The organism is Mesorhizobium sp. M1252 (genome assembly GCF_040318265.1).
In the GTDB taxonomy this organism is placed as follows: domain Bacteria; phylum Pseudomonadota; class Alphaproteobacteria; order Rhizobiales; family Rhizobiaceae; genus Mesorhizobium.
In genome coordinates, this window is the sequence record NZ_JAMYLX010000005.1 from 113105 (window position 1) to 170775 (window position 57671).

Consider the following 57671-nt stretch of genomic DNA (forward strand, 5'->3'; position numbering starts at 1 on the left):
GCTTCCCTTATCACTTACTACAATCAACTCGACTCCGACACGGTTGTGACCTTGAAGGGGCCGAAACCGTCGGGCCAGGATCACCGGTTCTTCGATAGCAAGCTCGACCGCAGGAGCCTCAGGGTATTCGATCAAGGCGGGGCTTCACGGCGCTACGGGCAACCGTTGGAGGAAGGAGAAACAAGCTACGAGACCCAGGCCTGGGCTGTCGGCGTGGAAGGGCGGCCTGGAGAGCCGCGAAAAGCAGGGGCCAAAGATCCGCTGACACTTGCCCGCGGTTCCACGTTGCGGGCAAGGTCTAACTACGGCTTCTCCCCCCTTCTGCTTGCGAGCGACCAGCCGCCTTTCTATCCCCTGGTTCAGTTTGCGGAAATCCGCCTCGACCGGCTCGGTCGATTGCTGGGCGAGCGGCAGGGCCGCGAATGCCTAGTGGCGTTTGAGGCAAACTATTTGAGGAAAGGGTTCGCGGCCCCGACGCGCCCGGCGAACGGTCCCGAGCCGTTTCTCGGTATTCTTAATCAGGTCATTCTCGATGTGGGCGCAAGGGGCGACCGTGTTGGCGCGATCGGGCGCCCGGCTGGCCGCTTGCTTCTGGTGGCGCGCAAGGAGGGGCCACTTACCACCAGCCGCGATAAGGAGCTGCCCGGAACCGATTCAGACATGTATCGCAACACACCGCCAGACTTTGGTGTCGATCAGTCCACGTCTTCCACTTCGCGCGCATCAGGCGTTGTCTCGCAGCAGCCTAACGCGTCTCAGGCCGTTGACGCCGATACTTCTCCCATGTCAGTCGGCAAGCTCCTGGACCAAGTGCTTGGTGACGCCGACATGACTGTGTTCGGGTCATACAAGCTAAGGGAGTTGATCAACGACTCCCTGACCGGTCTTGCCGATGCCGTGCCAAGCGTGCGTGAGGTGAAGGACTATGTCGGCGGCGCCGCGGAGACGTTGATCGCTGCGGTGAGGAACGAAGTTATCCCGGCGATCCGCAAGGCATTGGGGGAGGTCGAGCGGGCATTCAACGCTGCAGCGATCAAAGCTGGTAACGGGGCTTTGGAACTGCGGCGCGTCTATCCTGATATCGGCAGCGCGATCGGTTCACTGGACAATTCCCTGCGTGAATTTGAGCAAGCCCGCGATATTGCGACAGCGGCCTCCCGGCTTACTGCCATCGTTACCGCGGGCAAGTCGCTCGTCAAAGCGTTCGAGAAAGCCGGCCGCGATCCGGTTTCGCCGCTGAAGCTCGAACTGCAGCGCGTTATCCTGGCCGACCTGCAGGGCATCGACGACATAGAGAAATCCTTAAGCAGCCTTCTCAAGAACCCGCCTGATCTAGACAGGCCTCTTGCTGCCGCGCAGCAGGCTGCGCTGATGGAGCTTTCCAAAAAGCTTGAGGAACCCGACACGCGCTCACAGATTGTCGCCGCGATCGCCGCGGTCATGACGCTGCCTGATCCTGGTTCGGGTGCCGCGACACTGGACAAGGCTGTTTCGGAAGTCGTGGATGTGGTCTACACAGGCTTCCTCGATGCGATGTTCCGCCCGGCGCCGCCGACCGATCTCGCGGGCTTCTTGGAGCGGCTTAAGCGGCTGCAGGGCTTGCAGATACTTGGCAAGGCTCTGGAGGCATCGCCGACCCTGGCCGAGATTCGCGGTAGCCTGGAATCCTATCTCAATGCCATGGACGCCGAGGCGTGCGCCTATTGGGCTCAGGTGCTGATGCTCCGGGATCAGATCAAGGATCGTCTCGCTGAAGCCGAGACGGCCACGAAAGCGCTCAAACAACTCACCGACAATGCGAACTCCGACGAAGCGCGCCTTCTTGCAAAGGAAGAAGAAGGCAGGCTGACCCCCATCATCAAAAACGCGAAGGACGAAGTCGCGCGTCTGGCCGACAAGGCGGCAAGAGCGCTGTTCGGCTGCGATGCCAAGGCACTGTTGGCATCAAAGGACCAACTGCAACAAAGCCTGCAGCAGATAAACGCAGAGCATGATTTCAGCCGCAAAATTCCGCTTGCAATCGAGCTGCTACGCCAAATCGATCGGGTTTTTCTGCAAGGAAGGTTCGGTAGCGCGGCCGAGAAGGCGATGGCGGAGCTTGCCGCTGCTGCGGCGGATCAGTTGAAGCCGGTCCTGGATACGATACTTGACGGCTATAGCGCCGTGCTCGACTTGGCCGATATGTTCGTTGAGCAGTCCGTGGGCCTTGATCCGCCGGCCGCGCTTGCCGAGGCGGTAACCTCTGCGGGAGCCGCCTTGGATGATCTGACGGTCACGATTGGAGAAGGCGGAACGGCTGACAAGATGCGAAAGCTCGTTGCGGGCTTGGCCGCATCAACCAGCAATATTGACTCCGAAATCGATGCACTGACCGCCGATTTGCAAGGGCGGCTGGACCGGATCGTCAAGGCATTGAATGTTGCCAGCGCCGATCGGCTGAGCCAGCCATTCGGCCGGATCAGGCGACTGGTTGTCGAACTGACAACCGCGATGGCCGAGGCGGCAAGGAAATTCGGCCGCAAGCAGAACCAGGCTGCCCGCAGATGGGCCCCGGTGTTGTTCGATGTCTATGGCGAGGCAGTGGAGGAGGCGCACCGGTCTTTGGTGCGTGCCGCCACAGCAATTACCCAGGCCAGAATGACAATGACCGGCTGGCGCGAGCCGGCGACGCCCGCCCCTTTGCCGAAGCCAGGGCAAGCGGCCGCTACCGCACGACGTGCAATAGAACTTGCCCGCCGGCAGCCGAGCGTCGACAACTATCACCAGGTGGTTCAAACCTTTCCGCGGGGCGAACTGTCCGCCTTGCTGGAGGCATGGCCAAAGGCGATCGTGCAAAGCGTCGACGCTCTCCAGGACCTTGCCGCCAAATGGGCCGCCGACGCACAAGCGCTCCCCAAGCTGGCGCTCGGTCTGCAACAGGACTCAAGCGACGCCGAGCCGATTGCCGTGGATGCGGTGAAGGCAATGGAAACTGCCTTCGGCAAGTTTGTCCAGGAAGAATTCATCGAGGCCAAAACCCGTGTCTTTGCAACTGGCAAGGATGTCGCTGCTGCCGCAGCAGGACAAGTCGCGGCGGCTGCACCCCGGATGATCAGGAGGGTGATGGACGCCCGGCAGCAGATCGCTGAAACCGCAGCGCGATATCCCTTCCTCGCGCCGGTCGCCGACTCAGTTGCCCGCATGGCCGACGATCTGACCAATCTGCCGGACACTCTCCCTATCGACAAATTCCTGGCGTCAGTGTCCTCGGCCGCAAATCAGTTTGACGGCGCGAAATCCATCGGCCAGATGAGCAAGGTAGCGGCTGATTTTCGTACGGCTCTCGAGCTCGATGCGGGCGACGCCTACCTTGCCACCTTGCGCGCCACCCTTTTGTCGGTCGGCTCTCAAGCCGGAAACAGGCTGCGCGACGAGGCGGTAGCCCAAGCAGCCGGGGTGATTGCTGCGCTTGAAGCGGAAGTCGATCAAGCAGCAGACCAAGCAGAGTCCTGGCTCCTGGATCAAGTCTTCTCTGCACGGCCGGTGACCGATGCGATGATCGGCCTGCAGAAGGTCGCAAAGACGATGCGTGACCAGCGCAACAAATTGCTTGGGACCCTCAACGCCGACAACAGGCGCATCGCGAAAACGATCGGCGACATGCTCAAGTTCCTCAAGCTTGATCCGGGCGAGGTCAACGACACGACACTTCTACCTGCTCTGCTGCTGACAGCCGTAGGAGAGACGCAAGGGACCGCCAAGAACCGGCTCGACCACAAGATCGGGTTGCTTCGGGCAAGTTACACGATGCCCCATGACCAGCTCGAAAACGAGCTGGAACTGGCAACGGCGCTTGCTGGCAAGGATAAGGATGGCACAAGGCTTTCTTCCGCGCAGCGACTTGCGGCCCTGCAAAGGCTGGCAAGCGCCGGCCGCGGCGACAACCTGGCAGCGGTGCAGATCGTAGGCAACTTGCGCACCACAATCGACCAGGTCCTTCATGCCAACTTCGCGGCTCTGGTGGATTTCCAAAATGTCCACAAGATTATCGAGGACGAGCTACGCAAGCTTCTGCCAACACGTATCACCACGCAGTTGGACTATTCCGTACCATTGCAGAAGTTTCCGGCAAGCGCGGCCATCTTCAACCCGATTGGCGACGGACGGTTCACGATGCGATCCGTCAACTCGATCGATTTCTCCGATCCTGAAAATCCTCGCTTTGATGCCTCGGCCGAGGCGCTGCTCTCACCCTTTGAAATCAAGCTGCTCGGTAGCTTCGACGCCATCACCCTCATCTTTTCCGCAGCGCGCCTGACATGGAAGCTGGGAGGCGAAGCCCACTTCGCCATCGACTTTGTCGACTATCGCATAGGGCCGGCGTTGTCTTTCGTCGACAAACTCGCTGCCGCGTTGGGTCAGTCATCTGGCGGTGCCTACGTTCGATTGGCGGAAGGCTTTGCGGGCATCGAAGCTGGATACAGAATTAGCATACCGGCCTTCACGCTGGGCGGGGTCACGTTCCTCAATGTCGGCCTGTCGGCTGGCGCCGTGCTGCCGTTCGACAAACGTCCAGCCCAGTTCGTGGCGGCGTTGTCATCGCGCGATGATCCCTTCGTCATCATTGCGGGAGTGTGGGGCGGGGGCGGACATTTCCAGCTGACCTCCGACGGCCGCAGCATCACCGGCTTCGATGCGTCTTTCGTCTTCGGCGGCGGCGGCGGCGTAACCTACGGTCCTTTGACCATGGTCGGGCGAGTAACCGTAGGTGTCTTCATTCGCAAGGTCGGTCACTTCACAGAGATCGCTGGTGACTTCTTCGCTGGTGGCTCTGGCAGGGTGGCCATCTTCGGCATCTCGGCCAGTCTCACGGTGGTGACCGGCATGACGGGTGCGGGTGACATGTTTGGCTCGGCGGTCTTTCGCTACTCCTTCTCGATCGGCTTTGCCAAGGTCAGCTTTGCCGTCACGGTGTTCAAGAAGGAGTCCAAGGGCTTTGGCAAGCAGCAGGCCATGCTGACCGACCAACTCCCCTACGATGTCGCCGATGCAAGCGGCGCTCTACTGACCACATCCGCGACCGGACGCACGGCGCGCATTTCAGTTTCGACTGTCCGCCAGGATCTCAACTATCGCGTCTGGCAGCGCTATTTCAGCCCGCTGCGGCCGGAAGGATACTAAGATGGTCTCCAATACCGAACCAGACACTGGCAATTATCCTGTAGATATCCTCGCTCGTACGATTCCGTCTGGTTTGCTGGGCGAGGATCTGCGCGTCACCGTGGCGCTGCGGCCGATCAAAACCGACAAAGAGGGCTCCGCACGCCTCGACACCTGGCCCTCGGACATTGAACAGAGCCTTGTCAGGCGGCCCCCGCGGCTCGAGCTTCGATTTCCTCCACCGGTTCCTGACGCTCATCCCTCGGCGCCAGCGACCTGTGAGCCCGGCGAGCAGGTTGCGCTCGCCACATGGCCCGGGCGGTCGGATCCGGCATCCGCGCGAGAGCTATGGCAAGAACTCATGGTCTCACCCGGCATCGGCTGGGAAAAACTACACACAGATCTCAAGTCTTTGGAAGACACCGAGAAGCCGGGTGAGGTGCCTTCAGCCATCTGCGTTTCCGGCCGGCAGGGAGAAATGGTCCTGCTCACAAAGATGCTACGGGCGATTGAGACAGCTCAACTGGCGTTGGCCGGGGCACCTCACAAGCGCAGCCACGAACTGGCGCTTGTCGCGTGGGAGGCTGCAAAGAAATTTCTGCAAGCCTCCCATAAAGTTGATCTTGCGGCAATCTATCCCACAGATCAACCGCAGGATGACGGTAAGTCGGCCGATCCAAAGCTGAACATTACCCAGACCAAATTGAAGCGAGATTATGCGCTCAAGGTCCTCGAACGCATGAAGGCCGCGTGCGCCGAGTCACGCAAGGTCGGAACCCTGAAAGTGGAGGCCGCCGCCACGGCTGCCGCTGAAGCGCTGCTCAAATCCACGCTGAACAAACTTATCGATGGATTGACGTGCGTTCTCGTCGGCAAAGAGGTCGTGGCTGATGACAAGATAAAAGCGCTTTACCAAAGGCTATTTGAACTTCGGCAGTTCTTCCTGTTTGCCGCGGCGCTCGATTCCGGAACCCTCGATGCCCTCGAAAAAAATGAGAAAGACGCGCGTGACAACCCCAACGATCCGCCGCCGGACCTGGATCTGAGCAAAGCCAAGGGGCGAGCCGCAACCGACGAGGGCAATCTGGATTTGCAAACGGCGTCCGCGATGAAGCGGATCGCAGCGCTTGAGGAATCGCCTGATCTTGGCAGGCTTTTCCGTTTCTTCGTCGACTTCAAGCTGCCTGCAGGTGAGCTATTGAAGCGCCTGAAAGGACGGCAAGTCGGTGCTGACGGTGGCATCTTTGCCTTCGTGCGGATAGCTGGCTGCGATCTTTCGACCTGCCAGCGTGCAGATGAATTTTCACGCTGGACGCTGACGAAGATACGCCTCGACAAGGACCGTACCAAGGTTCTGTCGTTTCTACCGGCAAGCCGCGACGAACTCATCCTGGAGCAGTCAAAATACGGTATGGATCAGGCCCGCTCGGTGCTGCATCAGCAGGACGGCATTTATCTCCTGGGTGGTTCGCCGGTCGGAGGCGATCCGACCCCGGATGCCGGTATGGCGGCTCTTGTTTTTCCGGCCTATGAACTGGTTTCAGCTGACCTTCGCGCTGCGGCGCGAGAGGTGGATAGTCGCGCAGACCGACTGTTGTCGGCTGCGGCTCTCTCAGGCGATGCTCCGCCGTCTAGTATTGTCCAGCGGGCTAAGTCTGGCCTGAGGTCCGGCGGCTTGTCGGTCGTGGGATTCAGCGCTGCCCCACGTCTGTCCCAGTTGATCGGAACATCAGACGCAGCTTTACAACTGACCTGCGGCCTGACGTTCCTCGATGCCGAAGACCTGTCGATGGGTCGCCTACCAATGCTCGCTGTCCGCGCAAAATCGGGCGAGCAGGGGCCGATCCTCCATCAATGGCACATCCAGACGCGCAAACGCGTAACCTATCTGCCCCGCCGTGACCAGCGTGGGGGCAAGATCGATGTCGACCAACTGATAGCGAAACTTTACCCCGGGCATAGGGATGGGCCTGATAGCGCCGACTCCCCCCGACGACTGGCGCAGGCAAGCGTCGACCGCACTTCGCCACGCATTTTCGACCTGACCAGTGAAGGCGAGCGCGTGCTGGTCGCGGCCGTCGACGCCGCCGAACTGACCTTCCTCGGCGACCCGATGGGCGTCGAGACTGGATTGGCTGAAAATGTTCAGACGCTTGACGAAACGTCCAACGATTTTCTTCTCGACCGAGACATATCCCTTCTGGAACTGGGCAGCCCCGAACAGGCCAATGCCGGTGTCCTACCACTACGATTTGGCATGCCGATAACCGCCGGGTTTTCGGCGGTCTATCTGGGCGGCGGGACGCTGACGCCGGCGGAGGCCGCCGAGCGGTTCGCCGCGATAGCTGAGGCCACCGTGCCCCGCAGGGTCGGCGATACGCCCCCTGAAGGACGGCGCTACTTGCGCAGCGAGCCGGTGGCTTCTCCTCAGGTGCTGCTTCCAAAAGCGGAAGCCGATGCCGTGGTGGCATCTTATCGGAAGCCGGGCGGTCCCGATTTCGGACCGCAAACGACAGGGCAGGTCCTACTCCGCAGTCGGCTCGATGAGTCGGGTAAAGTTGCTGCAAGGCTCGGATCCGATGTCATCACCCGGATCGTTCTGCCTCCTCTGGTCAGTCTTGAAACCGCCGAGAAGCATGGCGCTTTTGACGATGTGCGCCCTCGGTGCTTTCCGGGCTCCGCAGGAACCTTTCCTGTAGCGCGCGTGACTAATGTGCCGTTGTTTCCCGGTGCCTATAATCGTCCGGGCCAAGCGCTTCGTCCGCGAGACGGTCTTCGAGACGTCCACTGCGACGCTGGCTTCGGCGGCTACCCGTTATTGCGCCAGGTGATCGGGTCCGCTTCCGACAGAACCGCAACGATCGATGCGGCCTTTGACGATGGGCAGGAGTGGCTTGCGAAGGCAAGGACCTGGGCTCGCGTTGCCGAGGCCGATCCGACACTGGAGAATCCAGTGCCGGCGTCACCCTCCGGGGACGCAGTTTTCGCCTCGATTGGAGACAAGACGGTCGATCAAGGTCGAATGATCCCATTCTATCCTGATCCGATGGCCGCAACCCTGGTCATCAGATTCCGCACCGGTGCCGAACCGATGAGCCGCGAAAGCGTCCAGTGCCTCTCGGTGCCGTTCGTCGATCCGAAAATCTGGCCCGACGTCGTCCCGGTGGCGCTGGAAATAACCCGCCGCGAGGATGCCAATCGGCCGGTCATAGAGTACAAAGACAATGTGCGTGTGAGCGTTTCGGGACGGCAATGCCGGCGCGTCGTGGTCAACATCCGGCCAGGCCTCAGCGGCACATTGGATTTGTGGTCGGTGCCATCGCCAATCCAACTGGAACAGTGGAGCGAACTCGTCGACACCACGGCTTCCATCGACTGCCTGCCCGGTCTTGCCAATGCGCCTCTTCTGGACAGACTTTGTGGTTGCGGCATCATGGGCATGGATGCGCCCCACCCCTCGCGGTTATTGGCCGTTGCGGAGCGATTGCACAAAGAGCTTTCAACCCATCCACTTCCGGAGTTGGCCGAAACCAGAAGCATCATCATCGCTCACGCCACCACGCGGCCAACGCGCCCCCTCGATGTGGCGAGGACCGCGGACGGACCGATGCTGGCCATGCGCCGCGCAGTCAGCGGTGCGGCGGCGGACCTTGGCCCGTCCATCTTGCTCGATCTCCCGGCGGCTTTGCCTCCGGCCTGGAGCGCCCAGGCTCAGGAAGAAAACGCCAACGAGGTTGATCTCGGCGGGTTCCTCGGTGTTGACCTTGCCTCGACCAGCGGTATCGAAATCACTGCCCAGGCGATCGCCCCTTTCGGCACCGATTTCGACGACGTTACGCGAAGCCGCTCCAGGGATGCCGTCAACAGGGGCATTGTGAACCCGATTTTTGATCGCACGACGGGGCTTCAGCGCAAAGCGAAGGATTTGGACGTTTATGGCTTTTCGATCTCGCCACACGGCCGCGTCGAGCTACCAACCAGTAAGCAGTTGTGGGCGCGGTTCTCCAACTTGCCGCCGAGCATTGAAGGACTCCAGCCCAACAAGGCCTCCTGGGTTTCGCTGCACGCTCTTTTTGGGGGGGAACCGCGCGACATTGTCACTGACATCCATCCGCTTTTCGGCGATACCCGCGCCCGCCAAGTCAGACTTAAGTTCACAGCTATCTCGCGCCACGCAAATGCATTTGTGAGGCGGTCTCGCATTCTGTCCGGAGAGCATGTCGCTGGCATCCCCCTGCCTTCGGCCGATACGATGCTGGCGCCCCAGCAAGGGCCAAACGAGTTCACGCAAAGTATTTGGCTGCCCGCTTCCGCGGCACCCGCCGTTCCAGTGGCCGCGGCGCAGGCTCATCCCGTCATTGACGAGGAAACAACCATTGCTGGTTCCCCGGACCTGCCAAAGATCATCCGCAAGCGTGTGACCAAGGTTCGGCTTTGGCTTGCGCGGCCCTGGTTCTCTTCCGGCGAAGGTGAAAAGCTCGGCATCGTTCTGTGGCCGCGGCTATCGCGGGTGCGCATTCGCAGTTTCAAGCGAGGGTTGCTGGGTACCCAAAGCCTGTACGAACGTCCTTCGCTGGATGCTTCACCACCGTCTGAGGGATTGGCCGACTACATGTCACTCTACCGCTTTGAGGACCGGTTCCTCACCGGCGCCGCGGACTACATCACGCGCTGGGGTTCTGACCCCACCGAGGCGTTTCCCAAGAGGGGCTGGCGCGACTGGGTCGTTCCTAACGACGTGTTTTGCGACTTCGAGTTTGATTCCAAGGCCGGGACCGCGACTCACCGGCGTTCCGACGCCGCCTTTGTTGCAAAGGTGGCGATGCCAATCCCCGAGGTAGACAAGCAAGAAGGTAAGCAGACGGAGACCAAGACGCAACGGCGCAAGCGATATCTGAATGTGGATCTACTAACCTATGAGCCCCGCTTCGACGTCGACCGTGAGCAGTGGTACATCGATCTTGCGCTCGACCCCGGCGAAATGGTCATGCCGTTCCTGCGCCTGGGCGTGGTCCGCTACCAGGAGCATGCACCTGCTGACCTGCAAGTGTCGTTTCCGGGCGATCCCTTCCAATTGCAGATCCAGACCCGTCGCCAGACGAGTCTGGAGCTTGTGCCTGATCCCGGAGACCAGGCACGGGTGCGATTGACCGTGACCGTGCAAGGGCCAGCATCACCCGACAGTGCGAGCGATGTACCCGACGGTGCCGACGCAAGGGTAGAAACCCGCATGCGATTTGATCTGCAAGGGCTTGTTCACGGGACCAACCTTCGCCGACTGGCGTCCGGGCTTGAGGTCCGGGCGTCCGGTTTAGGAGACACGTGGCGCGGGACATTCACTCTGCCACGCCAAGCCCTACTCGACCCGAATCTTCACCTGACGGTTCACGTTGCCGAACGTGCCTACCGGCCGCCGACAAGCTATCCTGAGGCCTATTTTCAACCTGGCTCAACAGAGTCCAAATTCATGAGTCACAAGGAACTCTACGCTTGCAGCATAGATGTTCCAAAACTGGGGCCAGGTACAAAGTGAAAGCCAACATGAAAACTGCATAAGAAAATCGTGTGGAGACCGTGAAGGCGTGTTGGATAGTAGAAAAGAACAAAGATAAGGGAGATAATCATGTCAAATAACAGAATTCTCGCAAAGATGGCAAAAATATACTTTTTTAAGATCGGTATAATGCTAATTATGGCGACTTGGACCGCAAGTGCCTTTGCGCAGGAGATGGTAATCGATTGGAGTGTATGTACACAGCCCGATCTGACGTCAGATGCGTATGCAAAGAAGCGCTCTGCCGAGATTAATTCGGCAGTCGCAAACGCGAAGAAAAGAAACAGTAAATCACACATCGCAGTTGCCTTAAATAAATATTATGGGGAAATGGTACAGATTAGAAGAGATCATGTAAGACTGAAATATCTGCCGATAAGTGAAAAAAGACCAGAATCGTCGTGTGCTCTGAGTGAAAAGAACTATGAGAAGCTTCTATTGTTAAGGGATGCATCTTACTATGTAATGTGTCGATCAGAGGTTGCGATCGGGGCGAGCAAGGCTGCGCGGCTCTTAAAAGACCTGAAATCGCTGGCCTTTGCTGCCATATACGATCTCAAAAAGTCGCTTGGGGCAGAGATGCGTGCAAAGAAGGACGAACCGACCACCCCTCCTGGAGGGTATGCGGCATGCGAGCTTGGCGTCGCGGCTGGGCTCAAAGATCCTTTTCCGCAAGACGGCGAGACGTCGGGCTTTGAAACGAGGTTAGTGGTTCCAGACTCGGAAAAGCCGAGTATTGGAGAACCTTCACAACAGTGATCTCGCGTCGCTCCTCGGATCCCACCGGGCCCCGTCTGCCTTGCCAGTTTCATGAAGGCGATTTTGGGTGGGGAGAGCTTGCGCCGTGTCTGGCTGTGCTAAGTCTCAAGCGTAGGGCGTTCCTAGTGAAATTGAGGAGTTCCTGGAGCAGGGGCCGATATCGGCTTGCCGCACGCGTATAGCGGATTGCGGTTCCCGGACAAGCGGTCAGCGACCGGTGCGAGCAGTCTAGGTTAGAGATTAAAGACGAACTGTTGATATGCTGATTGCCGGGATGCCAAACGCGTCGAGTTTTTGGCGGGGAGTAGAGATTGGATCCGCTAGATTTGGTATCTGCAGCGCCATGGCGGAGCGTTACGTTCACGACCTATGCGTTGAGCCTGTCTTTTTTTGAAGCTGTCGTTCTAGATCGTCTTATCCGAGGCGGCGGTCAATCGGCTCTCATTCTCGCCGATCCTGAAGGTGTACGATCAGGTCTGAGCGAGGAAGGTGCCCGCCGTGCCGGCCGCGATTATGATATTGAGCCAATCGCCTGTACTACCGGTGTGTTCCATCCGAAGATAAGCGTCTTCGCGACCGCAGAGGACGCTCATCTGCTGGTTGGCTCGGGAAATCTGACATTCGGCGGTTGGGGTGGCAATCTCGAACTGGTCGAACACCTCCATCCGAGTTTCGCAGCTGATGCGGTCGACGACGCGGCGGATCTGTTCGAGCTACTCAGCATCTCCGACTACATTCGCACCGAGGCCGGCCCGGCTTGCATCCGGGTTGCAGAGTCCCTTCGCGCCGCAAACCGTGCCGCGACAAAGACAGGGGATGTTCGGCTGGTTCACAGCGTGGGTGGCTCTATCGCCGCGGAGATTCAGCGCTTCGCCGACGAACTCGGCGGCGCTCTGCAGATCACGGTCGTATCGCCCTATCACGACCTCGACGGGCGCGGGGTCGACGCTTTGTCTGACGCTTTGTCGTGCGACAATGTGCGGTTGCATGCTCATCCAGATGGGACCGTGCGCGGGTTAGGCGCAGCCTGTTGGCCGTTCAACGGAACGCGCAAGCGCAAGGCTGTGAATGTCGCGACGCCGTTCGCGGCCGACGACCGCCCGCTTCACGCAAAGGCGATCGAGGTTCTCTGCCGACGGGGTAGGTTGCTGATCTCTGGCAGTGCCAACAGCACGCACGCTGGGCTTTTTGGGGCCAATGTCGAGGCGTCGGTGCTTCGAATCCAGCGCAATGCACAACTAGGCTGGAAGCCGTCACGTGCATCGCCGCCCCAGCGGTCCGAGGTGGAAACCACTGACGAAGAGGAGGAGACACACGACAGCGTGGGTGTCCTTCGGGCTTCGCTTGAGGGCGGCATGGTGGAGGCGACCGTCATCACTCCAGCGATTCGGGGTAGCGTGACAGTCTACGTACGGAGTGTCCGAAAGACCCGTGAGTTGGGGCAAGGAGACATAAATGGTGAGGGTCGCCTCATCATAGGTGCGCCCGGGCTTGAACAGGAGGCTTGGGAGAGCGGACGCCTCGTTCTTCGGATTGAGCAAGGCGAGAAAGTGCTCGAAGGTTTTGTCGCCATTCCAGCCGCTTCGGAGCTTGTCCGGCGTGTGGGTCCAATGGCGACCCGCATTTTCGCCATCCTTGCCGGCAATGAGACCCCGGCCGACGTTTCAGCCATGCTCGCCTGGTTTCGCGAAGATCCGGACAGGCTGCCCCGTGCCACCAAGATTTCAGGAACATCTGCGGGCGAGGACCTTGATGAAACTGCTACATTTGTGCACCTTGGCGCCCTTCAAGGTGCGGCACCAAGCAATACCCACCAAGGGTTTGTAGAGGGCGGTTCGGTCGCGTGGCGGCATGCGATGGCGCTCCTGCGCGCAGCATTTTCGACCCCTCGCGGACCCTGGAATGCCGGCGGCGAAACCGACGACGATGACGATGACGACCACGACGCACGCGAAAAACGCGCGCGTAAGCAAGATCAGCAGAATACAAAATCGCTTGAGAACTTTGAAGCGCTCTTACCGAAAATGCTCGACCCTACAAGCGCGAGCGCCGATCCCTTGCTGGCTCTCGCTCTGACGCATTTTATCGTCGATCGCATCCGGCCGTCACCCGCCAACGTGCGGCAGTGGCTCGGAAAGATAATGCCCGCGATCTCCTCCTACAGCGGGCCGACGGAAAACCAAGCGTTGGCGTCGCTCCTCGTCTACTATGGCACCGATGGTGCACCGAACGGCGCCTCGCGAGTAAGGCGCACCCTCTTGAAGCACGGAGTTGATCCGATCACGCTTGATCCCCTCAGTTTTGAGACGATCCCGGCCTTCATAGATCTGCTCGGGAAAGGGTTCGGCGTCACGGGGTTCATAGCGGCAATCTGCAGCGCCAAGACCGCAGGGGAAGAAGTGCGCGCCTATCTTACGGCCGCCAACGCGGGAGCAGCCTTGATCGATTCCCTCTTCTTAGCGAAGTCGGAGTATTGGCCGCAGCTCCACAAGGCCCTCACCGACCGAGCGCTACTCGAAAAATTTTATATTGTCGAAACGCCGCCGCCGGCCTGTCCGCGCTGCCACATGACTTTCCCGCGAGGTAGATCCGGTGACCTCCGCCAACTCGGTGTTACGACATGTTGCGGCCGCCTGATATTGAGCAAGGCCCTCTAATGCCGGCGACGCTCAGCGAACTCCTCGAGAGTGCCTCGTCCACTCGAGAGCCACAGATACTGGACGAGATCGGCATCCGCCAGGGCGGCGTTGATCCGCTTGGGCTCCGTCAGATCAATTTCGGATTAATGGATCGAGTGCTGCCCAACCTCAACAACGTCGCGCGGCACATTCGGCCTTATGTCCTAATGGCGTGGGCATGGCGCCGGGTCCGTCGCCTGCTCGAACGTGGCAAGAAGGATGGCGCGCTCGATTCCGAAATACGCGATTTTGTCGACCGCATCGAAGCGCTCTACGCATGGTCACAGTTTCTCATTGATCCTGGTGCTGACCTGCCAGGCGCGGTAGCGATGCGGAAGCTATTCGAAGTCAAAAGCTATGTTTTTGGAGGGGAGGAATGGGAGCGTCGGCGCGACATGCGCCGGTATTCGACCGGCCTGGTCTCGCCGCTGAACTACGGTCCGAGCCTGCAGACCATGGGATGGCTCGTGCGAGCAGATGAAGGCACTGGCATTTTCCGGACGCCGCCGGAATTGGATTCTGTCCTCGATGCATTCGAGCAGAAGATCAAAGGGGAACTCGATCACCCCGCGTTCAACCGTCTCGGATCGGTGAGGGTCAAGCGCGAGGACGCCGAGCGATGGGGTAAGCTATGGTCGATGGGGAAACCTCTCGCGATCGAACGTAAAGCGTTGTTTGAGCGACTGGGCGGGCCACTAGCGGCTCTCATCCGCCAGCAGGGCATAGCGCTCGCTCGCGCTGGTTTCAACGACCTCGCCAGCCAAGAATGGGAGTTGGACGAAGTTCGAGCGCGCATGTCAGATCCGCCACATGCCTGGGACGATCCTGGCAACTGTCCGTCGATCACTGAAGATTGGCGTGCGGTCCAGGTACGACAGGTTTTCCGTCTTGCACTCGAAGGGCTCTTCTTCTGGTTCGTGGAGAGGCTGGGCGATGGGCCGATGCATAGCTCTGCCGTCGCCAACGAGTTTATCGGAGAGTTGGGAAAGAAACGCCTACCAAGAACGGCAGGCGCATGGCTGCTTGACAATGCCACCAAAGAAAATCCAGTCAACGTTCTCGCCACGATCAAACGCGCCTTGCACTCGCGCACTAAATTAGCGGCAGCAATTGTCGACGGGCTGCGCCACAGCCTTCACGAAGCCCCCGGCGAAGCGCTCGACTTCGAGACCTTCGACCGTCTACCGCTAGCGCGCGCCCGCAAGGAAGCCGAAAGCTGGCGTGGTCTTTCTCCACGGGACTTCTTCGTACGCGTTCTTGAGACATGGATCATGGCGCAGCATACCTATTGGTGCGTCAATCGCGGGCTGTCGGATGCACGCGGCCGCGGTAAGACGATACTTCGGCTGCGCATCGTCATGGACGAAGGAGGGTGGACTCAAACGCCCGGCACGACTCTCGGTAATCCACCCGAGGCGACGCCGGACCGGCTCGACACCGCGATCAACCTGTTGGAAGAGTGCCAGATGCTGTCAGCGCAAGCCTAGCCACTCTGACAGCGTCACACAGCCGTTGGCGGATCCATCACTTTTTTCATGGCCAACACAACGGCACTCCTGATCGATGAATATGAACCGGTCCTGGAAACAGCAAGGATATTTCGACCGACGAAAATCGTGGGCTGGCAAGACTCGCGCCAACATATGCGAAGCGACCGCAAGCCGGTGGCGGTGGCCCCAGAGCAACGGAGGAGAAATGCGTGACGACGAGCTCATAGAGCGACCTGGTTGCGGCTGCACGCCTTGGGCTCAGCACCCATCAACGCGTGGGGGTGTCACGACATCGCGGTGATCGTCGACGGCGTCACACCGCTATGTGGGCCGAATGCGTACGGTCTGGGGTCACTGCCAACGAGAAACTTGCGGCAAGCCGGCAAGGACGAAGAACTTTCGGGGAACCGTGCCGCCCAACGCGGGGCGGCGATGCGGGAAGATCCTCGATTTTTGACTCACGAAGAATCCAATGAAATCAACGTTCTCGCTACTTCCGACGGGCCTTCCATGGCGATTGATTCTGAACAAAAAAATACGCTACTTGGCGAGCAGTGACGGTACTTTTCAAGGCGGCGGAGGCAAGACGTCGAACGCCGCAAAGTGTGAGAAATCGCCCGATTGGCCCCGATAGTTTGTGAAACCTCAGAATATTTTTTGCGACGATTTTCCCTTCAAAATCAAAAGCGTAACTTTTTGACGGCCCATGTGTCGGATTTTCGAGCGGAAAACAAGAAAAAACCTCTTTAGATCAATGACCTAGCCTGGTTGGAAACAATCGAGTGGGAGTGATTCAGGCCCACTCAAACGCCGCCGAAAACACGCCATTGTACGCCATAACTATTTGACAACACATATAAACCTATTCGGCGACAATCGGTGCGCAGAGATTGGATTGACGGACCGGCTGAGGGACCTTCCGCATATTGGTAGCTCAGATTTTTCGAAGTACCGTCAGATCCAATGAGGCTCTGACGGTATTTTTTTATGCCTTAAGGAATTGAAGATAAAACAAAATTTCTGCCGAAGAGCCTCGAAATTGTACTGACGGTACTTTTCAGGAGGTAGCGGGGAATGCTGACGGACGTCGCCCTTAAAGCCCTGAACCAAAAGAGAACATCTACAAGATTGCGACGGCATGTATGTTCGCGTCATGCCCAGTGGCGCGATCTCCTTTCGGCTGGATTACAGGCTCAACGGAGGCCGCGAGACGGTCTATCTTGGCAGGTATGGACGGGACGGAATCTCGCTTGCCTCAGCCGGGAGAAGTGTCTCGACGCGAAGCGCGCTATTGGCGAGTGACGGTCGCCGGCGATAGAAAAGCAGCGCGACAAGCGCCGAGTTGTCACCCCGGTCTCCGGCCGACTTCAGCGCCGAAATGGCTACCAAACCAAAGCGATGCCCGGGCCTCCAAGGCCTCTTCTTATTCCGGCCAAGCCGGCCCGGAGCGCCGCATTCACTCACATCCCTTGAACCTGAGTGCAGAGCTGCTGCATCGAAGCCATTTGAGCAGCCGAGTTTGCGCCCGAACCCGTGCTGGTTCTGGCGGTCGTATCGCCAGCTGTATTCGAGGATCCCGACGTGCCGGTGGTTGTACCCGAACCAGTGCTGTTGCTGGCCGTGGTGTTACTGCCGGTCGAACCAGAGCTGCCTGAAGTGCCGGTGGCTGTGCCAGAGCCGGTGCCGATACTCGCCGTTGTATCACTGCCGGTCGAAGCCGAGCTACCTGACGTGCCGGTCATTGTGCCAGAGCCAGTGCCGTTACTGGCCGTCATCCTCGAGCAGTCGGAGCGAACCTGTGCCTGCTGTTCAGAGCTCAGGGACGACCAGTTCTTGCGGATCTCATCCTGCGACAGAAGTCTTCCCGAATTGGCGTCGCTGAAGAATGAGCCGGAGAGCTTGCTGTCCCAGCCGCTCGGGATACCGCTTTGGCCGGAGCCGGACGTAGAACTCATACCCGACCCGGCCGATGAGCCGGACGTTCCGTTCGTGCCGCTGGATGTTCCCGACGACTGCGCCAAGGCCGCGGTGGCGAGACAGAGAGAGATCGCTGTAGCTGTCAAAATCTTACGTTTCATGTGAGTCTCCTTTGGGGTTCGACGCCGTTGCGGCGTCGAATCCTAATCCCGAGGAAAGGCACTTGTTCCTGTAAAGAGTGGAATTCGATGTCATGATCCTTGTGCACCAGCCTTGGCCTCGAATGCGATGCCGGAGCGCTTCAACGACGACTGACGCCTCAGGCGAGAGCTGTCCGCTACTGGGTGTTAGAGGCGATATGCGGAACGCTTCCCGAATAGTTGGGTGCCACCATCGGGTAATTGCGAGGCAGGTTCCATTTGGTTCGGTAATCGTCCGGATTCATGCCCAGTCGGCCAAGGTGCGAACTGCGTCGGGTCTCGGTTAGAGACAGGAGGGTGGCCTTTGCCGCGGCGTATAGCTCGACATGCGGAGCTCGTCTCGACCGCGCACACTCAATATGTTTTACGATGACGCCCCCCAGATGTCATATGAGCGAATGCCTTTCCGGCGAAATAAATTGCTCCCAGCAGGTCGACGCTCAGCACCTTCAGCCAGCCCGCTCTAGTGAATGCCTCAATGGTTAAAGATTATCAGGCCGGCGCGTTGTTGACGATTATTACCAACCTGCCGAACGCGTGAGCGCAAGTCGACAGCACCGTGATAGCGGCCTCCCCGGCGCGCCCCTTGTCGAACCGATGCGCGCCTTCTCGACCTTGCCTCCACCCACGTCGGCTCACCCGTGCACCTTCGGTGCCCAACCGCATGGCGATGGCCAGTCCAATGCCGCTTGCAGCACCGGTTACAATGCAGTCTTGTTATCCAGGCGCATCGGGTTCGACCTCTTTCTGGGGAGCAGCAAGTGGTTCAGTCCAGCCTTCAGCGACCCGATCCACGCTCAGCAGGCTGCGCGCATAATCCTGTTGCGCGCGAACAATGGCATCGTCTTGCTGTGAGGGAAGAAAGACCGGCAAAGCAAGGCAGACACTTTGTGTGGCCAACAGCTTGTTCCAGTTCGCGATCAGCGCCTTGAAAGCGCGCCCCACCGCCCTCGGATTTCGGTCGAGGTCATAGAGGCCGAGCGGATTGATCCGTCCGTTGTTCTCCCGAAGCGCACTGTCCCAGTCCACCTGATCCGTCAGCGAGTACCAGGTGAAGCCTACGATGGGGATGCCATCGTTGCGGATCCGCAGCACGTTGGCCCACTCTTTCCACAGCCAATAGACGGCCTCGTCTCCATTGGGGCCTTCGCTGATGTTGGTCTCCGTATGCATTACGGGAAGCCGGTAGCGGTTGAAGTACTGCCGCGTGATCTCGTCATAGCCAAACACCTCGCCGGACCCGGACGTCGTTCCGTCTGCCCAAACCCGATGTTCGTTGGTCTGGTAATAGTCGGTGCCCATCACGCAATGCCTGCGCAGATGGCTTTCCAGGAAGAAACTGTATTCTTCGGCCGTCATCCCGTTTTCGAGAAGATAGCGATAGGTGTGCGCGTCGACGTCATGACCGTAGTTGAGGTCAAGCGACAGGAAACGCTCGCTGTTGAACCGTTCCGCTCTGCCGACCGCCTCGGGAGAATCGGCGTGGAAGTATTCCGAGGATTCGCTCTGAATGAAGATGGCGTCCGGCCGCACCTCGAGAATCGCCCGCATGGCAAGCACGTTCGCCTTCACGATGTGCTTGAGGGCGGTGACGAAAGCAGTGTCGCTGCTCAGTTGTTCGTTCCACCATCCCCAGCGGGCCGAAAAGGTGGCGCAGATGAACATCTCATTTATTGGGGTGAAGAGCTGGATCCACGGATAGCGCATCGCGAAATCCCTGGCGTAGTGCTCGAATAGTGTCGGAAAGTCCGGGTTCTGGAAGTTGCCAATCCAGTCCGGCACGCCAAAATGGCAAAGGTCGACGATCGGAAGAATGTCTTTCGCCTTCAGGTCCGCGAAGGTCTCATCGGCGAATGCCCAATCATAACGTCCGTCACCCAGCCATGTTTTGTGGATGGGAGGTCCGTAGCGGAGGAAATGCACCCCGAGATCCTGGACCAGTTCGAAGTCGGTGCGCCATCGTTCGTAGAAGCGGCATTTTTCCATTTCGTCGACGCGCTCCCGGCCTTGTCGAATGGTGGGGGTGCTGTTCTCGATGCCGGTGGCAAACATGAACGTGAACATTGATGGTCCTTAGCCAAGGCGGAGATGCCCGCGCTTGGTCAAACGTTCAGTGCTCGACGCAGTTCCTGCAAGACTGCTTGTCAAGTTCGGTGGGCGCCTGACAACCACGTGCCTGCAAGTGCTATTCACAGTCGGTTGACCGTTCGTTGCGAAAGGCAACGGCACATGGCGGAAAAGCCTTCGAACCGGCTTTTTGCCAAAGCCGAAGAATGGCTGGTCGAGAAGGTTCAGCGGCGATTTCTCCAGCCTCACCCGGCCATTCGGAAAGATGGCGCTACGCTCGTGATTGTGAGCAGGGGCCACCCAGGCATAGGCGGGTCGAGATTGGCGGAATTCTATCCCACGGTTCAAGCGAGCAGCTTGCGCCGAATATGATCGGACTATGCTGGACGGAGAGGTCGGCTTCGGGCCAGCCCAGTTGGCGTCAAACGGGTCTTTGCGAGTTAAGGCGGTATGGTAGTTATCCACGTTTGCAAACTGCAAACGGACGTTCCGCTGCCGGCCCCATTTGAGCCATTCACTGGGACGCAGACCCGCGGTACATCACCGATATTCTCGAAGCCAATAGTTGGTCTCGTTCATCGTCCCATGGTTCGACAGACCCATACGAGAGAATACGAGAGATATGGACCGGCGAACCATCCGCTGTATTGATCTCCTGTAGAAAACAGTGCCCCTCAGAGACTAGCATGATCGTTATTTGTCAATGCGCTGCGAAGCTGTTCGCCCAATTGATTCAAGAAGCTGATCCAGCCACTCCCTGACCGCATTTATCTTCTGCCGAACGGCAGCACCGCGCCTGAATCCTGCCTCCGGATCAATGTTCGCGTGCGCAAAAACGGCCGCTCGCGAACATACATTGACAGGTCCAGTTCCGAATAATAAGTTCGCTCATAGAACGAATTAACGGGAGTTCAATGTGACTGACCTGCCGCGCATATCCCGTCAGTTCTCACAGCGCTCCGTGATGGAAGCGATCGTCCAGGGCGGGCCGATCTCCCGCGCCTCGATCGCCAAGCTGACGGGCCTGTCGAAGCAGACCATCTCCGAAATCATGCGCGGGCTCGAGCAGGAGGGCTGGGTCCAGGAAACCGGCCGCACCAGCGGCCATGTCGGGCGCACCGCCGTCACCTACGAACTGGTCCACGACGCAGCCTATATCATCGCCGTCGACCTTGGCGGCACCAAGGTGCGGGTCGCGCTGACGGACCTTGCCTGCCAGATCTTTGCCGAAGCCGCCACACCGACCGACCCGCGCGGCGGCCAGTTCGTCGTCGATCAGATTGCAGCGCTGGCCTTCGATGCCGCGGCCAGACAGCACGTCGCGCGCAAGAAGATACGCCTGGCCGTCATCGGCGCGCCTGGCGCTCCTGACCCGGCCACCGGCCGCATTTTAATGGCGCCGAACATTGCCGGCTTCGACACAATGAATGTGCTGGATGCCTTCGAAGAAGCGCTCGGCGTCGCGGTGATGATCGAGAACGACGTCAATCTCGCGGTGCTTGGCGAGAACTGGCTCGGCCAAGGCCAGGGCATCGACAATCTCGCCTACATCGCGCTCGGCACCGGCATCGGCAGCGGGCTGATGCTGGGCGGCCATCTGGTGCGGGGTGCTGGGCACGCCGCCGGCGAGATCGGTTTCATGCCGATCGGGGCCGATCCCTTCACCGAGGAATCACTGCGCACCGGCGCATTCGAACGCGCGGTGGCCACCCACGCCATGACCGATCGCTACCACGCCCTCACCGGCAGGCAAATCTCCGTGCCGGAAATATTCGAGAATGCCGCGCGTGGCGACAAGGACGCGCTCACCGTGCTCGACGAAACTGCCCGCCATCTGGCGCAAGGCGTTGCGGCAATCGCGGCAATCGCCAATCCAGAAAAGTTTATCCTCGGCGGCTCGATTGGGTTGCGGCCCGAAATCCTGTCCAGGGTGCAGGCGCTTCTGCCGCTATGCTTCCCCTATCCGGTCAGGGTCGAGGCGAGCGAACTCGGCGCACGCGCAGCCCTCATCGGCGCGGCGGCAATCGGCCTTGGCCAGTTGCACAACACGCTGTTCGGCGTCGACGCGCCTGATGGCCGGATTTCGCTGCCGCCTGCCCAGGCCGCCGCCCTGAAGGAGGCCGCGATATGACTCGCAATATTACCGCCCGCCTGCAGGCAGCGCTCGACCGCGACGACGCACTAACGCTGTTTCGCCGCGCCATCGGCCGAGAGAGCATCACCGGCAACGAAGCCAACTTCGTCGACTTCCTAGAAGCCAGGATGCGCGACCTTGACCTCAGCGGCCTGACCAGGACGGAATTCCTTCCCGGGCGGCCCAACATCTGGGGCGAGCGCAAGGGGGCCGACCAGGGAAAGCGCCTGCTGTTCATCGGCCATACCGACACCGTCCATGTCGACGGCTGGCGCGAGCATTGGGCAGGCACCGAGCGTGAGGATCCGTTCGCCGCCCCGATCATTGATGGTGCTGTCTGGGGCCGAGGCTCCGGCGACCTCAAGGCCGGCATCACTGCTTCGCTTGCGGCACTCGCGCTACTCGACAAGGCCGGCGTTCGCCTCAAGGGCGACGTCGCCTTTGCTTTCATCGGCGACGAGGAGAGCGGCCAGCCCGGCACCGGCATTTCCGCCGGGATCAAGCACTTCGTCGGACGCATCAAGGCCGGCGAGGTCACAGCACCCGATTTCAGCGTCTATGTCGAGCCGACCCGCCTGGCCGTCTATGCGGCGCAGATCGGCTTCTTCATCACCGATATCTCGATTACCGGCAAATCCGCCTATTTCGGTGTGCCAGAACTCGGCAAGGATGCGCTCCGTGCAAGCCATGCCGCGATGACGGCGCTTTGGAAGCATTCGGATGAGGTCGCCGCGCGCGCCGAGCACAAACTGGTCGGGCGCGGCTTCCTGCTTATCACCGGGCTTGCCGGCGGCGGCTACATTGCCGTTCCCGAGCGCTGCACGCTCTCGCTGATCCGCAAGCTGTTGCCTGGCGAAGACCTCGACACCGCCGCCGCCGAGATCGAGGCTGCCGTGCGCGGCGCGATCGCCGATCCGGATATTTCGGTAGAGTTCGCCTACCCCGCCGGCCGCGACCACAGGCTGGGCGGCACCGCTGCCGAGATCGGCGAAACGCGGGCGGAAGTCGCCATGCTGTCCGACGCGATGGCTGGCGCAATGAGCGGACGCGGCGTCATCGAGGGCGCACCGTTCTGGTCGGAGTCCCCCTTCATCATCAATCAGCTCGGTATTCCTGCCGTCTATTGCGCGCCCGGCGACATCAGGAATTGCCACACATTCGAGGAGCACGTGGATGTCGAGGAATATTTCGCCGGCATAGTCGGCTTCGCCGCCTTCATGGCCCGCTACTGCGGCGTGGCCGACTGAACCACCAACGAAGCAAAATGGGAGAACTGACATGTCGATGAAGACACTGATCGCCGCCGCCTTTGCCGGCGGATTGATGCTTGCCGCCGACCCAGCTTTCGCACAGACGGTCGGCCCGCAGGGCGAGAGCGCCACGCCAAGTGCCGACGTGATCCTAAGCGATGCCGACATCGCCGCGCTCAAGGACAAGGGCTACAAGGCTGCCTTGCTCTGGCACACCTCGTCCGATTTCACCAATGCGGTAACCGCCGGCGCCACCGACGAATTCGCCCGCGCCGGCATCACCATTGCGGTCAAAACGGATGCCCAGTTCGACTCCGCCCGCCAGCGCAGCGACATCGAGACGGCGTTGGCCGCCAAGCCCAACGTCATCTTGGCCCTGCCGCTCGACCCGGTCACCTCGGCAGAAGCCTTCCGCCAGGCGGTCAAGGACGGCACCAAGCTGGTGTTCCTGTCCAACTTGCCCAAGGGCTACAAGCAGGGCACCGATTACGCTTCGATCGTGACTGACGATCTATTCCAGATGGGTAAGCAGGCTGCGGACGCGATGGCCAAGGCGATCGGCGGCAAGGGCAAGGTCGGCTACATTTTCCACGACGCTGCCTACTATGTCACCAACCAGCGCGACCAAGCCTTCAAGACCACCATCGAGAAGGTCTATCCCGAGATCAAGATCGTCGCCGAACAGGGCATATCCGATCCGGCCCGCGCCGAGGAACTGGCCAACGCGATGCTTTTGCAGCATCCCGATCTCGACGGCATCTACGTGACCTGGGCCGAGCCGGCCGACGGGGTGCTGTCGGCGCTACGCGGCGCCGGCAACGCCAGGACCAAGATCGTCACGCTCGACCTCGCCGAGCCGGTCGCGCTCGACATGGTCAAGGGCGGCAATGTCGCAGCCCTCGTCGCCGACAAGGCCTATGAACTCGGCCGCGCCATGGCTGCCTCCGGCATGAAGTCGCTGCTTGGCCAGCCGACACCAGCCTTCGTCGTCGCCCCGGCCCTGACCGTCACCAAGGAGAATGTCGCGCAGGGCTGGAAGGAATCGCTCAACCGCGACGCGCCGCAGCCGGTGCTCGACGCGGCCAAGTAAGGCTCACGCTCCGGCGCGGCCCGCCGCACCGGAGCTTTTCTTCGACACAACAAAAAGGGAACCGGGACATGCGCAAAGCATCTGTAATCATAACGACAGTGGCGAGCCTGCTAGCCATGCACGCCTTCGCCGCTGAAGGCGTCACCACAGGACCGAATGGTGAAAAGCCGGTGCCGGCGAGCAGTCTTACGCTGACGCCAGCCGAAGAGCAGCAGATCAAGGACGGCAAGTTCACCGCCGCCCTCGTCTGGCACGAGATGAGCGAATACACCAACGCCGTCAACGCCGGCGCCCATGACGAATTCAAGCGCCTCGGCATCGAGGTGGTGGCGCAGACCGATGCCGGTTTCGACGCCGCGCGACAGAAGGCCGATGTCGAGACGGTGATGGCCAAAAAGCCGTCGATCATCCTGTCGCTCCCCGTCGATCCGGCGACCGCAGCTTCGGTCTACGATCCGGCACGCCAGGCCGGCGTCAAGCTCGGCTTCGTCGACAATTCCCCGGCCGGCTACAAGCAGGGCAGGGACTATGTCACCATCGTCTCCGACGATCTCTTTCAGATGGGCAACAAGGCCGGCATCGCCATGGCCGAGGCGCTCGGCAAGAAGGGCAAGGTCGGCTACATCTTCCACGATGCCGACTTCTACGTCACCAACCAGCGCGACCAGGCCTTCAAGAAGACCATCGAGCAGGACTATCCCGATATGAAGATCGAGGCCGAGGCCGGCATGGCCGACCCGGCGCGCAGCGAAGACATCGCCCAGGCGATGATCACCCAGCATCCGGACCTGGACGGCATCTATGTCACCTGGGCCGAACCGGCGCTGAGCGTGCTTTCGGCCTTGCGCGGTGCCGGCAACATGCACACCAAGATTGTCACGCTCGACCTCAACGAGCCTGCCGCGCTCGACATGGTCAAGGGCGGCAACATCGCGGCCCTCGTCGCCGACGAGGCCTACAGCATTGGCGTGACGCTGGCGCGCGCCTCGGCAGGTTCGCTGGTCGGCAAGAAGGCCGAACCATTCTATGCCGTAGATTCCATCGCCGTCACCAAGGACACGGTGAAGGACGGTTGGAAGAAGTCCCTCAACAAGGACGTACCGGCGGCCATCGCGGACGCGGTGAAATAGGCTCGAGGCGAAGCGCTCACCACCGGAGGGATAAAATGTCCAGTGCCAACACCAGTGCCGGTGGCAGCTTCGCCAGCCGCTTCAATCTGCAGCAATATGTCGTCTACCTCGGTTTCCTGGCGATCTTTCTGTTCTTCGCCATTGTGCTGCGGGACAGCGGCTTCCTCACCGTCCGGAATTTATCGAACATCGTGTTGCAGACGACGCCGGTGACGATCATGGCCATCGGCCTGGTCTTCGTCATGTCGGCCGGCGAAATAGATTTGTCGATCGGCTCGATCGTGGCGGTGGCGGCCCTTGCAGCCGCCGTCACCATCAACGCGTACGGCATGCCGGCAGGGATAGTCGCCGGCCTCGGCGCCGGCCTGCTGATCGGCGCCATCAACGGCGTGCTGGTGGCGTATGTCAGGCTGCCCTCTTTCCTGGTGACGCTGGCGACGCTCGGCCTGTTCGCCGGCGTTTCGCGTTCGATGACAGACCTTCGCTCGATCTCGCTGACCAACGAAGCGTTCACCGGCTTCTTCGGTTCCGGCTCGCTGCTCGGTGTCCCCTCACTCGTCTGGTGGTCGGTGATTGCCGTGGCCATCGGCCACCTGGTGTTCCGCGAGACCCGTTTCGGCGCGCATGTGCTGGCGACCGGCGACAATGCCCGCGCCGCAAGCGTATCGGGCATCAGCGTGCCCAGGATCAGGCTCGCCGTGCTGACCATCAGCGGCGGGCTCGCCGGTCTTGCCGGCTTGCTCTATGCCGGTCGCCTGCAGGCGGCAAAATATACTCTCGGCGAAACCGACTTGATGACGGTCATCGCCGCCGTCATCGTCGGCGGCACGCTGCTCAATGGCGGCAAGGGCTCCGTGGTCGGCGCGCTGGTCGGCTCGTTGATGATGGGCATGCTCAACAACGGCCTGATCCTGATGGGCCTGTCGGTCTCCGACCAGATGATCGTGCGTGGCCTCATCATCCTGACCGCAGTCGCCGTGTCGCTGCGCGAAAAGAACCGCTGAAGGAAGCCATCCATGTTTCTCGACATTTTGCGCCGCCGCAACCCCGCCTTCATCGAATCAGCTATCCGGTTGCACCAGCAAGGTAAGCTGCCGGCCAATGCTTATGTGCTCGATCTCGACACGGTTGAGGCCAATGCGCGGGTTCTCAAGAGCGAGGCCAACCGCAACGGCCTGAAGATCTTCGCCATGACCAAGCAGGTCGGCCGCTCCTCGTCGTTCTGCCGGGCTGTGATGCGCGGCGGCATTGACCGCGCGGTCGCCGTCGACATGGCTTGCGCCCGCGCCACCCACAAGGCAGGCATGAAGCTTGGCCATCTCGGCCATCTCCAGCAGGTCGCAAAATTCGAAGCGGCGGCTGCGGCGAAAACCTTCAAGCCGGACTACTGGACCGTGTTCAACGCTACCAAGGCTGGGGAAGCGGCAACAGGCGCCAAGGCGGCCGGCTATGTGCAGGACCTGCTGGCCCGCATCGCCGCCGAAGGCGATATCTTCTATCGCGGCCATGAAGGCGGTTTCAATGCCGCCGACATTATCGATGTCGCCGACCGGCTGGATGCCGTCGAAGGCGGCCGTTTCGCCGGCATCACCACTTTCCCTGCTCTGCTGTTCGATCATGCTTCGCGAAAAGTGCTGCCGACCCCCAATCTGGCGACGCTCGCGAAAGCTGCGGTAGCGTTGGCCAAGGCAGGCCGCAAGGACATTGAGATCAACGCGCCGGGCACCACGTCGAGCGTCATGCTGGCGGCACTCGCCGAGGCCGGCGCGACGCAGTGCGAGCCCGGCAATGGACTACATGGCACCACCGCGCTGCATGTCATGGAAGATTTGCCGGAGCTGCCGGCGGTGCTCTATCTCACCGAGGTCTCGCATCTCTCCGGCGGCAAGGCCTATTGCCTTGGCGGCGGCTTCTACATCGATCCGATCTTCCCCGACTACGACGTCAAGGCGATCGTCTCGGCTGAACCGACGACGGCAGGCTCGGCACTGCGCAGCGTCGAGGTGCCGCCGCCCTCTGCGATCGACTATTACGCCATGATCGATGCCGCCGGCGCGAACGCGCCGAAGCCTGGCGACAGCGCCGTGTTCGGCTTCCGTGGCCAGGCCTTCGTCACCCGCGCCCATATTGTCGGCGTGTCGGGCATTTCGACGGACAATCCGAAAGTGGAAACCATCGAGAACGGCTTCGGTGAACCCTATGCCTGGCCAGTCTAGGAGAAACACATGACGGTGAGCGCGCCCATCCTTCAGCTGCACGACATTCGCAAGAATTTCGGCGGCATCACCGCGATCGAGAGTTTTTCGCTCGAGGTTTTCCCGGGCGAGATCGTTGCACTCGTCGGCGACAACGGCGCCGGAAAGTCGACGCTGGTCAAGATCGTCTCGGGCGTCCACCCGCCCTCGTCCGGCACCATCGTCATCGAAGGAAAACCGGTGACGATGTCGAATGCCACCATGGGGCGCGCGCACGGCATCGAGGTCGTCTACCAGGACCTGGCGCTGGCCGACCAGCAGACGGTCTACATGAACATGTTCCTCGGCCGCGAGCCGCTGAACCGCCTCGGTTTGCTCGACCGCCGCCGCATGATCGACGAGACCGAGAAACTGGTGAAGGAACTGGACGTGCGCATCCCCTCCGCCCACGCCACTATCCGCGATCTCTCCGGCGGCCAGCGCCAGGGCGTTGCGATCGCGCGCGCCACGCATTGGGCAAGCAAGCTGATCCTGCTGGATGAGCCGACGGCGGCGCTGGGCGTTGCCGAAACCGCCCGGGTGGAGGCTATCGTCCAGTCGCTGAAGCAGCGCAATGTCGGCATTCTGATCATCAGCCACAGCCTCGACCAGGTCTTCAAGCTCTCCGACCGCATCTGTGTTCTCAGGCGTGGCAAGCAGATTGGAATTCGCGAGACCGCGAAGACCGATAAGAACGAGATCATTGCCATGATCACCGGCCTGCAGCAGCAATAGCAGGAACCTCTCTGAGAGCCCCCGCCCGAGATCCGGATGTTGTCGGCGATCACGCGATCGATCAGCTTGTGCCGCGTGGTGATCGCCATCGGCCCGTCCTGGTCGTAGCTGCCTTGCCACTCCGGATGCGGCGCCAGCAGCGCTGGCACATACATCGTGTCGGCCGAAATCATGCGCTGTTCCTTGCCGTAGTTTGCGAGGTAGACCGAGTGGCCGGGCGTGTGGCCGGCGCAGCGATGATCTGGAAGCCGGGCGCGACTTCGGCGCCGTCATGGATGCTGCTGGAACTGCTGCGTCTGGTGAAGCTGCCTGCATCGCCTGAATTTCTCCAGGCGTATCCGCACCAGCTTTCTGGCGGCCAACAGCAGCGCGTTGGCATCGCTATCCCAGTCTCGATTTGATAGGACCTATGCAATGTATGGCGGCGCCGACATCACCGTGCCGCCCGGCGGCGTCAAGCTGTCCGGTTTCGGTCGCGACAAAGTCGCTGCATGCGCTGGACAGATACACCGTCTCAAAACAGCCTGGATTTCTCTGGGCTGCCCGTTTCTCGCTAAGCGCTGCCGAGGATGAAATCGGCGCACCGATCGGCGATCATGATCACCGGCGCGTTGGTGTTGCCGCTGATGAGACGCGGCATGATCGAGGCGTCGCAGATGCGTAGGCGCGGCACGCCGCGCACGCGCAATTGCGGGTCGACCACCGCCTGGTCATCGGTGCCCATCCGGCAGGTGCCGCAGGGGTGATAAACCGTCTTGGCGTGTTCGAGGATGTGGTCTGTTATGGACTGATCGGAAAGGTCGGCGGCCCCGCCCGGCGACAGCTCCTCGGCGATCACCGCCTGCAGGGCCGGCTGACGCAGGATGGTGCGGGCGATCTTCATGCCGGCGAGCAGCAGGGCAACACGCAAGATGCGACGGCAGGCTTTCCCTCGAAACCCGCTTCGAGGATCTGGAATATCTCACCACCGGTCGTACCGATCTGGTTTCGGTTCTTACCAACAATGCCTACCTCCATTCCCATTCCTCATTCTTTTGTCTTCCTGCTTGTCCTGGCGGCGGTGATGTTGGTCGTTCTGCACCGTACCGCCTTCGGACTATACCTCTACGCCGTCCGCAAAAATGAAGAGGCCGCGCGGTTTTCGGGAATCCGTACCGGCCGGGTTATCATCTGCGCCTATGTGATCTGCGCCGGGCTGACGGCGCTGTCATCCATCTTTCTCGCAATGTACACACGCTCGATCCTGCCAAGCTCGCACGGCAATTTCTACGAGCTCTACGCGATCGCCGCCGCCGTCATTGGAGGGTTCTCGTTGCGGGGCGGGGAAGGCTCAATCATTGGTGTGGTGCTTGGAACGATCTTGCTGCAGGTGCTTCAGAACCTTGTCAATCTTCTAGGCATTCCCTCCTCACTCAACTTTGCCGTGAGTGGATCGGTGATCCAGATCGGGGTACTGGCCGACCAGGAATACACAGAGTTTCGAAAGCGCCGCGAATTGATGCGGGGCCGGCTCGCAACCGCCGAAGGTAGGCTGTGATGCCCAAGCCGGTGAAATAGGTTGTTCACGGCAGTTGCGATCGCCGACCGGTTGGCTGCTTGCGCCCGGGGGGCAGCCGAAGGCCGGGATCTAAAACGCCGCAATATTGCCTCTCGAGCGGCTCCTGCTTCGAAGGCAGTCGCCACAATGTCGATGCAGTCGGCTCATGATGTGCCGAGTTTCGATCTCGCATGGCGATGTAACTTTATGCGATCAGCCCGTACTGCCGTGCCTTGTTGCGCAAGAACGGCAGACCGTTGCCCATTACAACCGCTTCACTCTCGGCCACCGGACGCCACACGCTGAGGCCAAACGCCAGACGCGGATCCATGTTGATGAAGCTCTCCATCGCGAGCCCGCCCTTGAAGCGGATTGCGGCCAGCGTTGCGAACGTCTCATCCCAATTGCAATTGCCCTCGCCTGGGGTGCCGCGATCAGACTCGGAGAGATGGATATATTTGAGGTAATCGCGGGCGGTGATAATGCCGTTGCCCATGCCCTTTTCCTCGATATTCATGTGGTAGGTATCAAGGTGCACGAACATATTGTCGGCGCCCACTCGTTCGATCAAAGCCACCGCCTGAGCCGCGGTGTTGATGATGTGGTTCTCGTAGCGGTTCACGGCTTCGACACCGAGTTCGATGCCGCGAGACTTGGCTTGCGCGGCGGCGGACGTCATCACTTTCGCAATGTTATCAAGTTCGTCCTGCGTAGGTGGCACGCCAGTACGCTCGCCGATGCCGCCATAGATTACGCCGCATAGCGCCTGGGCTCCGATGTCGGCCGTCTTGTCGATAGCCACCTTGAGAAAGTCAATCGCCTCCTGTGGGTGGCGCGATGCCCACGCATGTTCGGGCAACCCTAGCGAGCACACCGCCTGCATGCCATTTGCCGCCAGCAGCTTGCGGGTGTGATCGGCATCGCAAGAAAATGGATCGGCCAGCGAAATTTCAATGAAATCGAGATCGTATTTTTTCACCGCCGCTACAGTGTGCTCGGCGCCCTCTACGGACCAACCACTCGTCCACATGCTCGTATGAACGCCAAAACCCTTCATCGTGTTATCCTCATGAAATTGAGCTGCCCGGCAGCCCACCGCAAGATCATGACGCCGATCAGCATGATGCCCCAAATGGCTGTGGCCAGGTGCTGGCTGGCGCCCAAGAGATTCAGTCCCGAAGAAAGCAACTGCAAAACGATGAGGGCTAGGAAGACCGAAACGACCTTGCCGAAGCCGCCAAACGGATTCACCCCGCCCAAGAAGCAGGCAAGCACCGTAATCAGCACATAGGACTCGCCATGGCCGACACGGACGGAATTGAATCGTGCCATCATGATAATGCCGGCCAACGCACACATGGCGCCAGACAGCGCGTAGATCAGAATGATCACGCGTCGCGTCGAGATGCCGGAATAGCGCGTCGCCTCGATGTTGGAGCCGACCATATAGTTTGAAAAGCCAAGCCTGGTTCGGGTCATCAAGACATGCCAGACGATGACTGCGCCGAGCAGTATCAGCAGCGGGACAGGAATGCCGACGATGCTGCCGTGGCCCAAGGGCTGGATGAATTCGGGAAAGCCCGAAATGTCGGCGCCGCGGGTCAGAAACTCGCCAAGGCCGCGCAGGAAAATCATCACCGAGAGCGAAACGAGGATGGGGTGCGCGCCGGTATAGGCTATCACCGGGCCCATGACCAAGCCGCTTGCCGTGCCAACGCCGACCGCAAGAACGGAACCGAGTAGAAAGGCATAGATGCTTGCGTCCGGTCCTCCGTTGGCCTGAAGAACCCAGGCGAGCGTGAGGCCACAGAGATTGGCCGTGAACGTCACGGCGAGATTGATGCCGCCCGAGATGATCGGCATCAACATCGCGAGCGTAAGCAGTCCAAGTTCAGGCAACTGGAAGGCCACCGATTCAAAGGTAGCTTTGGACAGGAATCGCGGCGAGAGAGATCCGAAGAATGCAATCACCAAAATCAATGCCAGCAAAAGTCCGATATTCTCGGCGCCCAACGTGCCGGCAAGACGGCGCAAGAATCCGTGCCGTAGCGCTCCAGTTTCGAGCACGCGCTGCGTCATGTACCCATCCTCTGCCGCAAGCCCGCGAGGATATGCCCGAGCGGCGCGTTGGACAGCGTGATGGCAATCAGAATGATCGCCCCGACGATCATCTTGAAAGCATAGGGAGAGATGCCGAGGAGGTTCAGCCCGTTTTGCGTCACCGACACAAGAAACACGCCAAGGATGCAACCGAGCACGGTGCCGCGCCCGCCACCCAGCCTGGCACCGCCAAGGACAACAGCTGCCAGCACGTCCAGCTCGCGCCCCACCAATGCGTTGGGCACGACTTCCTGGGAATAGTGCACCTGCACAAGTCCCGCGATCCCGGCCATCAAACCAAGCCAGCCGAAGGCAATGAAGTGCATCGCCGCGATGTTGATACCGAGGCGACGGGCGCCCTCCGGGTTATCGCCAAAAGCGTATAGCTGCCGTCCCGTGGTGGTATACCGGATAAGCCCCCAGGTGGCGGCGACGCAGACCGCCATGATCGCAACCGGCAGTGTTAGCTCGGCCCAATTGCCATTCGCCTGTTGGAACTCGAAAAGCACAGTGCGATGCGTCCACCATGCAGGCAGATTGTAGATCGATACACCGTGCGTGAAGAACATCAGCAGGCCGAAAAAAATATTGAAGGTGGCGATGGTGACAACGATTGAAATGATCTGGAAATAGTAGATGAGGCCGGCGTTCACCGCACCCAGGGCGATCCCGACAATTGCCGCCAAGGTGAGGCCGATGAACCAATCACCACCTCCCATTTGGGCTAGAGCCAGCGCCACGACGTATTGAACCACTGACGCGGCCACAGCGAAGGAGATGTCGATGCCCCCGGCGATCAACACCACCAGCAGCCCAACCGCGAAGATCAGATTTGTCGAGCTTGTGTTGAGCAGATTGAAGAGATTGGCAATGGTGAAGAATTTGTCGCTCGCAACGGAGAGACCTGCGCTCATGATGAGAAGAACCACAACGAGCCATGTCTCGGTGGGATGAGCCCGGAAGAGCTTGCCGCGGTTACGCATAGACGGCAGCTTCCAGGTCACCGAGCGAGATGGCGTGCGGGTCGTATTCGGCGACTATCTTGCCCGCGGCCATATGGAGGATGCGATCGGCGTTGAAATAGACCTCCGGCACTTCATCGGATATCAGCAGAATCGCCAGGCCTTCGGCAGCGAGCTTGGCGACAATCTCGAAGATGCCGGCCCGTGCGCCAACGTCCACCCCCACGGTCGGCGAATCAAGAATGATCAGTTTCAGTCCGACCGCCAGCCATTTGGCGATGGCCACCCTTTGCTGGTTGCCGCCTGAGAGCGTGGAAATCGCATCGGTCTGCCGCCCGACTTTTATCGCCAATTCCTCGATCCAATGATTGACGAGCGCATCCTTCTTCTCCGAGGAGATCAGCCCTCGATCAAGGATCTTGTCGAGCACCGGGATAACGGCGTTGTCGGCGATGGACTGAGCTTGTATGAGACCAAGGGACAAGCGGTCTTCGGAGAGATATCCAATACCCGCGCGGATTGCGTCGCGGTTGGAGTTCAGATGAAGAACCGTCCCGTTGAGTGCGATGCTGCCGCGGTCTGGGCGCAGCATGCCGAAAATCGAAAGCGCGAGTTCTGTGCGACCGGCGCCGAGTAGCCCGGTCAGGCCAAGCGTTTCACCGCGCCGTATTGTCAGCGAAACGTCGTCATAGTCGCCTGCGCGGGTCAATCGGTCGATCTTCAACACGACGGGTGATCCACTAAGGTTTCTCGTGCTCACGGTTTGGTCGAAAGTCTTGCCGGTCATTAGTTCGGTGAGGCGTGATTGGGTCATTCCGGCGGTCGGGAACACCCCAACGACCTTACCGTCGCGCAGAACGGTGACGCGACTTGAGATCTCCAGAACTTCTGCAAGGCGATGGCTGACGAAGACGATGGCCATGCCTTCATTCGAGAGTGTTCGAACGATCGCGAGCAACCGGTCTGTTTCCGATTGAGTAAGCGACGATGTGGGCTCGTCCATGAAAATAACCTTCGCATCGCCGGCGAGCGCCCGGGCGATGGCGACGATCTGACGTTGGGCGATTGCAAAGCTACGCAGAGGCGCGTCGACATCGAGGTCGGCGCCAAGCCGCGCCAACAGCCCTCGCGCCACCTCGCGAATGCGCGAATGATCGACGAGCCGAGGCATGTTGCCGAGGACAGTTCTGATCCCGATATTTTCCGCGACTGTCATTTCAGGAAACAGTGCGAGGTCCTGCCAGATGACTTCCACCCCGGCGCTGCGCGCCGCAGCCGGCGACATGATGTCGACAGACTTTCCGGCGATCGACATGTTTGCGCCGCCTAGCGGCTGACAAACGCCGGTGATTACCTTGATCAGGGTGCTCTTGCCGCTGCCGTTCTCACCGGCGATGCATTGCACTTCGCCCGGGAGAACCTCGAAGGCGACATCCTGGAGGGCTCTAACGCCACCAAATGTGACGCTTATGTTGCTAAACGACAGAACCGGTGGGAGGTCCTGCGTCGTAGACGCGACGAGGTTCACGGCGGGCCCTTCTGAAATGACAAGGATGGGGCGTGCCGGGATTGATCTGCCACCCCGGCACGCCAGCCATGGTCCGCCATCTAAAGCCCTAGGGCTGCAAGACCATCGACCGTTTCGACCGTGATAGGCTGCACAGCGTCCACGATGATGGTGCCGGTTTTGAAGTCAGGGTGAACGACACCCAGACCTTCGATCGTCATGCCGTCGGTGATTTCACCGCCGCCCGCCAGAAAATCAGCCATTGTTACGAATACTTTGCCCGCTTCCAGAGGATTCCACATGTAGCCGCCGTCAATAATGCCGGACTTGAGCATTGCGCTGCCTTGGCTAGGCGAGAATGAACCGACAAGAACCACCTTGTCACCAAGCTTCTGCTCCTCGATCGCGCGTCCGGCGCCGATCGGTCCCTGACTGCCGAACGTCAGGAAGCCGCCGAGGTCAGGATTGGCGGCAAGCACATCCAGAGCCGTCTTTCGGCTGTCATCGGCGCTCTCGGCGACGCCATATCTGTCGCCAACCATCTGCATGTCGGGAAAGTTCTTCTTCAGGTAGGCGATTGCAGCATCGGCCCAGGCATTGTGTGCGGGCACGGTAAGAGAACCCACATACACGACGTACTTGCCTTTGCCGCCCATTTTCTCGGCAAATAGTTTGGCATGGGCCTCACCGAAACCAAGGGCCGAGACCATTTCGAAGTCCCAATCAGCGTTCACCTGGTCCGGCGATTCATGGGTTATGACCTTGATGCCCGTGTCGCGCGCCTTTTTTAGAACCGGCTCGAGAACGTTTGCATCATTCGGCACGACGCCAATTACGCTGACGCCCTGAGCTATCAGGTCTTCGATCGCGCGGACCTGAAGTGCCGGGTCGGCGCTGGTCGGCCCGACCATGAAGCCGTCGTCGCCAAGCTCTTTCGACTTTTCCTTTATTCCCGTTTCCATGGCATTGAACCAGGGAATGCCGCCGATCTTCACGACGACTCCAACCTTGATGTCCTTCGCCAGTGCAGCATCCATTGTGGCGACCGAAAGGGCTGCGCCGAACGCTGCCGCGAGTATAGTTTTTGCTAACATTTAGTTCCTCCCTGATTGACGAGTTTTTGGGTTGCCTATTGCCCATGTCGGCTTTGTTTGGCCCACCCCTTTGGGCCCTACGGCATTGACGCACTCGGCGCCGCATTCCTCCCAGAACGCGCCATAAAAGACTTTGAATGCCGGCCGGTCAAGGTGCTAAATAGATTTAGCAAGGCGGTCACGCCACCAGCGTCTAAAAACATTTCTCGATTGATGTAAACGATCCGCCCTTTCGCACTCAGGCTGCACCCGTAGAAACGACATGCGATCCCCCGCGAGCCTTGGGTGGAGGCGGTGCTACCCAGATCCGAGGTGCTGATGAACGGAGTTGAACTTCTGCAACGATGTCTCGTGACAAAGAATTGCTAGTGGTCGATGCTCGATTTGGATGCCGAATCCCAATCTTCTTGGGCGCCGTCATGCTCTCCGGTTCGCCCAAAGCTGGTCGGTACGGTCACCAGCGGAAAGTGGTCTATCGAATAATTCTCCAGAAGCGAAAATCCTTCAGCAATCATCACCTCGACATTCTGTCGGACCATGGTCACATCGAAGGGCAAATGCGCCGCGAATGGATCCCAGTCGAAGCTTCCGACAACAACCCGTCCAAGCTCACTTGAGGCTAGCGTCGAAGTGAACCGCAACGTTCCTTCAAGAGCGGTCACGCCGTTGACGAACATACCTGAGGGCAGATGCCCAAGCTGAGCGTATCGTGCAGCGAGAGACCGAGCAGCGTTGGTCGGTGCGTATCCGCAGCAGTCAATCGTGCCCGGGCCCGTAACAATCCCATGCGCTGCCAGCGCATCGTGAAAACCCAGCAAACGGCTACGTGTTGCGTCATCATCGCTGACCCCGCCAAAGAAGAAGAGATCTTCGGTGGAGCCCCCTCGTTCTTTCAATTTCTGAACAATGATCTCTGTGAGCGCCTTGGCGCCCCCGTAGTTGTCAGAAACAACTGAGGGAGCCCGGCGGCCTGGCAGATCGATGTTGATGCACCGGACGCCCGCTGCCCGGCACAGATCATTCAGCGGATCGGGGTCACGAACGCCCGCAAGGAAGAGAAATTCCACCTGCTGGGCCAGCAGGGTTTCCGTCACACTCAACTCGTTATCAGGATTGCGATGGGTGCTGACGACGATCGGGCACAAGCGGTGGACGCGGGATTCCGCTTCAAAGGCTTCGGCCAATCCGGCGAAGAAGCGATTGCGGTAATGTGGCAAGATCATTCCAGCGAGCCCGGATCGGGAAAGCCGCAATCCTCGTGCCTTGAGGTTGACAGCATAGCCAAGCCGCTCAGCCCAATCGAGGATGGTCGCTGCGGTTTCCGCCTTGATCCGGTGCTGTTGCCACGAGCCATTGAGGACGAGACTAACCGCTGTCGGGGACAACTTTGCCGCCACCGCGATGTCATAAATCGTTGACTTGCGTCGGACAGACTTTCTCGCCATTCGTGACGCTCCTACTAGCAGATGCAGTAGACGCTAGTGCGGGGTCAAGGCAACATCTCTAAATTGCGTCAAACGGTTTGGAGGAGCGACCCCACGGAAGGACGCGGCCTCTCGTGCCTCCGGTCCGGTCTCCCTGATTGTCTCGATCGTTGCAATGACAGCGCCAGGGAAATCGGCAGATTTGGGATTTTCCGTGAAGCTTCGTTCAGCGTCACTGGAGACACCAACCCCAGTGTTTCGGCTTTGGTCTCCCCGATGATCAATCACCTTGCAAAGGTCGACGAGAAGTTTCGATCAGTTTGGAGCCCACCGTTGGCGATGGTCGGGCGCACGCGTCACGATCGAGTCCTCCGTTTTAATAGCGGGAAGATGAAAGCTTTGGGTTTCTGAGTCTCTATCTGGCCCCAAAAGGGTGCTGCCGGATGCGCCTCGTCTCCGGGCGTTGTTTGCGTACTTGGCCGAGGTGCCCTTGCTTGGCAAGTTCCTTCCGCGACAAGGGTCTGCTCGACAGCATTTTCGTCGCTATTGCCAATGCGGAGCCCCGGAGGATCAAAACCGGTTAGCAGCATGATGCCGACGGTTCAGAGCAAGCGACTCAGATTCCCGATTTGCTCAGAGTCTCCCAGCCTATGGCTCTCCGTGCAGCGGGCCTTGAGCGTCTGGCTCGACCTTTTTGAAAGCTCGCCTCCAATCGCTGGACGAGTTTGGCGGCAAGGCTAGTCGTCTCCATCGGTGTTATGATCGATGCCAGGGAGGCCGCCTGGACCATGGCGTGAACTCATTGCCGTATGCTGGCAGTGCAAGGCAATGAACTGACTGCACAACATGTAGGTGCATTCGTGGATCAAATTTCCAGATAGCCAAACAGCGCGCGTATCTCGATTAGGTGGCAAGGAGTTGCGAAAGCTATGTTCGCAGTTTGAGAATCGTCCGATATGCCGCACAACGATGCCGGCAAGACGAGCCGAGGATGATCTGACGCAATGTTCAGATCCAAGAAGGACGGTTACCTGTGGCCCAGAAAGGAATCACACTAAAGGACGTTGCCGCAGCGGCTAAGGTGTCGCGCGCCACGGCCGCCCGGGCGCTCAACAGCTATGGTTACGTTGGCGACGAGACGGCGCTCCGCGTGGTTGAGGCAGCCGAAAGGCTGGGCTATCGGGCCAACCTCGTCGCGCAGGCGCTGCGCAGCGGACAATTGCCGATCATAGGCTTCGTGCCCGGCGATATCCAGAATCCGTTCTTCGCCCGAATCGCGCACGACATAGAGGTGGAACTGCGCAAGCACCGCCACAATCTTCTGATTGCCAGCAGCGAGGAGAATGTAGAACAGGAGAAAGAACTGCTTGAGAGCCTTCGCTCGCTCAGCATTCGCGGCTTCATCCTTGCCCCAACGTCTGCAACCGACAGCCACCATATCGTGCAACTGGCCCGCGAAGGCGCACCGATCGTGCTCATCGACCGCGTGGTAAAGGACCTGCAATGCGACAGCGTCGTCGTCGACAACGAGGGCGGGGCACGCGAGGCAGTGGACTATCTGGTTGGCAACGGTCACCACCGGATCGGTCTTTTGCGCGACGAGTCACGCATCTTTACGGCACAGGAACGCTTGGCTGGCTACCAAAACTCGCTCCACTCGCATGGGATCGCAATCGATGAAGCGCTCATCGGCGTATCGCGCTCGACCGTCGAGCACGCCATCGAAGCCACGATCCGCCTGTTCAGCCGGCGCAATCGCCCGACCGCACTGTTCACGGTGGACAGCCTCATGACGCAAGGCGCGCTTCTTGGCCTGCGTTCAATGGGGCTCTCGATTCCGCATGATGTGTCGGTGGTTGGCTTCGATGACTTCAACCTCGCCACGTTCACCGATCCGCAGATAACGGTCGTGGCGCAACCCATCTCCGAGATCGGACCGCTCGCCGCCAGATATCTGCTGGAGCGGCTTGCCGGCAAAAAGGTTGCACCGCGCCGTACCCGATTTCAGACCCGCTTGATCGTACGCGGATCGGTTGCCCGGCGCGCTGTGCGCTAAAGAGCAAACCCCTCGATTTCGGAGAATTTCGTCTAAAGGACTTGCCATTGGCGAAATTGCGTGCCCATTATTGCTTGTGAGATCGATCTCACATCGGAAAAACGAGCTAGACGGCCCACCGACGCCTAAGGCGGGCTAGAGGCCTGTCACATGCGAAATACAAGGAAAACGTCATGCTGAACTTCGATAGGGACCGCTTCGTGAAGATCCAAAGCGGGGCCGTCGCCGTCGCAGGTGAGGTTCGCTCACTCATGCGCACACTGCTGGCAGATGGCGTCGAGCGGCTGTTTTTCATGGGCACCGGCGGCGTGCAGCTTCTAACCTTGCCCGCGATCGAGTTGGCGCAGCGCTGTTCTACCTTCCCGGTGAGCGGTGCCTATCCGGCGCAGGTCGTGATCGATCCGCCCGCCGGTCTCGACAGCAAGGACGTGGTGGTCATCCCGTCCTTGTCGGGCACGACCAAGGAAGGCGTCGAGCTCATGGCCTTTCTGAAAAAACGTGGTGTGCGCACGATTTCGCTCACCGGCCATTCGGATACGCCAATCGCACGGGAGGCTGACCACAATTTCACGAACTTCGCCGAAGACGACACCTCGTCGGAATCCTTCTACCTGCAGACGCTGCTGATCGTCCTGGCCCTGCTGGAAGAGCGCGGCGAATATGATGATTTTGATGGCACTGTCGCCGAACTCAAACTGCTGCCGGATCTGCTTGCCGACGCCAAGGCTGCCTTTGAGGATAGGGCGGCCGAACTGGCCCATACAATCAAGGACGATACCTATCACATCTTCACCGGCGCCGGCTCGGTGTGGCCGGAGGCACACTATTACGGCATGTGCATCCTCGAAGAGATGCAGTGGATTCGCACCCGCCCGGTGCACGCCGCCGACTTCTTCCACGGTACGCTCGAGTTGGTCGAGCCGGGCGTCAGCGTTTTCGTGTTCAAGGGCGAAGATGCCCTTCGGCCCCTGGCCGACCGGGTCGAGAACTTCGCCAGGCGCTACACGGACCGCGTTCGCACGCTGGACGCGGCCTCGGTCAAGTTGCCGGGCATCTCCGCAAAGGTCCGCGGCATGATCTCGCCGGTTCTGCTCGCCACCTTGCTCGAGCGGCTGAGCGCCCATCTCGAGGTGCTGCGCAACCACCCGCTGACCACCCGTCGCTACTACAAACGCGTGGAATATTGATCCCCTCTTACCTCTGAAGGAGCTATCCATGAAACGTTCGCTGCAAGTCGTGGCGGTCACGGTGGCCGCGGTATCATCATTGGGGTTGTCGATAAGCGGCAGTTCCGCCGCTTCGCCGGCTGTCACGGCCGACCCAAACGCCAAGGTGGAATACACCGGCACGCTTTCGGTCCTGACCAAGTTCGGGCTGCAACAGCTGTCGCCCTATTTCGTCAACCTGGCACAGGCCTATGAGAAGCTCCATCCGGATGTGAAGGTCGAACTTATCCAGGAGAGCGACGACAGCGTGAAGGGCAAGACCAAGACGCTGGTCGCTTCCAACTCGCTGCCCGATATCTATTTCTCCTGGACAGGCAGCTGGGGTGGCAATTTCGTGCGCGGCAATCGCGCCGTTGATCTCACGCCCGTCATTGCTGCCGATACCGAGTGGGGCAAGTCGCTGTCTCCAGCCGCCGTCAAGGCGTTCCAGTACAACGGCAAGTTCTATGGCATTCCGCTTTACCAGGATGCCAAGTTCATGGGCTACAACAAGCAGATCTTCGCCAAGCTCAGCCTCAAGGCACCCGCCACTTTCGAGGACTTGCTGACCAGCTGCGACGCCATCCGCAAATCCGGCGTGACACCGATCTCCTTCGGCAACAAGGAGGCTTGGCCGGCGATCCACTTTGCAGGCCAGCTGCTCGCCTACAACGTGCCGCAGGGAACGCTGGAACGCGACTTCGATCCGGCCACCGCCCAATACAGCGATCCAGGCTATGTCGCAGCACTCAAGCAGTTCAGCCAGCTTGTCGAGCGCTGCACCGATGGCGCCGGCGTCAACGGCACATCCTATGCCTCGGCTCTCCAGGCCTTCACCAACGCCCAGTCGGCCATGTACTACCAGGAAATCATCGAGTTCGATCAGGCCGCCACGCCGGAGTCGGCGTTAAAGCCCGCCGATTTCGGATTCTTCCGGCTGCCGGTGCCCGCCGGCGCCAAGGGTGACGCCAGGTCGATCGAGGGCGCGCCGGAGGGCTACATGATCAATGCGGCATCGAAGAACATCCCGCTGGCGATCGATTTCATGAAGTTCGTGACCTCGAAGGAAAATGCGCAGGTCTTGTCTGCGCCACCCTATGGCCAGCCGAGCGCCACCATCGGCGGCGCCTCGGAATCGAACATGAGCGCGGCTGTGGTCGATGGCCTCAAGGATATCAACGCCGCCTCATACCTCATGCCCTGGCTGGATACGGCCAACCCACCGCGCGTCGCCGCCGTCTGGCTGTCCAGCCTGCAGGCGCTGGCGGGCGGCTCGATGACGCCCGAGCAAGTGATGGACGAGGTGCGCAAAGCCGCATCCGCGGCCAAATAAAGCAGGCGAGCATGGCAAGGGCCTCGGACACAGTGGACAGCGGCGCCGACATCGGCGTCGCCAGGCCGCAACGGCCAAAGAGCCGGCGGGCCTGCTTCGCCAACCTGTTGTCGTTGCGATGGGCGGCGATCGCGCTCATCCTCATCGGCTGGTTCGTCTATTATCCGATCGTCGACAATTTCATCGTCAGCACCACCGACCAGGACATCTACACCGGCGAGGTCACCAATGTCGGCCTCGCCAACTACGACCGGCTGCTGCATGACCCGGTCGTGCTGCTGGCGCTGTGGAACAACTGCCTCTACGCTCTCATCTCCGTCATCTTCCAGGTCTTCGGCGCGTTCCTGCTGGCGGCCATTATCGAGGACCTGAAAAGCGAAAGCTGGCGCCGGCTGTGGCGCGCCGTCTATTTCGTGCCGTCGGCAATCTCGATCACGGTGACCGGCCTGCTGTTTTATTTCATCTACCAGCCGCAGATCGGCTTGCTGGATGCCGCGCTCAGCCGTGTTGGACTGAGCCAGCTCGTCATGCCTTGGCTCGGCAATGAGCACACCGCCATCTATGCCATCATCGCCATGAGCCAATGGCAGGGTTTTGGCTATTCGACGCTGCTGTTCGCCATCGCCATCCAGAAGATCCCGCGCGACCTCTACGATGCCGCAACGATCGACGGCGCGGGTCCTCTTCGCCGCCTGTGGAGCATCACCTTTCCGCTGACCCGGGAAATGACGGGGTTGATGATCATCGTCACCATCACGGGCGCGTTCCAGGTGTTCAACGAGGTCATGGTGATGACCGCAGGCGGGCCCAACAACAGCAGCCAGGTGCTGGGCACGTGGCTCTACCAGAAGGCCTTCATCGAGGACAATTTCGGCTATGGCGCGGCGATCGCCGCCGTCATCTTCATGTTGACCATGCTCACAGGTGCGGCACAGCTCTGGTACACCAAGCGCCGCCGGGTGCAGCTATGAGTGCGATGGTCGCAGCCGGTCGCAGCCGGCACGTCAATGTGTGGTCGGTCATCGCCAGGACGTTGCTCTATTCATTCCTGGTCTGCCTTGGTGTCGTCGTCATCTATCCGCTGATCTGGATGGCGCTGAGCGGCTTCAAGGACAATGCGCAGATCTTCGGCGATCCCTTCGCCCTGCCCACCCATTGGTCGTGGAACAATTACGTGCAAGCGTGGAACCAGGGCGTGCGTGGCTACGTGACAGTCTCGGTGCTGGTGACCGTCGCTTCGGCCATATGCACCGTGCTGATCAGCGCCTGGACGGCTTTCGGCCTGACCCGCACCAAGATGCCGGCAAAGCCGCTGGTTATCGCCATCGTTCTGGGCGGCTTGATGCTGAGCCCCACGGTGGCGATCATTCCACTGGTGAAGATGTTGCAGGCGCTCGGTCTCTACAACACCTACTGGGCGCTGATCATTCTCTACACGGCGTTGCGTGTGCCGTTCACCACCTTCCTCATCCGCGCCTACATGCTGGATCTGCCTGAAGACATCGACGAGGCGGCGACGATGGATGGCGCCAGCGAGGGTCAGATCTTCTGGCGCATCACCTTGCCGCTGTGCCGGCCGATCATCATTTCCTGCGTCATCCTGCACGTCCTGTTCGCCTGGAACGAATATCTCTTCGCCATGATCTTCACGAGCGGCTCGGATGTGCAGACGCTGCCGGTCGGACTGACGTCGATCATGGCAACCCACGGGACCAACTATGCCGTGGTGTTCGCGGCCATGACGATCTCGGCGCTGCCTATCGTGATCGTGTTCTTTGGCGCGCAACGCTACTTCATCCGTGGCTTGGCCGAAGGCATCGGCAAATAACAATTCCCGAAAGGAGCCTTCATGCCGCAGCTCGCTGCTCATCAGCTGATCGGAGCCAATTTCAGCTTCCAGCACTTCCCCTTCGATGAGGTCGCCAGGACGATCCGAGGCTTTGGCCTGCGCGAGATCGAGCTGTGGGGGATTGCCCAGCATCTGGACCTGTTCCACGCCACGGACGCACGTGTCGAATCCGTTCGCCGGGTACTCGCCGACAACGAGCTGTCGGCCTGGTGCTTTACGCCTGAGCAGGTGTTGTATCCAATCAACATTGCCTCCGGCGACGCCGCACTGCGCCAGGACAGCATCGAGCGGTTTTGGCGTGCAGCCGACATCTGCGCGGCGCTTGGCGCCCGCTATCTCTTCCTGACGCCCGGCCGGGGCTACGAGAGCGAACCCCGGCAACCGGCATGGGACCGCGCGGTCGGTTCGATCGGCGAGATCGCCCGGCGCGCCGCCGCAAACGGGGTGCGCTGCCTGCTCGAGCCGTTGCAGCGGTTCGAGAGCAACCTCGTCAATAATGCGGCAGGCCTGCGCCAAATGCTGGATGAGGTGGGCGCCGGCAATATCGATATCGTGCTCGACACTGTCGCCATGGCCACGGCCGGCGACACCGTGGCCGGCTATGTCGACCTGTTCGGCTCGCGGCTGGCGCATGTTCATCTGGTCGACGGCACGCCAGGCGGGCATCTGGTGTGGGGGGAGGGCACGCTGCCGCTCGACCACTATGTCAGCGAACTCGCGCGCCTCGGCTATGCCGGTAAGTTCACCTTCGAGCCGTTCGGCAACGGCTCCTACGCGCTCGATCCGGTAAAAGCCTGGACACGCTGCCTTGGCGCCATCGCGCCGTATATCGATCGCGCAACGGTGCCGGCATGAGGTCGAAAAAGCTTATCGCGGTCGGGGACAATTGCCTTGATGCCTATTTGACCAACAACTTGATGACGGTGGGCGGCAATGCCTTGAATGTCGCGGCGCAATGGCGGCGCAACGGCTGGTCCGCGCGCTATTTCGGCGCCGTCGGGAACGATCCCGAAGGCGACGTGGTGCTTGCCGAACTGCAAGGTGCCGGCCTATCTCCGGACGACGTCGAACGGCGTCCCGGCGATACGGCCGTCACCTTGCTGCGCGATGAATCCGGCGACCGGAAGTTCCTGCACGAATCCTTCGGTGTGGGCGAAAACTACATGCCGGCGCCCGCGCATTATGCGGTCATCGCCGCGGCCGACTGGGTGCATCTCGGCACCAACGCCAACAAGCACCTTGTTCAACGATTGGTGGCGGACCATGTGCCGTTCAGCATCGATCTATCGACCGCCCATATGGCGCTGCCGCTCGACGGTGTCCCGCTTTTGTTTGCGTCCGGACCGGACGATGTCGATGTTCCCATCGAGCCATCGCTGGGCGCGCTCAGGGCGGCCGGCGCAAGGCAGGTAGTTTTGACCTGTGGTCGACGCGGCTCCTACTTCGACGATGGCACGAATGTCGTGCATGCGCCGGCGACGCTTGTCGATGTCGTGGATACGTGTGGCGCCGGCGACAGTTTCATTGCCACTTTCCTCGCCGGCTTCCATTTCGGCGGCCTCGGCGCCCTGGAGGCATTGCACAGGGCGTCGATCGCGGCGGCGCAGACCTGCACCCATCTTGGCGGGTTTCCCCAGAGACCGCGTCCGATACCCGATTGGCTGCCAGCCAAATATGCCAGCTTCATTGTCGATGCGCAGGGAGCCCAAGCGTGAGTACAATTCGTTTGCGGCAGCCTGCGGTCGCGCTTGCATCTGACCGGTCGTTTTGGCTGCAGGACATTGCCGCCGCCCCTGCGACCGAGCCATTGCGAGGCGACGAGCGCGCCGACGTGGTGATCGTCGGTGGCGGCTATACCGGTCTGTGGACGGCGCTGCGGATCCTTGAACTTGCGCCGCAAACGCGGGTGGTGATCCTTGAAGCCGATCTGTGCGGATCGGGGGCCTCGGGGCGCAACGGCGGTCAGGTCCATTCATGGTTCGCCGAAATCGACCAGATCAGTGCGGTCGTCGGTCTCGAGGAAGCGCGCCTGCTGTGCGCCGACACGGTGGCATCGATCGCGGAGCTGAAGACGCTGCAGCAAAACGGCACCATAGACATGGACCTGAGGCTGGACGGATGGTTGTGGACAGCAAGCTCCATTGCGCAGGAAGGCGCCTGGGAGACCGCCGTGGCCTTGACGGCAGCTGTTGGAGAAAACCGTTTCAGCCCGCTGACAGCCGAGGACATTCAACGCCGCACCGGTTCATCGGCCTCCTATGTCGGCGTCGTCGAGACCACTGCCGGCACGGTCCATCCCGCCAAACTTGCCATCGGATTGCGCAAGCTGGCACTGGCACGCGGCGTCATCATCCATGAGCGCAGCCCGGTCCTCGCCATCGAACCCGGCATGACATGCACGGTGCGCACGGCGCATGGCGCGGTACGGGCTGACAAAATCGTGCTTGCCGCCAACGCCTGGCTTTCCGCGCTGCCGGAACTGCGGCGACATCTTTATGTCGTCGGCAGCGAGGTGATTGCCACTGCCGCCGTTCCCGAACTGCTCGACAGCATCGGTTGGCGCGACGGTGCCTCGATCTGCGATTCCCAGGCCCAGGTGCTCTACTACCAGCGCACCATCGGGGGCAGGGTGGTCTTCGGTCGTGGCAGCGGCAACGTCGCCTTCAGTGGAAATTTCGGCGCCAGCTTCAACCGCAGCCCGGAGCACGGTCGCGACAATATGCGAGAGCTGCATCGGGTCTACCCCTCGCTGCGCGGTGTGGCGATCGAATATGACTGGTCGGGGCCGATCGACTGCGTGCCTGAACACGTTCCTGTCTTCGACCACCTGCGCGATCATCCCAATATCTTCTACGGCATGGGATTTAACGGCACCGGCATCGCGCAGACGCCGATAGCCGGACGCATTCTGGCGAGCCTGGTGCTCGAGCGAAAGGATCGCTGGAGCGAAAGTGGTCTGGTCGGCATCGAGCGGCGCATGTCGCTGCCGCCCGAGCCTTTGCGTTATCTCGGCGCCAAGCTTGTCCGCGCCGCGGTGCGCCGCAAGAACGAGGCCGAGATCCGCAACCGCAAGGCCGGCAGGATCAGCAGTCTTTTGGCGGCCCTGAAGCCAGGCAGGCGCAAGAAGTAGCCGGGCATCTGGCTCATCGTCACGCTCTTCAAACCATGAGCCGGCACGTGCCGTCCCGATGACGGTGGACGCGGCATTGCGATCAGGGTGTTTGCTGGGTTGATCGACGTACATTCTTAAAGCGGAGTGCGTCGACCTTGTTCTAACGTATTCATGTGGGCCGTACCGCCGCCAGGCCTATGCTTGGCGCACTTGCGGCTTTCCATCCGAGGGCGGGCCAACGGATCCGCGTGCAATGATGGCGGTCGGCAAAACGAGCCTTTCCGCCGGGCGGGAATCTCCCTTCAATCGCCGGATGAGCAATTCCGCGACGCTCTTGCCAAGCGCGTAGACGGGCTGGTCGATAACAGTGATGGGCGGCGTGGTGACGCTCGTCCAGTCCGCATCATGGAAAGTGATGAGCGAAATGTCGTCGGGAACCCGCAGGCCGCGCTCGCGGGTCACCTTGAAGATCTCCAGCGCAATGACGCTGTCGGAGGCGAGGATCGCCGTCGGCCGATCCGGCGCCGACAGCATCTCGCCGGCAACCCTGCGCGTTTCGGTGGGGCTTGTCGCGCCAAGGCGAACAAAGCGTTCTGGCCGATCAAGTCCGGCCTCTCGGCACACGGTGAGGAAACCGTCGATGCGCTCACGGACCGACGAGGTGTAGATCTGCCCGAGATCGCGGTACTCGTGCCCTTCGGCGTCGACCGCGGTCACATAGGCGATGTTGCGGTGGCCGGCATCGGCTAGAAAGCGGGTCGCCAGCATGGCGATGCCGCGATCGTCGGTCGTGACCGTATCGACATCCAGATCTGCCAGCGCCCTATCCAGCAGGGCAAGCGGTCGGCCCGAGCGGTGGATATCGCGCAGGTGCGCGATGTCGCGCGATTCCGACGGCGTGACGATCAGCCCGTCGACGCGCTTGCCGATGAGCAGTTTCACGGCCGCCTTTTCCGCCTCGATCTTCTCGCCGGAATTGGCCAGGATGACGTTGAACCCGGCTGCCTTTGCCGCGTCGCTGATGCCGCGTACCGCGAGGCTGAAGAACGGGTTCTCGATGTCGCCGACAACCACGCCGATGATGCCGGAGCGGCCGGTCGTCATGCTGCGGGCGAGCTCGTTCGCACGATAGTCCAAGGCCTTGGCCGCGGCCATGACTTCCGCGCGGATCATGTCGCTGACGACGCCGTATCCGCCGAGCACGCGCGCGGCTGTCGCTTTCGAAACATTGGCCGCGCGGGCGACGTCGCTGACCGTTATCGACGGGGTCTTGGGGGCGGTTCTTTTCATCGGATGACGACTACAAGAGTTGTTGACGGCAGGTCAACGTGGCGATAACGATTAACAAAGAGACCGGTCTCACGCAATATGAGACCGGTCTCTTTAAAAGGAGTGGAGCCGAGAGGCGTGACGGACCGTGATTTCGGCAAGGGCATGTCGGCGCGCCAGATGGCGGCTCGACGCAAATACCAAGAAGAACAGACCTTCAGAGTGGAGAAAGACATGAGCAGCAAAGAAATTCTCAAGTCGTTGATGTGCCCGGTCAGAACCGGCGCAATGGCTCTTATGGCGATGTGCGTCGGCGCCGGGCTGGTTTCAGGAGCGGCCGCCGCGGATGACAATCCCTATGGCCTCATTGATGCGAAGGTCATCAGCGTCGGAACCATGGGCGATGCCAAACCCTACGCTTTCACCCAGGCCGATGGGTCGTTCACCGGCTTCGACATCGAATTGTTCCGCAACGTGGCGAGCCGCCTTGGATTCAAGCCCGACCAGGTGATCTTCACCGGCCAGGAATTCTCGGCGCTTATGCCTTCGGTTGCAAACGAGCGCTTCGATGTCGCGGTCGCGGCAATCGGCACGACGGAAGCACGCAAGAAGACCGTCGACTTTTCCGACGGGTATATCGCAGGCTATCTCTCCGTGCTTACCGCCGACAAGGCGATCACGTCGGCGGACGGGCTCAAGGGCAAACGTCTCGGCGTCGTGCAAGGCACGCTCCAGGAAATCTACGCGGCGAAGAATTTTGTCGGAACCGATCTCGTCAAATTCCCCGACAACAACTCCGCCGTTTCGGCGCTTAACAACGGAACCGTGGATGCCCACTTCCTCGATTACGAGGCTGCCAAGGACTATGGCGTTCGCTATCCGAACCTGAAGATCGCGGTCAATATTCCTTCCTTTGACGCGCCGGCCGGCTTCGTCCTGCGCAAGGGCAACGACAAGCTCCGCAATGCGCTGAACACCGCCCTTCACGCGGCCATGCAGGACGGCACCTGGAAAACGCTTTATGAAAAGTGGTTCCCCGGCTCGCCGATGCCCGACCAGTATCTTCCCAAGAAGTAGACCGTACCCGGCCGCTGGCTCTCATGCCGGCGGCCGGATTACGCCGCCGTCCTTGATGCGGACGATGTGAATAGCGCAACCGAAAGGGGGGCGAATGAACTGGCTCGAAAACCTGCGGCGCAGTTTCCTCGACTGGCAGGCCATGGCGGACGTGCTGCCCAGCATGATCACCATCGGATTGAAGAACACGTTGATCCTCGCCGCCGCGTCGACGGTGCTGGGTGTCATCCTCGGCATGATCCTGGCCGTCATGGGCATCTCGCAATCGCGCTGGCTGCGCATTCCGGCGCGGGTCTACACGGATATATTCCGTGGGCTGCCGGCGATCGTCACCATCCTGCTGATAGGCCAGGGCTTTGCCCGCATCGGCCGTGAAATCTTCGGCCCTTCGCCCTTTCCGCTCGGCATTCTTGCGCTGAGCCTGATCGCCGGCGCCTATATCGGCGAAATCTTCCGCTCGGGCATCCAGAGCGTCGAGCGCGGGCAGATGGAGGCCTGCAGGGCGCTCAGCATGAGTTACGGCCAAGGCATGCGCCTGATCGTGATCCCGCAAGGCATCCGCCGCGTCTTGCCGGCCCTCGTCAACCAGTTCATCGGCAACGTCAAGGATTCAAGCCTTGTCTACTTCCTCGGTCTGCTCGCCTCGGAGCGCGAGATTTTCCGTGTCGGTCAGGACCAGGCAGTGGTCACCGGAAACCTGTCGCCATTGCTTCTGGCCGGCGTGTTCTATCTCGTCATCACCGTGCCGTTGACCCATGTGGTCAACTACATCGACAACTCGCTGCGGGTCGGAAAGCAAAAGGCCGGCCTCGTCATCAGCGGCCTGGCCGAAGTGAGCGAACTGGAGGGCGCCACCGGCAGTGCACCTTCGGAGGCCGGCTCTGATGCCCGCTCAGCGCTGCCCCGCTTCAAGGGCGGCAGTCTCGCCATCACCGATCTCGACATGGCCTATGGCGACCTCGATGTTCTCAAAGGCGTCAGCCTGGCAGTCAAGCCTGGCACGGTCACATGCGTGATCGGCCCATCAGGTTCGGGCAAGTCGACCCTGCTGCGCTGCCTCAACCGCCTGGTCGAGCCCAAGGGCGGTGAGGTGTTGCTCGATGGTGCGAGCATCCTGGCGATGAGGCCTGAAAAACTGCGCCGGCGTGTCGGGATGGTTTTCCAGCAGTTCAATCTGTTTCCCGACCACACCGCGCTCGAAAACGTCATGCTGTCGCTGACCAAGGTAAAGGGGCTCCCTGTACAGGAAGCTGAGCGCATCGCCGAGGCGCGCCTTGCCGACGTCGGGCTTGCGACCCGCAAACACCATCGTCCAGGGAGCCTTTCCGGTGGCCAGCAGCAGCGTGTGGCAATCGCTCGTGCATTGGCGATGGACCCGGAGGTCATCTTGTTCGATGAGGTAACAAGCGCACTCGATCCCGAACTGGTGAAGGGCGTGCTCAACCTCATGGCGGATCTCGGCCGGCGCGGCATGACAATGGTCGTGGTGACACATGAAATGGGCTTCGCCCGCAAGGTCGCCGATCAGGTCGTCTTCATGGATGAAGGCCGCATCATCGAGGCCGGCACGCCTGCAGCGATTTTCGACACGCCGAAAAGCCCACGTCTGAAGCACTTCCTTGCCGAAGTGCTTTGATCACGCATGAGCCCTTCAAGACGGCCGCCCAAACCAACCTCCACCAGTGAAAGATATCTCATGGCTGCATCACATCAGGTTTCCAAGGTCGTTGTTGTCGGCGGCGGCATTTTTGGCGTCTCCTCGGCCGTTCATCTTGCAAGGCTCGGCATCGAGACCGTGCTGGTCAATGATGGACCGCTCGCCAAGGGAGCTTCCGGCCGCTCGCTCGCCTGGATCAATTCGGCGCGCAGGCGCTCGGCTGAATATCATCGCCTGCGCATGATCGGTATCGACCGCTACCGCAGTTTGTCGGCGCGATGCCCGGATGCCGCCTGGCTGCGTTTCGACGGTGGCCTGACGTGGGATGCGGACGATGCCTCAAACGAGATCGCCGATGTCTTCGCTCACGAAAAACGTCTCGGCTATGATGCGCAGCATCTGTCCGCGGACGCCATAAGGTTGGTCGCGCCGGGTGTCTGCGCAAGCGCTGTCACGCCTCAAGGCGCGATCTTCAACCCGGGCGAGGGCTGGGTCGACCTGCCGTCGCTGATCGAAATATTGATCGCGGAATTCGTGGAGCGGGGCGGCCAGGTGGTCACCGAGGCCGGACGCGCTACCGTCACCGTCGCCAACGGCCGCGCCACCGGCGTCACCACCACCAGCGGGATCAGCTTCGCCGCCAACGCGGTGCTTCTGGCGACCGGTGCGGATGTGCCGCGAATGGTCGCCGTGGCCGGTCAGCGTATTGCCGATGGGACACCGATCGCGCTGCTGGTCAGGACCAAGCCAGTCGACTTGCCGCTACGCGCCGTGCTCAACACGCCGCGCGTCGCCATCCGGCCGACGCCTGATGGCGCCCTCGCGCTCGATTCTGCCTGGTCGGAAGAAGAGGTGGTAGTCAATCCGGACGGGACTTATCGCGTAAAAGCATCGACCATCCAGGGGCTTCTCGACGAAGCGTCGAATGTTCTCGACGGTCATCCGAAATTGGAATTGGAGAGCTACGGTGTCGGGCCCAAGCCAATCCCCGGAGACGGCGAGCCGGTCTTCGGCCAGTTGCGGGAGATCGAGGGGTATTACGTCGCCTTCAGCCACAGCGGCGCAACACTTGGCTTGATTGCCGGCGAACTGCTTGCAACCGAGATCGCCACCGGAACAGAGCACCCACTCCTTGCAAGCTTTCGACCGTCTCGATTTTCACTTTAGCCCGCCAATTCGCCTCGGAATGGGATGTAATGTGGCATGCCTGGAGTTTCGCTAGCCGAGACGGCGGCCGCCTGGCCGCTTACGCGCACCGAACCTGACACCGGAACATTTTCTCCACGTTGAAGTTGGACAGCGCCAGGACCGTCTTTCGTCCAAGCTCAACCAGCGCTGAGAAATTCCATGACCAACCAACACCCCAAGACTAAACAGCCCACGGACAAGGATCTGCGAGACAACCCGGGAATCGGCACCTCGAAGGGCGCGGTCAAGGGCGGCGATATGCTCGACGAGAGCGATGCTCTCGATGGGGACAATACGTTCGAAGGCGATGTCGAGAACGACGTCACGCCTCAGGGCGGCATCAACCCTGACCAGACCGGACGCACGAACAAGTAGGAGGCACCTTGCCATGGCCGGCCGGAAGACCCACGAGCAGCAGCTGCGCATCATCGAAAAGCGCGAGAACTCCAGCAATGCCGGCGACGATTTCAATGCCGAGGATGAGCTGAAGACATCCAAGCAGGAGCGCGAGGCGCGGCAAGACGGCGCCAATCTACGCGACGAGGGCGTGGAATTGACCGACAAGGACGATCGCCAGATGATCCGCGGCGAAAACCAGGAGAGCGAGCACCACAAGCGCAGGCAGGACGACTAAGCCTGCCGTCTTTTTAAAGCTATCGAGGAGCCATGCCAGACTACCGGCCCGCCAGGCACCGCATGGTCGAGGCGCACATCGCCCGCCGCGGTGTGCGCGACGAACGAGTCCTTTCGCCACTGAGGCGGAATCCCGCGCGAGAAATCGTCGACGAGGGGTGCGAGGAGTTCGCCTATGGGGATGGTCCGGGCGGCGTTGCGCTCTGGCTATAGAACGCGACCTGAACATCGGCCAGCTCTGCCGCGAGAGCTTTTGGCGATCAGACAGCCTCGGCCACTACATGCAATCCTCGGCCTCGCAGCAGTTCGATGCCTTCGTCTGTTCGATCGCACCTCGCCTGTTCAGCCGCTGACTGCCGAACAGCGCCTCATCGGGTGGTACTGACCGTTTGCCTTCGGCACCTGAATAGGCGGCCTTGCCTTCGGGCACGGAACATCTCACCGACTTTCTGGTTAGGCAGGCCGGATGAAGGGAGCTTTGCGCATGGCCACTAATTTGGAAGACGGCAAGACCGCTCAATCTTCCGACGAGTTGCATGGCGGCAATCGCGGCGGCGACAAGGACCAGCGTAAGACTGACAAGACCGCGAACAAGAGCAGCCAGGCGGCGGGATCCGCATCGCGGTAGGACTGAGACATGGCGACCGCCGCGGACATCCTCATCGAGACGCTGATCGACTGGAACGTCGATATCATCTTTGGCCTGCCGGGCGACGGCATCAATGGCATCATGGAGGCGCTGCGCAGGCGGCAGGACCGCATCCGCTTCATTCAGGTGCGGCACGAGGAATCCGCGGCGTTCATGGCGTGCGCCTACTCAAAATGGACAGGCAAGCTCGGTGTCTGCCTCGCAACTTCCGGCCCTGGCGGCACACACCTCCTGACTGGACTCTACGATGCCAAGCTCGACCAAGCGCCGGTGCTCGCCATTACCGGCATGCAGTTCCACGACCTCATCGAGACCTTCACCCAGCAGGATGTCGACTTGACGCGCGTCTTCAGCGATGTCGCCGTCTTCAACGCGCAGGTCTCCGACGCGGCGCATATGGAAAGCCTGGCCGGTCTCGCCTGCAGGTCGGCGCTGGCACGTCGCGGCGTTGCGCATCTGTCGATCGCCAGCGATGTGCAGGAGCACACGCTCGACCAAGCCAAGCGCTCGAAGCGCAACAAACCGTCGCATACGCCGGATCGTTGGTTCGAAGGAAGCAGGCTTCCCGACGAAGAACAACTTGCGAAAGCCGCCGAGATCCTGAACGGCGCGACGAAGGTCGCGATCCTCGCCGGTCGGGGCGCGCTTGGTGCCAGGCACGAGTTGGAAGAGACGGCGGAGCTGCTTGGTGCCCCCGTCGCAAAGGCCTTGCTCGGTAAGGCTGCCTTGCCCGACGATCACCCGCTGACGACTGGCGGCATCGGAATTCTCGGCACGCTGCCGTCGCAGGAAATCATGGAGGAATGTGACGCGCTGCTCGTCGTCGGCTCGACCTTTCCCTACATCGAATACTACCCGAAGCCGGGACAGGCGCGCGGGGTGCAGATCGAGCGCGACCCGCAGCGCATCGGCCTGCGCTATCCCGTTGAGGCCGGCCTTGCCGGCGATGCCGCCGTGACGCTGCGATTGCTGAACAAGCGCCTGAAGCGCAAGGATGATCGCAGCTTCCTCGAGAAGGCGCAGGCGGGCATGCGACGCTGGCGCGAGATGATGGCGCAGTCGGAGCGAAAGGCCGCCGCTTCGCTCAAGCCCCAGGTGGTCACACGCGCATTTGGGAAACGATTGCCCGATGAGGCGATCCTGGTTGCCGATTCCGGCCAGAACACCGAGATGGCGGCCCGCCATATCGAGCTGCGTGACGGGCAGGCCTTCGGCGTCTCGGGCGCGCTGGCCTCGATGGCATGCGGACTGCCCTATGCGATCGCCGCGGGCCTGGCCTTTCCCGGCCGGCCGGTCTTCGCGGTCGTCGGCGACGGCGGTCTCGCGATGCAACTCGGCGAGTTCTCGACGGCAGTTCGGTACCGGGTCCCACTCAAGGTGCTCGTGCTCAAGAACGGCATGCTCAATCAGATCGCCTGGGAGCAGATGATGTTCCTCGGCAACCCGCAATTCGCCTGCGAACTCCAGCCCATCGACTTCGCCATGGCCGCCGAAGCCATGGGCGGCATTGGTTACAGCGTCTCTCGCGCCGAGGAGGTGGAAGGTGTTCTCGACGCTGCCCTGGCTGCTGAGGGTCCGGTGGTCATCGAGGCCGTGGTCGACCCGTACGAACCGATGATGCCACCGAAGATGCCACCGGATTATGCGAAAAATTTCCGCAAGGCGCTACCGGACACTCCCGGACGCGCGGAAATCGAGGCGAATGTGGCGCAAGAGCCGCTGAGGTCGATGATTACCGCCGGCGAGAAAGACTGACGACACGCAAGAAGGAGCACGAGTTGAACAAGACCGACAGCGGCACCGCAAATCGCAGTTCGCCGGACCTCATGGGCGGCGACCAAGCGTGCAAGGCCGAGGAATGGGGCGGTGGCTCGAAAGCCGCCAAGGGACCGATCACGGAACCGGATCGACACAACCGCAACTCCAGCCAAAAAAGGAGCTGACATGCAGGATGCCCAGCAGAAATATCCTCGGCCGCCGCTTCCCGAACAGCAGCAGGACATGCCCGGCTACACCGACGAGATGGATCCACGGCCCGACCACGGAGAGGAGAGCTATCGCGGCAGCGGTAAGCTGATGGACCGCGTCGCGCTGATCACCGGCGCGGACTCGGGCATCGGCCGGGCGGTGGCTATCGCGTTTGCACGCGAAGGCGCCGACGTCATGATCTCCTATCTTGAAGAGGACGAAGATGCGCAGGAGACGGCGCGCTTGGTCGAGGAAGCGGGGCGCAAGGCGGTGCTCGCACGCGGCGACATCTCGGACGAAATCTTCGCGCGGTCGCTTGTGCAGCGAGCTATCGATAAATGCGGGCGCCTGGACATCCTCGTCAACAATGCAGCCCACCAGGCGTCGTTCGAGAAGCTGGAGGACATCAGCGCGGAGGAATGGGATCTCACCTTTCGCACCAATGTCTATGCGATGTTCTATCTGTCCCAGGAAGCAGTGAAGCACATGGAACCCGGCTCGACCATCATCAACACATCCTCAATCAACGCGACCAGTCCCTCGCCGGCACTGCTTGCCTACGCCACTACCAAAGGAGCGATCGCCAACTTCACCGCCGGACTTGCAGGACTGGTAGCTGAACGCGGCATTCGGGTAAACGCGGTCGCTCCCGGGCCGATTTGGACGCCGCTGATCCCGTCGACAATGCCCTCTGAGAAGGTCAAGGAGTTCGGGAAGAACACACCGCTCAAGCGTCCCGGGCAACCGGCAGAGCTTGCAGCGACCTATGTGCTGCTTGCCTCGGAAGGATCGAGCTACACCACCGGCGCACTCTACGAGGTCACCGGTGGACGGCCGATGCTTTGAGCGAGCGTACCTGCCAGCTCCACGGCGCCCACTCCCGGTAGCACACCGACATGTGGCGAGGCTCATGCGCGATCAGGATCGCGGACAACCGCCACGTCCGCAAACTGGTCGAGGCGGATGCCGAAGCCTCCCACCAGACCCTGAACCGGAGGTTGGTAGACGGGAAGCTGACTTCACTCCGGGTTCAACCGGAGCGTCAGCTTTCGGGGAGGGGCAAACGCTGGGTGAATGTCCCCGATAGGCGCATTGCAGCCATGCCGCCGTCGCGTTGTGAGACTGATTTGGCGACCAGCAAAACAGCAGCCTCTACGACTCGTCCCTCTCATCGCGCAAATTAGACACAACGCGGCGGTTCTGCGACCTGCAGGCGGAGTCGGGGCAGTCGCGGACCAGCCTGTCCTTGCCGTAGCCCTTGGCCCACATGCGGTTCCGGTCTATGCCGCCGGCGGCGAGGTAGTCCATCACCGCATCGGCGCGCTGCTGTGACAGCGCCGTTTCGCTTGCGCCGGGATCGTCGGCGAAACCCTGCAGCTTGAGCAGCCAGCGCGGATGCTTTGTCAACCAGGCGATCTGGGTGTCGAGGGTGGCCTTGGCGACAGAATCGAGCGCGGCCGAACCTTTCGTGAAGTAGGTGCGGCGGCCGACATTGAGGATAAAATCCTCCTCGCTGCCCGGCTGCACGTTCTGGAAGCCGGCAATCTCGGCGTTGGTGACGTCGGGCGTCGACGGGGCCAGCGTGTTGCTGGTCGAGCAGGATGTGGCCACAACCAGCAGGCCGGCGGCGAGCAGCCGGCGCGTGTTTTCAATCATGCGGTTCATGATGCGCCAATCATTCGACAGTGGTGGAAGCGGGCGCCTGGTCGGCGATGTGCGGCAGGACCTCCACCGCGGTGCCGATCGGGCACCGCTGGTAGAGGTCGATGATGTCTTCGGGGAACATGCGGATGCAGCCGCTGGAAGCGTCGGTGCCGATGCTCCATGGCTCCAGCGTGCCATGCAGGCGGTAGCCGATGTCGGCGCCGTCGCGGTACAGATAGAGCGCGCGCGGCCCGAGCGGATTGTTGGACGCGCCGCCTGCGATCATGGGCGGCAGGTCCGGTTTGCGCTCACGCATTTCGGGGGGCGGGACCCATTGCGGCCACAGCGCGCGGCGATCGATCGTCGCGCGGCCGTACCATTTGAAGCCTTCCTTGCCGACGCCGACGCCGTAGCGGATGGCAGTCTTGTTTTCCATGATGAGGTAGAGGAAGTGGTGGCGGGTATCGACCACGACGGTGCCGACCGGCTCGCTGCTGAAATACTTGACGATCTGGCGATGCCATCTCTTGTCGATCTTGGCGAAGTTGGTCTTGCGATAGACGAAATCGTTATCGCTGGCGGTACCGGCGAAAAAGGATTTTGCCCCCGCGGCTTGAACAATATTGCTGGTTCCACCGACCGCGACCAGCGCCAGACCGCCGAGCACGACACCCCTGCGTGATAAAACCATCGGCAATCCCCCATGCCTTAAGCCTGGCGAACCATAGTTGAGAATGATTCCGGCTCAAAGTGGAAAATGCTGCAGTGGGTGGGCCGCAAGCGGTCTGTCCGCTTGACGGCAAAATAGCGGCTGCCCGCCGGCTCACGCCGGCGGGCTTTTTTGTGCGGACGGGAACATCCTCGCTCCAAGGGTGTTTTGTCACACCCGGCTCGTTCTTCATCGGTCGTGCCGGTGACCAAGATGTCCCCTCATTCATCATGGTCGGCCCGCGCAGCCTTGACCGCACGCGCGGGCCATCCCATCACAAGGCCCGCTGGCTCACGCTGGCGGGTTTTTCCGCGTCCATGC

General features: G+C 60.8%; 45 protein-coding genes and 3 pseudogenes (1 of these 48 cut by a window edge). 34 read left to right on the forward strand and 14 right to left on the reverse strand.

The window, feature by feature from the left end:
* From NKH22_RS12300 to NKH22_RS12335, 8 genes and pseudogenes are all read left to right on the forward strand, one after another.
* Positions 1 to 5160 carry the 3' portion of a hypothetical protein gene (locus NKH22_RS12300; RefSeq protein WP_352909631.1) on the forward strand. Its footprint begins 4425 nt before the window's first position, so 5160 of the gene's 9585 nt are visible here — the last part of the coding sequence; the start codon falls outside the window, past its left edge; its stop codon occupies positions 5158 to 5160.
* Between the two features lies 1 nt (position 5161).
* A complete protein-coding gene (locus tag NKH22_RS12305) occupies positions 5162 to 10672 on the forward strand; it encodes a hypothetical protein (protein WP_352909633.1) in 5511 nt (1836 codons plus the stop codon).
* A gap of 90 nt (positions 10673 to 10762) precedes the next feature.
* Entirely contained in the window at positions 10763 to 11452 is a 690-nt protein-coding gene (locus NKH22_RS12310; RefSeq protein ID WP_352909635.1) for a hypothetical protein, read from the forward strand.
* A 311-nt stretch (positions 11453 to 11763) separates the two neighbouring features.
* A complete protein-coding gene (locus NKH22_RS12315) occupies positions 11764 to 14109 on the forward strand; it encodes a phospholipase D-like domain-containing protein (RefSeq protein ID WP_352909637.1) in 2346 nt (781 codons plus the stop codon).
* On the forward strand, positions 14109 to 15617 hold the full coding sequence (locus tag NKH22_RS12320) for a septum formation inhibitor-activating ATPase (protein ID WP_352909639.1): 1509 nt from the start codon (positions 14109 to 14111) through the stop codon (positions 15615 to 15617). The genes NKH22_RS12315 and NKH22_RS12320 overlap by 1 nt, the downstream gene beginning before the upstream one ends.
* A 300-nt stretch (positions 15618 to 15917) precedes the next feature.
* A complete protein-coding gene (locus NKH22_RS12325; RefSeq protein WP_352909641.1) occupies positions 15918 to 16178 on the forward strand; it encodes a hypothetical protein in 261 nt (86 codons plus the stop codon).
* A gap of 516 nt (positions 16179 to 16694) precedes the next feature.
* Positions 16695 to 16919: pseudogene (locus NKH22_RS12330) on the forward strand (Arm DNA-binding domain-containing protein); the annotation flags it as partial.
* A gap of 234 nt (positions 16920 to 17153) precedes the next feature.
* A complete protein-coding gene (locus tag NKH22_RS12335; RefSeq protein ID WP_023728077.1) occupies positions 17154 to 17702 on the forward strand; it encodes a hypothetical protein in 549 nt (182 codons plus the stop codon).
* Positions 17703 to 17874: 172 nt separating this feature from the next.
* On the opposite strand, the gene NKH22_RS31515 is transcribed toward NKH22_RS12335, so the two are convergent.
* Both NKH22_RS31515 and NKH22_RS12345 read right to left on the reverse strand, forming a co-directional pair.
* Positions 17875 to 18120, reverse strand: a complete 246-nt coding sequence (locus NKH22_RS31515) for a MucR family transcriptional regulator (protein WP_373420121.1) — start codon at positions 18118 to 18120, stop codon at positions 17875 to 17877.
* Between the two features lie 334 nt (positions 18121 to 18454).
* Positions 18455 to 19801 carry a family 1 glycosylhydrolase gene (locus NKH22_RS12345; protein WP_023667728.1) on the reverse strand — a complete coding sequence of 449 codons (1347 nt, stop codon included), beginning with the start codon at positions 19799 to 19801 and terminating at the stop codon, positions 18455 to 18457.
* A 919-nt stretch (positions 19802 to 20720) separates the two neighbouring features.
* Between NKH22_RS12345 and NKH22_RS12350 the strand changes: the two genes are divergently transcribed.
* The 7 genes from NKH22_RS12350 (at position 20721) to NKH22_RS12380 (ending at position 28377) form a co-directional block, all read left to right on the forward strand.
* The gene (locus NKH22_RS12350; RefSeq protein ID WP_031251268.1) at positions 20721 to 21935 is read left to right on the forward strand and encodes an ROK family transcriptional regulator; all 1215 of its coding nucleotides are present in this window, start codon (positions 20721 to 20723) and stop codon (positions 21933 to 21935) included.
* Positions 21932 to 23185: a M20 family metallopeptidase gene (locus NKH22_RS12355; protein WP_352909643.1), complete on the forward strand. Its 1254-nt coding sequence runs from the start codon at positions 21932 to 21934 to the stop codon at positions 23183 to 23185. Before NKH22_RS12350 ends, NKH22_RS12355 begins: the two co-directional genes overlap by 4 nt.
* Before the next feature lie 31 nt (positions 23186 to 23216).
* On the forward strand, positions 23217 to 24278 hold the full coding sequence (locus NKH22_RS12360; protein WP_352909644.1) for a substrate-binding domain-containing protein: 1062 nt from the start codon (positions 23217 to 23219) through the stop codon (positions 24276 to 24278).
* 68 nt (positions 24279 to 24346) lie between these two features.
* A complete protein-coding gene (locus tag NKH22_RS12365; RefSeq protein ID WP_352909646.1) occupies positions 24347 to 25408 on the forward strand; it encodes a substrate-binding domain-containing protein in 1062 nt (353 codons plus the stop codon).
* Between the two features lie 35 nt (positions 25409 to 25443).
* Positions 25444 to 26412, forward strand: a complete 969-nt coding sequence (locus NKH22_RS12370; RefSeq protein ID WP_023827936.1) for an ABC transporter permease — start codon at positions 25444 to 25446, stop codon at positions 26410 to 26412.
* A 12-nt stretch (positions 26413 to 26424) separates the two neighbouring features.
* Complete coding sequence (locus NKH22_RS12375) at positions 26425 to 27624, forward strand: alanine racemase (RefSeq protein ID WP_352909648.1); 1200 nt, start codon at positions 26425 to 26427, stop codon at positions 27622 to 27624.
* A 9-nt stretch (positions 27625 to 27633) separates the two neighbouring features.
* Positions 27634 to 28377, forward strand: coding sequence for an ATP-binding cassette domain-containing protein (locus NKH22_RS12380; RefSeq protein ID WP_023686849.1), 744 nt, complete (start codon positions 27634 to 27636; stop codon positions 28375 to 28377).
* A gap of 23 nt (positions 28378 to 28400) precedes the next feature.
* Here NKH22_RS12380 and NKH22_RS12385 read toward each other — a convergent pair.
* Positions 28401 to 28654: pseudogene (locus NKH22_RS12385) on the reverse strand (MBL fold metallo-hydrolase); the annotation flags it as partial.
* Between NKH22_RS12385 and NKH22_RS12390 the strand changes: the two are divergent.
* Positions 28614 to 28778 (forward strand): hypothetical protein, encoded by a 165-nt coding sequence (locus NKH22_RS12390; protein WP_023715648.1) that lies wholly within the window; start codon positions 28614 to 28616, stop codon positions 28776 to 28778. The pseudogene NKH22_RS12385 and the gene NKH22_RS12390 overlap by 41 nt on opposite strands.
* 152 nt (positions 28779 to 28930) lie before the next feature.
* Here the strand turns inward: NKH22_RS12390 and NKH22_RS12395 are convergent, their stop codons facing one another.
* On the reverse strand, positions 28931 to 29254 hold the full coding sequence (locus tag NKH22_RS12395) for a GMC oxidoreductase (protein WP_502908569.1): 324 nt from the start codon (positions 29252 to 29254) through the stop codon (positions 28931 to 28933).
* Here NKH22_RS12395 and NKH22_RS12400 point away from each other — a divergent pair.
* A pseudogene (locus tag NKH22_RS12400) lies at positions 29255 to 29914 on the forward strand (ABC transporter permease); the annotation flags it as partial.
* 205 nt (positions 29915 to 30119) lie between these two features.
* Here the strand turns inward: NKH22_RS12400 and NKH22_RS12405 are convergent.
* From NKH22_RS12405 to NKH22_RS12430, 6 genes are all read right to left on the reverse strand, one after another.
* A complete protein-coding gene (locus tag NKH22_RS12405; RefSeq protein WP_023753927.1) occupies positions 30120 to 30971 on the reverse strand; it encodes a sugar phosphate isomerase/epimerase family protein in 852 nt (283 codons plus the stop codon).
* Positions 30968 to 31993 (reverse strand): ABC transporter permease, encoded by a 1026-nt coding sequence (locus tag NKH22_RS12410; protein WP_023667740.1) that lies wholly within the window; start codon positions 31991 to 31993, stop codon positions 30968 to 30970. The genes NKH22_RS12405 and NKH22_RS12410 overlap by 4 nt, the downstream gene beginning before the upstream one ends.
* Entirely contained in the window at positions 31990 to 32997 is a 1008-nt protein-coding gene (locus tag NKH22_RS12415) for an ABC transporter permease (protein WP_023667741.1), read from the reverse strand. Before NKH22_RS12415 ends, NKH22_RS12410 begins: the two co-directional genes overlap by 4 nt.
* Positions 32990 to 34504 (reverse strand): sugar ABC transporter ATP-binding protein, encoded by a 1515-nt coding sequence (locus NKH22_RS12420; RefSeq protein WP_352909652.1) that lies wholly within the window; start codon positions 34502 to 34504, stop codon positions 32990 to 32992. Before NKH22_RS12420 ends, NKH22_RS12415 begins: the two co-directional genes overlap by 8 nt.
* A gap of 80 nt (positions 34505 to 34584) precedes the next feature.
* Positions 34585 to 35577, reverse strand: coding sequence for a substrate-binding domain-containing protein (locus NKH22_RS12425; protein WP_352909654.1), 993 nt, complete (start codon positions 35575 to 35577; stop codon positions 34585 to 34587).
* A gap of 365 nt (positions 35578 to 35942) precedes the next feature.
* Complete coding sequence (locus tag NKH22_RS12430; RefSeq protein ID WP_023667744.1) at positions 35943 to 37022, reverse strand: LacI family DNA-binding transcriptional regulator; 1080 nt, start codon at positions 37020 to 37022, stop codon at positions 35943 to 35945.
* Between the two features lie 1012 nt (positions 37023 to 38034).
* Between NKH22_RS12430 and NKH22_RS12435 the strand changes: the two genes are divergently transcribed.
* The 8 genes from NKH22_RS12435 to NKH22_RS12470 all read left to right on the forward strand — a co-directional run bounded on the left by NKH22_RS12435 (position 38035) and on the right by NKH22_RS12470 (position 46574).
* On the forward strand, positions 38035 to 39057 hold the full coding sequence (locus tag NKH22_RS12435; RefSeq protein WP_023753931.1) for a LacI family DNA-binding transcriptional regulator: 1023 nt from the start codon (positions 38035 to 38037) through the stop codon (positions 39055 to 39057).
* A 173-nt stretch (positions 39058 to 39230) separates the two neighbouring features.
* Positions 39231 to 40244 carry an SIS domain-containing protein gene (locus NKH22_RS12440; RefSeq protein WP_023753932.1) on the forward strand — a complete coding sequence of 338 codons (1014 nt, stop codon included), beginning with the start codon at positions 39231 to 39233 and terminating at the stop codon, positions 40242 to 40244.
* A 28-nt stretch (positions 40245 to 40272) separates the two neighbouring features.
* Positions 40273 to 41595, forward strand: a complete 1323-nt coding sequence (locus tag NKH22_RS12445; protein WP_352909656.1) for an ABC transporter substrate-binding protein — start codon at positions 40273 to 40275, stop codon at positions 41593 to 41595.
* Positions 41596 to 41606: 11 nt separating this feature from the next.
* A complete protein-coding gene (locus tag NKH22_RS12450) occupies positions 41607 to 42566 on the forward strand; it encodes a carbohydrate ABC transporter permease (RefSeq protein ID WP_023682778.1) in 960 nt (319 codons plus the stop codon).
* A complete protein-coding gene (locus NKH22_RS12455; RefSeq protein ID WP_352909657.1) occupies positions 42563 to 43423 on the forward strand; it encodes a carbohydrate ABC transporter permease in 861 nt (286 codons plus the stop codon). The genes NKH22_RS12450 and NKH22_RS12455 overlap by 4 nt, the downstream gene beginning before the upstream one ends.
* 21 nt (positions 43424 to 43444) lie before the next feature.
* Positions 43445 to 44299 (forward strand): sugar phosphate isomerase/epimerase family protein, encoded by an 855-nt coding sequence (locus NKH22_RS12460; protein WP_023686872.1) that lies wholly within the window; start codon positions 43445 to 43447, stop codon positions 44297 to 44299.
* On the forward strand, positions 44296 to 45159 hold the full coding sequence (locus NKH22_RS12465; RefSeq protein ID WP_023695150.1) for a PfkB family carbohydrate kinase: 864 nt from the start codon (positions 44296 to 44298) through the stop codon (positions 45157 to 45159). The genes NKH22_RS12460 and NKH22_RS12465 overlap by 4 nt, the downstream gene beginning before the upstream one ends.
* Positions 45156 to 46574: an NAD(P)/FAD-dependent oxidoreductase gene (locus NKH22_RS12470; protein ID WP_352909659.1), complete on the forward strand. Its 1419-nt coding sequence runs from the start codon at positions 45156 to 45158 to the stop codon at positions 46572 to 46574. The genes NKH22_RS12465 and NKH22_RS12470 overlap by 4 nt, the downstream gene beginning before the upstream one ends.
* A gap of 177 nt (positions 46575 to 46751) precedes the next feature.
* On the opposite strand, the gene NKH22_RS12475 is transcribed toward NKH22_RS12470, so the two are convergent.
* Positions 46752 to 47846 carry a LacI family DNA-binding transcriptional regulator gene (locus NKH22_RS12475; protein WP_023667753.1) on the reverse strand — a complete coding sequence of 365 codons (1095 nt, stop codon included), beginning with the start codon at positions 47844 to 47846 and terminating at the stop codon, positions 46752 to 46754.
* 213 nt (positions 47847 to 48059) lie between these two features.
* Here NKH22_RS12475 and NKH22_RS12480 point away from each other — a divergent pair, with 213 nt between their 5' ends.
* From NKH22_RS12480 to NKH22_RS12500, 5 genes are all read left to right on the forward strand, one after another.
* Positions 48060 to 48902: an ABC transporter substrate-binding protein gene (locus NKH22_RS12480; protein WP_023825904.1), complete on the forward strand. Its 843-nt coding sequence runs from the start codon at positions 48060 to 48062 to the stop codon at positions 48900 to 48902.
* 94 nt (positions 48903 to 48996) lie between these two features.
* Positions 48997 to 50538, forward strand: coding sequence for an amino acid ABC transporter permease/ATP-binding protein (locus tag NKH22_RS12485; RefSeq protein WP_027050201.1), 1542 nt, complete (start codon positions 48997 to 48999; stop codon positions 50536 to 50538).
* A 60-nt stretch (positions 50539 to 50598) separates the two neighbouring features.
* The gene (locus NKH22_RS12490) at positions 50599 to 51726 is read left to right on the forward strand and encodes an NAD(P)/FAD-dependent oxidoreductase (protein ID WP_023710086.1); all 1128 of its coding nucleotides are present in this window, start codon (positions 50599 to 50601) and stop codon (positions 51724 to 51726) included.
* Between the two features lie 180 nt (positions 51727 to 51906).
* A complete protein-coding gene (locus tag NKH22_RS12495; RefSeq protein ID WP_023686879.1) occupies positions 51907 to 52122 on the forward strand; it encodes a hypothetical protein in 216 nt (71 codons plus the stop codon).
* Positions 52123 to 52135: 13 nt separating this feature from the next.
* Positions 52136 to 52381 (forward strand): hypothetical protein, encoded by a 246-nt coding sequence (locus tag NKH22_RS12500; protein ID WP_023707235.1) that lies wholly within the window; start codon positions 52136 to 52138, stop codon positions 52379 to 52381.
* A 276-nt stretch (positions 52382 to 52657) separates the two neighbouring features.
* Here the strand turns inward: NKH22_RS12500 and NKH22_RS12505 are convergent, their stop codons facing one another.
* Positions 52658 to 52810 carry a hypothetical protein gene (locus NKH22_RS12505; protein ID WP_023820870.1) on the reverse strand — a complete coding sequence of 51 codons (153 nt, stop codon included), beginning with the start codon at positions 52808 to 52810 and terminating at the stop codon, positions 52658 to 52660.
* Positions 52811 to 52864: 54 nt separating this feature from the next.
* Between NKH22_RS12505 and NKH22_RS12510 the strand changes: the two genes are divergently transcribed.
* Genes NKH22_RS12510 through NKH22_RS12525 form a run of 4 tightly spaced genes read left to right on the forward strand, consistent with a single transcriptional unit; the run spans position 52865 to position 55843 of the window.
* Complete coding sequence (locus tag NKH22_RS12510) at positions 52865 to 53008, forward strand: hypothetical protein (protein ID WP_023751762.1); 144 nt, start codon at positions 52865 to 52867, stop codon at positions 53006 to 53008.
* Between the two features lie 9 nt (positions 53009 to 53017).
* Positions 53018 to 54784 carry a thiamine pyrophosphate-dependent enzyme gene (locus NKH22_RS12515; RefSeq protein WP_023820871.1) on the forward strand — a complete coding sequence of 589 codons (1767 nt, stop codon included), beginning with the start codon at positions 53018 to 53020 and terminating at the stop codon, positions 54782 to 54784.
* 23 nt (positions 54785 to 54807) lie between these two features.
* Positions 54808 to 54972: a hypothetical protein gene (locus tag NKH22_RS12520; protein ID WP_023695159.1), complete on the forward strand. Its 165-nt coding sequence runs from the start codon at positions 54808 to 54810 to the stop codon at positions 54970 to 54972.
* Between the two features lies 1 nt (position 54973).
* Positions 54974 to 55843, forward strand: a complete 870-nt coding sequence (locus NKH22_RS12525) for an SDR family oxidoreductase (RefSeq protein WP_352909662.1) — start codon at positions 54974 to 54976, stop codon at positions 55841 to 55843.
* 306 nt (positions 55844 to 56149) lie between these two features.
* Here NKH22_RS12525 and NKH22_RS12530 read toward each other — a convergent pair whose 3' ends face one another.
* A complete protein-coding gene (locus tag NKH22_RS12530) occupies positions 56150 to 56662 on the reverse strand; it encodes an OmpA family protein (RefSeq protein ID WP_023667764.1) in 513 nt (170 codons plus the stop codon).
* A 10-nt stretch (positions 56663 to 56672) separates the two neighbouring features.
* The gene (locus NKH22_RS12535; protein WP_023682764.1) at positions 56673 to 57332 is read right to left on the reverse strand and encodes a L,D-transpeptidase; all 660 of its coding nucleotides are present in this window, start codon (positions 57330 to 57332) and stop codon (positions 56673 to 56675) included.
* Between the last annotated feature and the right edge of the window lie 339 nt (positions 57333 to 57671).

Coding starts and splice junctions, on each gene's coding strand:
- NKH22_RS12445 (WP_352909656.1), top strand. CDS start 40,273: ATGAAACGTTCGCTGCAAGTCGTGGCGGTCACGGTGGCCGCGGTATCA.
- NKH22_RS12500 (WP_023707235.1), top strand. CDS start 52,136: ATGGCCGGCCGGAAGACCCACGAGCAGCAGCTGCGCATCATCGAAAAG.
- NKH22_RS12460 (WP_023686872.1), top strand. CDS start 43,445: ATGCCGCAGCTCGCTGCTCATCAGCTGATCGGAGCCAATTTCAGCTTC.
- NKH22_RS12345 (WP_023667728.1), bottom strand. CDS start 19,801: ATGTTCACGTTCATGTTTGCCACCGGCATCGAGAACAGCACCCCCACC.
- NKH22_RS12455 (WP_352909657.1), top strand. CDS start 42,563: ATGAGTGCGATGGTCGCAGCCGGTCGCAGCCGGCACGTCAATGTGTGG.
- NKH22_RS12365 (WP_352909646.1), top strand. CDS start 24,347: ATGCGCAAAGCATCTGTAATCATAACGACAGTGGCGAGCCTGCTAGCC.
- NKH22_RS12485 (WP_027050201.1), top strand. CDS start 48,997: ATGAACTGGCTCGAAAACCTGCGGCGCAGTTTCCTCGACTGGCAGGCC.
- NKH22_RS12450 (WP_023682778.1), top strand. CDS start 41,607: ATGGCAAGGGCCTCGGACACAGTGGACAGCGGCGCCGACATCGGCGTC.
- NKH22_RS12380 (WP_023686849.1), top strand. CDS start 27,634: ATGACGGTGAGCGCGCCCATCCTTCAGCTGCACGACATTCGCAAGAAT.
- NKH22_RS12515 (WP_023820871.1), top strand. CDS start 53,018: ATGGCGACCGCCGCGGACATCCTCATCGAGACGCTGATCGACTGGAAC.
- NKH22_RS12305 (WP_352909633.1), top strand. CDS start 5,162: ATGGTCTCCAATACCGAACCAGACACTGGCAATTATCCTGTAGATATC.
- NKH22_RS12495 (WP_023686879.1), top strand. CDS start 51,907: ATGACCAACCAACACCCCAAGACTAAACAGCCCACGGACAAGGATCTG.
- NKH22_RS12390 (WP_023715648.1), top strand. CDS start 28,614: ATGATCTGGAAGCCGGGCGCGACTTCGGCGCCGTCATGGATGCTGCTG.
- NKH22_RS12475 (WP_023667753.1), bottom strand. CDS start 47,846: ATGAAAAGAACCGCCCCCAAGACCCCGTCGATAACGGTCAGCGACGTC.
- NKH22_RS12410 (WP_023667740.1), bottom strand. CDS start 31,993: ATGACGCAGCGCGTGCTCGAAACTGGAGCGCTACGGCACGGATTCTTG.
- NKH22_RS12465 (WP_023695150.1), top strand. CDS start 44,296: ATGAGGTCGAAAAAGCTTATCGCGGTCGGGGACAATTGCCTTGATGCC.
- NKH22_RS12320 (WP_352909639.1), top strand. CDS start 14,109: ATGCCGGCGACGCTCAGCGAACTCCTCGAGAGTGCCTCGTCCACTCGA.
- NKH22_RS12430 (WP_023667744.1), bottom strand. CDS start 37,022: ATGGCGAGAAAGTCTGTCCGACGCAAGTCAACGATTTATGACATCGCG.
- NKH22_RS12530 (WP_023667764.1), bottom strand. CDS start 56,662: ATGAACCGCATGATTGAAAACACGCGCCGGCTGCTCGCCGCCGGCCTG.
- NKH22_RS12425 (WP_352909654.1), bottom strand. CDS start 35,577: ATGTTAGCAAAAACTATACTCGCGGCAGCGTTCGGCGCAGCCCTTTCG.
- NKH22_RS12490 (WP_023710086.1), top strand. CDS start 50,599: ATGGCTGCATCACATCAGGTTTCCAAGGTCGTTGTTGTCGGCGGCGGC.
- NKH22_RS12535 (WP_023682764.1), bottom strand. CDS start 57,332: ATGGTTTTATCACGCAGGGGTGTCGTGCTCGGCGGTCTGGCGCTGGTC.
- NKH22_RS12415 (WP_023667741.1), bottom strand. CDS start 32,997: ATGCGTAACCGCGGCAAGCTCTTCCGGGCTCATCCCACCGAGACATGG.
- NKH22_RS12440 (WP_023753932.1), top strand. CDS start 39,231: ATGCTGAACTTCGATAGGGACCGCTTCGTGAAGATCCAAAGCGGGGCC.
- NKH22_RS12370 (WP_023827936.1), top strand. CDS start 25,444: ATGTCCAGTGCCAACACCAGTGCCGGTGGCAGCTTCGCCAGCCGCTTC.
- NKH22_RS12480 (WP_023825904.1), top strand. CDS start 48,060: ATGAGCAGCAAAGAAATTCTCAAGTCGTTGATGTGCCCGGTCAGAACC.
- NKH22_RS12525 (WP_352909662.1), top strand. CDS start 54,974: ATGCAGGATGCCCAGCAGAAATATCCTCGGCCGCCGCTTCCCGAACAG.
- NKH22_RS12360 (WP_352909644.1), top strand. CDS start 23,217: ATGTCGATGAAGACACTGATCGCCGCCGCCTTTGCCGGCGGATTGATG.
- NKH22_RS12310 (WP_352909635.1), top strand. CDS start 10,763: ATGTCAAATAACAGAATTCTCGCAAAGATGGCAAAAATATACTTTTTT.
- NKH22_RS12510 (WP_023751762.1), top strand. CDS start 52,865: ATGGCCACTAATTTGGAAGACGGCAAGACCGCTCAATCTTCCGACGAG.
- NKH22_RS12355 (WP_352909643.1), top strand. CDS start 21,932: ATGACTCGCAATATTACCGCCCGCCTGCAGGCAGCGCTCGACCGCGAC.
- NKH22_RS12405 (WP_023753927.1), bottom strand. CDS start 30,971: ATGAAGGGTTTTGGCGTTCATACGAGCATGTGGACGAGTGGTTGGTCC.
- NKH22_RS12375 (WP_352909648.1), top strand. CDS start 26,425: ATGTTTCTCGACATTTTGCGCCGCCGCAACCCCGCCTTCATCGAATCA.